This is a genomic window from Microcystis wesenbergii NRERC-220, from assembly GCF_032027425.1.
GTDB classification, from domain to species: Bacteria; Cyanobacteriota; Cyanobacteriia; order Cyanobacteriales; family Microcystaceae; genus Microcystis; species Microcystis wesenbergii_A.
This window is the reverse complement of sequence record NZ_JAVSJA010000001.1, coordinates 4624216-4676309: the sequence shown is the minus strand read 5'-3', so window position 1 is coordinate 4676309 and position 52094 is coordinate 4624216. Positions and strand designations below refer to the sequence as shown.

Annotated in this window: 50 protein-coding genes and 2 pseudogenes (1 of these 52 running past the window's edge); 25 read left to right on the top strand and 27 right to left on the bottom strand. The window is 44.7% G+C overall.

Going from position 1 to position 52094, the window contains the following annotated elements:
• Nucleotide 1 precedes the first annotated feature (1 nt).
• The 4 genes from RAM70_RS22775 to RAM70_RS22760 form a co-directional block, all read right to left on the bottom strand.
• A complete protein-coding gene (locus tag RAM70_RS22775) occupies nt 2–433 on the bottom strand; it encodes a DUF29 domain-containing protein (protein WP_312675753.1) in 432 nt (143 codons plus the stop codon).
• Between the two features lie 55 nt (nt 434–488).
• The gene (cpcE, locus tag RAM70_RS22770; protein ID WP_045360466.1) at nt 489–1301 is read right to left on the bottom strand and encodes a C-phycocyanin alpha-cysteine-84 phycocyanobilin lyase subunit CpcE; all 813 of its coding nucleotides are present in this window, start codon (nt 1299–1301) and stop codon (nt 489–491) included.
• A 143-nt stretch (nt 1302–1444) separates the two neighbouring features.
• Complete coding sequence (gene pyk / locus RAM70_RS22765) at nt 1445–3220, bottom strand: pyruvate kinase (RefSeq protein WP_045360468.1); 1776 nt, start codon at nt 3218–3220, stop codon at nt 1445–1447.
• A 157-nt stretch (nt 3221–3377) separates the two neighbouring features.
• Nucleotides 3378–5072 (bottom strand): iron uptake porin, encoded by a 1695-nt coding sequence (locus RAM70_RS22760; protein ID WP_045360470.1) that lies wholly within the window; start codon nt 5070–5072, stop codon nt 3378–3380.
• Nucleotides 5073–5724: 652 nt separating this feature from the next.
• On the opposite strand from RAM70_RS22760, the gene RAM70_RS22755 reads away from it, so the two are divergent.
• From RAM70_RS22755 to RAM70_RS22745, 3 genes are read left to right on the top strand one after another with little or no spacing between them, the layout of a single operon-like run.
• On the top strand, nt 5725–6540 hold the full coding sequence (locus tag RAM70_RS22755) for a Ycf66 family protein (protein WP_045360472.1): 816 nt from the start codon (nt 5725–5727) through the stop codon (nt 6538–6540).
• A 12-nt stretch (nt 6541–6552) separates the two neighbouring features.
• Nucleotides 6553–7089, top strand: coding sequence for a TolB family protein (locus RAM70_RS22750; protein ID WP_045360474.1), 537 nt, complete (start codon nt 6553–6555; stop codon nt 7087–7089).
• Entirely contained in the window at nt 7086–7604 is a 519-nt protein-coding gene (locus tag RAM70_RS22745) for a TolB family protein (protein WP_002731904.1), read from the top strand. Before RAM70_RS22750 ends, RAM70_RS22745 begins: the two co-directional genes overlap by 4 nt.
• 194 nt (nt 7605–7798) lie before the next feature.
• Here the strand turns inward: RAM70_RS22745 and RAM70_RS22740 are convergent, their stop codons facing one another.
• Both RAM70_RS22740 and RAM70_RS22735 read right to left on the bottom strand, forming a co-directional pair.
• Nucleotides 7799–8896, bottom strand: coding sequence for a patatin-like phospholipase family protein (locus tag RAM70_RS22740; protein ID WP_045360475.1), 1098 nt, complete (start codon nt 8894–8896; stop codon nt 7799–7801).
• 522 nt (nt 8897–9418) lie between these two features.
• Entirely contained in the window at nt 9419–10708 is a 1290-nt protein-coding gene (locus RAM70_RS22735) for a glucose-1-phosphate adenylyltransferase (protein ID WP_052277712.1), read from the bottom strand.
• Nucleotides 10709–10914: 206 nt separating this feature from the next.
• Here RAM70_RS22735 and RAM70_RS22730 point away from each other — a divergent pair, with 206 nt between their 5' ends.
• The 3 genes from RAM70_RS22730 (at nt 10915) to RAM70_RS22720 (ending at nt 14455) form a co-directional block, all read left to right on the top strand.
• Nucleotides 10915–12279 (top strand): collagen-like protein, encoded by a 1365-nt coding sequence (locus tag RAM70_RS22730; RefSeq protein ID WP_288001994.1) that lies wholly within the window; start codon nt 10915–10917, stop codon nt 12277–12279.
• Nucleotides 12280–12613: 334 nt separating this feature from the next.
• Nucleotides 12614–13609, top strand: coding sequence for a tRNA dihydrouridine(20/20a) synthase DusA (dusA, locus tag RAM70_RS22725; RefSeq protein ID WP_312675967.1), 996 nt, complete (start codon nt 12614–12616; stop codon nt 13607–13609).
• 15 nt (nt 13610–13624) lie between these two features.
• Nucleotides 13625–14455 carry a DUF362 domain-containing protein gene (locus RAM70_RS22720; RefSeq protein WP_190380540.1) on the top strand — a complete coding sequence of 277 codons (831 nt, stop codon included), beginning with the start codon at nt 13625–13627 and terminating at the stop codon, nt 14453–14455.
• A gap of 43 nt (nt 14456–14498) precedes the next feature.
• Here the strand turns inward: RAM70_RS22720 and RAM70_RS22715 are convergent, their stop codons facing one another.
• The 3 genes from RAM70_RS22715 to RAM70_RS22705 form a co-directional block, all read right to left on the bottom strand.
• A complete protein-coding gene (locus RAM70_RS22715; RefSeq protein WP_288001969.1) occupies nt 14499–15950 on the bottom strand; it encodes a sugar transferase in 1452 nt (483 codons plus the stop codon).
• A gap of 113 nt (nt 15951–16063) precedes the next feature.
• Nucleotides 16064–16414, bottom strand: a complete 351-nt coding sequence (locus RAM70_RS22710; RefSeq protein ID WP_045360481.1) for a Rieske (2Fe-2S) protein — start codon at nt 16412–16414, stop codon at nt 16064–16066.
• 8 nt (nt 16415–16422) lie between these two features.
• Nucleotides 16423–17004, bottom strand: coding sequence for a DUF1997 domain-containing protein (locus RAM70_RS22705; RefSeq protein WP_045360485.1), 582 nt, complete (start codon nt 17002–17004; stop codon nt 16423–16425).
• Nucleotides 17005–17436: 432 nt separating this feature from the next.
• Between RAM70_RS22705 and pgeF the strand changes: the two genes are divergently transcribed.
• A complete protein-coding gene (gene pgeF / locus RAM70_RS22700; RefSeq protein ID WP_312675744.1) occupies nt 17437–18231 on the top strand; it encodes a peptidoglycan editing factor PgeF in 795 nt (264 codons plus the stop codon).
• A 41-nt stretch (nt 18232–18272) separates the two neighbouring features.
• Nucleotides 18273–19250, top strand: coding sequence for a methionyl-tRNA formyltransferase (gene fmt, locus RAM70_RS22695; RefSeq protein WP_312675742.1), 978 nt, complete (start codon nt 18273–18275; stop codon nt 19248–19250).
• A 29-nt stretch (nt 19251–19279) separates the two neighbouring features.
• Here fmt and RAM70_RS22690 read toward each other — a convergent pair whose 3' ends face one another.
• From RAM70_RS22690 to RAM70_RS22680, 3 genes are all read right to left on the bottom strand, one after another.
• Nucleotides 19280–19660 (bottom strand): cyclic nucleotide-binding domain-containing protein, encoded by a 381-nt coding sequence (locus RAM70_RS22690; protein WP_045360488.1) that lies wholly within the window; start codon nt 19658–19660, stop codon nt 19280–19282.
• A 189-nt stretch (nt 19661–19849) separates the two neighbouring features.
• Nucleotides 19850–20170, bottom strand: a complete 321-nt coding sequence (locus RAM70_RS22685) for a hypothetical protein (RefSeq protein ID WP_045360491.1) — start codon at nt 20168–20170, stop codon at nt 19850–19852.
• Nucleotides 20171–20400: 230 nt separating this feature from the next.
• On the bottom strand, nt 20401–21207 hold the full coding sequence (locus RAM70_RS22680; RefSeq protein WP_312675738.1) for a TlyA family RNA methyltransferase: 807 nt from the start codon (nt 21205–21207) through the stop codon (nt 20401–20403).
• A gap of 140 nt (nt 21208–21347) precedes the next feature.
• Between RAM70_RS22680 and RAM70_RS22675 the strand changes: the two genes are divergently transcribed.
• From RAM70_RS22675 to RAM70_RS22630, 10 genes are all read left to right on the top strand, one after another.
• Nucleotides 21348–21569, top strand: coding sequence for a hypothetical protein (locus RAM70_RS22675; RefSeq protein ID WP_002736250.1), 222 nt, complete (start codon nt 21348–21350; stop codon nt 21567–21569).
• A gap of 113 nt (nt 21570–21682) precedes the next feature.
• Nucleotides 21683–22684 carry a circadian clock protein LdpA gene (ldpA, locus tag RAM70_RS22670; protein ID WP_045360496.1) on the top strand — a complete coding sequence of 334 codons (1002 nt, stop codon included), beginning with the start codon at nt 21683–21685 and terminating at the stop codon, nt 22682–22684.
• Between the two features lie 117 nt (nt 22685–22801).
• The gene (locus RAM70_RS22665; protein ID WP_409799516.1) at nt 22802–24547 is read left to right on the top strand and encodes a R3H domain-containing nucleic acid-binding protein; all 1746 of its coding nucleotides are present in this window, start codon (nt 22802–22804) and stop codon (nt 24545–24547) included.
• 11 nt (nt 24548–24558) lie between these two features.
• Entirely contained in the window at nt 24559–25986 is a 1428-nt protein-coding gene (locus RAM70_RS22660) for a hypothetical protein (RefSeq protein WP_190381117.1), read from the top strand.
• Between the two features lie 77 nt (nt 25987–26063).
• Complete coding sequence (locus tag RAM70_RS22655) at nt 26064–26879, top strand: Cof-type HAD-IIB family hydrolase (RefSeq protein ID WP_312675729.1); 816 nt, start codon at nt 26064–26066, stop codon at nt 26877–26879.
• A gap of 79 nt (nt 26880–26958) precedes the next feature.
• Nucleotides 26959–27693 carry a dienelactone hydrolase family protein gene (locus RAM70_RS22650; protein ID WP_312675728.1) on the top strand — a complete coding sequence of 245 codons (735 nt, stop codon included), beginning with the start codon at nt 26959–26961 and terminating at the stop codon, nt 27691–27693.
• A gap of 96 nt (nt 27694–27789) precedes the next feature.
• A complete protein-coding gene (locus RAM70_RS22645; RefSeq protein WP_312675966.1) occupies nt 27790–28647 on the top strand; it encodes a S1 RNA-binding domain-containing protein in 858 nt (285 codons plus the stop codon).
• A gap of 187 nt (nt 28648–28834) precedes the next feature.
• Nucleotides 28835–29692 (top strand): DUF6671 family protein, encoded by an 858-nt coding sequence (locus tag RAM70_RS22640; RefSeq protein WP_312675727.1) that lies wholly within the window; start codon nt 28835–28837, stop codon nt 29690–29692.
• A 13-nt stretch (nt 29693–29705) separates the two neighbouring features.
• A complete protein-coding gene (locus RAM70_RS22635; protein ID WP_194014561.1) occupies nt 29706–30365 on the top strand; it encodes a class I SAM-dependent methyltransferase in 660 nt (219 codons plus the stop codon).
• A 26-nt stretch (nt 30366–30391) separates the two neighbouring features.
• Complete coding sequence (locus tag RAM70_RS22630) at nt 30392–31261, top strand: NAD(P)-dependent oxidoreductase (protein WP_045360510.1); 870 nt, start codon at nt 30392–30394, stop codon at nt 31259–31261.
• 440 nt (nt 31262–31701) lie between these two features.
• On the opposite strand, the gene RAM70_RS22625 is transcribed toward RAM70_RS22630, so the two are convergent.
• Together RAM70_RS22625 and scpB are read right to left on the bottom strand one after the other, a co-directional pair.
• Nucleotides 31702–32052, bottom strand: a complete 351-nt coding sequence (locus tag RAM70_RS22625; protein ID WP_002803308.1) for a DUF760 domain-containing protein — start codon at nt 32050–32052, stop codon at nt 31702–31704.
• A gap of 136 nt (nt 32053–32188) precedes the next feature.
• Nucleotides 32189–32707: an SMC-Scp complex subunit ScpB gene (gene scpB, locus RAM70_RS22620; RefSeq protein ID WP_080754319.1), complete on the bottom strand. Its 519-nt coding sequence runs from the start codon at nt 32705–32707 to the stop codon at nt 32189–32191.
• 61 nt (nt 32708–32768) lie between these two features.
• On the opposite strand from scpB, the gene RAM70_RS22615 reads away from it, so the two are divergent.
• The 4 genes from RAM70_RS22615 (at nt 32769) to RAM70_RS22600 (ending at nt 37525) form a co-directional block, all read left to right on the top strand.
• Entirely contained in the window at nt 32769–33581 is an 813-nt protein-coding gene (locus RAM70_RS22615; protein WP_045360511.1) for an inositol monophosphatase family protein, read from the top strand.
• 256 nt (nt 33582–33837) lie between these two features.
• A complete protein-coding gene (locus RAM70_RS22610; protein ID WP_312675716.1) occupies nt 33838–34602 on the top strand; it encodes an ABC transporter ATP-binding protein in 765 nt (254 codons plus the stop codon).
• Nucleotides 34603–35899: 1297 nt separating this feature from the next.
• Nucleotides 35900–36571, top strand: coding sequence for a hypothetical protein (locus RAM70_RS22605; protein ID WP_002768564.1), 672 nt, complete (start codon nt 35900–35902; stop codon nt 36569–36571).
• Between the two features lie 447 nt (nt 36572–37018).
• The gene (locus RAM70_RS22600) at nt 37019–37525 is read left to right on the top strand and encodes a hypothetical protein (protein ID WP_002768563.1); all 507 of its coding nucleotides are present in this window, start codon (nt 37019–37021) and stop codon (nt 37523–37525) included.
• A gap of 72 nt (nt 37526–37597) precedes the next feature.
• Here RAM70_RS22600 and ndhD1 read toward each other — a convergent pair whose 3' ends face one another.
• The 5 genes and pseudogenes from ndhD1 to RAM70_RS22575 all read right to left on the bottom strand — a co-directional run bounded on the left by ndhD1 (nt 37598) and on the right by RAM70_RS22575 (nt 41184).
• Entirely contained in the window at nt 37598–39181 is a 1584-nt protein-coding gene (ndhD1, locus tag RAM70_RS22595) for a photosynthetic/respiratory NAD(P)H-quinone oxidoreductase subunit D1 (RefSeq protein WP_159294743.1), read from the bottom strand.
• A 422-nt stretch (nt 39182–39603) separates the two neighbouring features.
• Nucleotides 39604–39828 (bottom strand): annotated as a pseudogene (locus tag RAM70_RS22590) (transposase); the annotation flags it as partial.
• Nucleotides 39829–39840: 12 nt separating this feature from the next.
• Nucleotides 39841–40038, bottom strand: coding sequence for a hypothetical protein (locus RAM70_RS22585; RefSeq protein ID WP_152607022.1), 198 nt, complete (start codon nt 40036–40038; stop codon nt 39841–39843).
• Between the two features lie 255 nt (nt 40039–40293).
• Complete coding sequence (locus RAM70_RS22580; RefSeq protein ID WP_238567853.1) at nt 40294–40479, bottom strand: zinc ribbon domain-containing protein; 186 nt, start codon at nt 40477–40479, stop codon at nt 40294–40296.
• A 201-nt stretch (nt 40480–40680) separates the two neighbouring features.
• Nucleotides 40681–41184 (bottom strand): helix-turn-helix domain-containing protein, encoded by a 504-nt coding sequence (locus RAM70_RS22575; protein ID WP_045360520.1) that lies wholly within the window; start codon nt 41182–41184, stop codon nt 40681–40683.
• A gap of 119 nt (nt 41185–41303) precedes the next feature.
• Between RAM70_RS22575 and RAM70_RS22570 the strand changes: the two are divergent.
• A pseudogene (locus RAM70_RS22570) lies at nt 41304–42518 on the top strand (RNA-guided endonuclease InsQ/TnpB family protein).
• A 256-nt stretch (nt 42519–42774) separates the two neighbouring features.
• Here RAM70_RS22570 and hpsU read toward each other — a convergent pair.
• From hpsU to RAM70_RS22555, 3 genes are all read right to left on the bottom strand, one after another.
• Nucleotides 42775–43365 carry a hormogonium polysaccharide biosynthesis acetyltransferase HpsU gene (gene hpsU, locus RAM70_RS22565; protein WP_190381654.1) on the bottom strand — a complete coding sequence of 197 codons (591 nt, stop codon included), beginning with the start codon at nt 43363–43365 and terminating at the stop codon, nt 42775–42777.
• 5 nt (nt 43366–43370) lie between these two features.
• Nucleotides 43371–44321 (bottom strand): glycosyltransferase family 2 protein, encoded by a 951-nt coding sequence (locus RAM70_RS22560; protein ID WP_045360525.1) that lies wholly within the window; start codon nt 44319–44321, stop codon nt 43371–43373.
• A 208-nt stretch (nt 44322–44529) separates the two neighbouring features.
• Nucleotides 44530–45195, bottom strand: a complete 666-nt coding sequence (locus RAM70_RS22555; protein ID WP_288001883.1) for an urease accessory protein UreF — start codon at nt 45193–45195, stop codon at nt 44530–44532.
• 134 nt (nt 45196–45329) lie between these two features.
• Here RAM70_RS22555 and RAM70_RS22550 point away from each other — a divergent pair, with 134 nt between their 5' ends.
• Nucleotides 45330–45941 carry a DUF8692 domain-containing protein gene (locus RAM70_RS22550; protein ID WP_190381653.1) on the top strand — a complete coding sequence of 204 codons (612 nt, stop codon included), beginning with the start codon at nt 45330–45332 and terminating at the stop codon, nt 45939–45941.
• Nucleotide 45942: 1 nt separating this feature from the next.
• On the opposite strand, the gene RAM70_RS22545 is transcribed toward RAM70_RS22550, so the two are convergent.
• The gene (locus tag RAM70_RS22545; RefSeq protein ID WP_190381655.1) at nt 45943–46446 is read right to left on the bottom strand and encodes a MogA/MoaB family molybdenum cofactor biosynthesis protein; all 504 of its coding nucleotides are present in this window, start codon (nt 46444–46446) and stop codon (nt 45943–45945) included.
• 450 nt (nt 46447–46896) lie between these two features.
• Here RAM70_RS22545 and RAM70_RS22540 point away from each other — a divergent pair, with 450 nt between their 5' ends.
• Entirely contained in the window at nt 46897–47760 is an 864-nt protein-coding gene (locus RAM70_RS22540) for a helix-turn-helix domain-containing protein (protein WP_312675708.1), read from the top strand.
• A 54-nt stretch (nt 47761–47814) separates the two neighbouring features.
• Here RAM70_RS22540 and RAM70_RS22535 read toward each other — a convergent pair whose 3' ends face one another.
• From RAM70_RS22535 to RAM70_RS22520, 4 genes are all read right to left on the bottom strand, one after another.
• Nucleotides 47815–48327, bottom strand: coding sequence for a dihem cytochrome c family protein (locus RAM70_RS22535; RefSeq protein WP_045360536.1), 513 nt, complete (start codon nt 48325–48327; stop codon nt 47815–47817).
• Nucleotides 48328–48978: 651 nt separating this feature from the next.
• Nucleotides 48979–51351, bottom strand: coding sequence for an ELWxxDGT repeat protein (locus RAM70_RS22530; RefSeq protein ID WP_312675706.1), 2373 nt, complete (start codon nt 51349–51351; stop codon nt 48979–48981).
• Between the two features lie 131 nt (nt 51352–51482).
• Nucleotides 51483–51824, bottom strand: coding sequence for a DUF4347 domain-containing protein (locus RAM70_RS22525; RefSeq protein ID WP_312675704.1), 342 nt, complete (start codon nt 51822–51824; stop codon nt 51483–51485).
• A 129-nt stretch (nt 51825–51953) separates the two neighbouring features.
• On the bottom strand, nt 51954–52094 hold the 3' end of the coding sequence (locus tag RAM70_RS22520; RefSeq protein ID WP_312675702.1) for an RpnC/YadD family protein. 828 nt of this gene lie beyond the right edge of the window; only the last 141 of its 969 coding nucleotides appear in the window; the start codon falls outside the window, past its right edge; its stop codon occupies nt 51954–51956.

Below are 52094 nucleotides of genomic sequence, written 5' to 3'. Positions count from 1 at the left end.
TTTATCGCCAAACTTTTTTCTGTAAAATCTGACTAATTTCTTGGGGAAAAGGACAATCATCGGGAAAGTTAAAGGATTGATAATCGGGGTTATCTCGCAAGCTTTTTAAAGCCGTGGCATAGCAATCTAAAAATACTTGCTCCCAGTAGGGTTTTAAACTAGGAGAATCCCTCAAAAGTTCCTCTAGTTCCCGTTGACTGCGCCTAATAGTTTCTTGCCAACCTCGATAATCCTCAACGTAATCAGTATAGCAAAGTTTGAGGCATTGTTCTAAGATGGTGGTTAACCGGTTGCGGAGTTCACGTTTTTGACTTCTGCCCAAACTTTCTATCTCCTCGATCAAGTTTTCCCAGTCAACTTTATCAAAGTTTTTTTGTTTTAACAGAGTGATTGTCTCGTTCAGCCAGCCAGCATAATCAGTTTGAATTAGCATAAAAACCTCTGGATTGCATCGGTTTTAATTTAGATACAAAATAACCAATGATTAATTACAATAAACTATCCATTAAAGTGAGAATTTCCGAGATATTTTCGCCCCTAGAATTGTTTTTTAGATATTTTTCTAAAAGTTCCTTGAGAGCAACCAGTTTCAGACTATTTTCCGCCAAAGTATTAGCGATCGCAGGAGCAGCCGGCAGATAACCCGTAGCGCCTAAATCCATTAAAGCAGAACGACGCAGCTGTAATTCTTCCCCTTGCAAGGCATTAATCAGAATATCGCCATAGTGGGGGTTAGCCGTGAGTTGATAGAGGGCGCGGGCAGCCGCATAACGCACTTTTTCGACGAAATGCTTTAAAAACGGTTCAATGAGGGGAATCGCTTCCGTCGCTTGCAGGGTTCCCAAGGCTTCGATAATCGCTTCGTAGGGTTGGACTAAATGGGGTTTTCCCGCCACCAAAACGGCCACTTCGATGCCACCCTCTAATAGTTTCTTTAAAGGTGCGATCGCTCTTCGATCCTGAAGCATTTCCAATGCCTGGGCCGCCGATTCACGCACATAATAATCCTCGCAGTCGAGACAGGCAATTAATGCGGGAAGACAACTGAGATCATCTAATTTCCCTAAAGCACTGGCAGCATTGCGTCGCAGGGGATAACCGCCGTCGGGAGTGCGATCGCTTTCGTCCTCTAAAGCGGCAATTAACGCCGAAATCGCCTCCGGTTGACGAACACGAAATCTACCCAACCACCAAGCGGCATAATAACGCGCTCCTAGGTCTTCTCTTTGCTGGATATTAGCGATCGCTTGTTCAACAGTATAGGCCGGATTATCGACGGGAGGAGAGTAAGAATCGCTCATAGACAAGTGAAAATGGGTGTGGGGTGTGGGGTGTAGGGTGTGGGGTGTGGGGTGTGGGGTGTGGGGTGTAGGGTGTGGGGAAGTGGGGAAGTGGGGATAATAAATAAAAGCTGCCGACCGCCGACCGCCTCCTGATAACCGACTCAGTTTTTCATAGTTGCTGCGCCATTGCCAATACCAGAATAAATTAAACCCCGTTGAGCATCGAGACTAATGATCACCCCTTCGCGGATAATTTTCGTGGCATCTTTAACCCCGACAATCACAGGAATACCCAATTTTAAACCGATAGTAGCGGCGTGATTATTCATCGCAGTATCTTCGGTGATAATTCCGCCAGCTTTCCGCATCATATCCACATATTCGGCGCTGGTGGTGGGAACGACTAAAATCTCCCCATGACTAAAACTACCCACTTCCCGGGCATTATGGGCCACTCGCGCCCGGCCACTAGCCACACCCTGGCCGATCCCCGTACCCTTGCCCAAAAGGGATTTTACCACTTCCACTTTAATTAAATCCGTGGAACCGGCCACCCCTTGCAAAGTTCCCGCCGTCATCACCACTAAATCACCATCTGCGAGGAGGTTATTTTCCTGGGCAAGATTCATCGCCACTTGAAAAGTTTGGCTGGTGGAGGGTAAATCGAGTAATAACATCGGTTTTACGCCCCAAACTAGCTGTAACTGCTGTGCCACTTCCCGATGGGGAGTAACGGCTAAAATCGGGGTTTTGGGGCGAAATCTGGAGACGTTACGGGCAGTAGAGCCGGTTTTGGTCAGGGTAATAATTGCCGCTGCCCCCAATTGTTCGGCAATTTGACTGACTGCCGAGGAAATAGCGTTAGGAATCGATTGTTTATTGTTAGAGCGAGCGGCACTATTGATCTGTTCCCGTTCGATCCTTTCGGCAATGCGGGCCATGGTTGCCACCGCTTCGATGGGATAATGACCCACAGCCGTTTCATTGGAAAGCATGACCGCATCAGTGCCATCTAAAATCGCATTAGCTACGTCAGAAACCTCGGCGCGGGTGGGACGAGGATTACTGGCCATACTGTCAAGCATTTGAGTGGCGGTGATAATCGGGATGCCTAGCTGATTAGCGGTATTAATCAGGCGTTTTTGCAGGATTGGCACGTCTTCGGCTGGTAATTCTACTCCTAAATCTCCCCTAGCCACCATAACACCATCACAGAGGGATAAAATTGCCTCCATTTCCTCGATCGCTTCGTGTTTTTCAATTTTAGCGATCACGGGGATAGATTTACCCGCACTGGCGATTAATTCTTTAATTTCGAGGATATCTTGGGGATTACGCACAAAACTAAGGGCGATCCAATCCACATCCCACAGCAGTCCGAACATTAAATCTTTTTTGTCCTTATCGGTTAAAGCTTTCACCGACAGATAGACGTTGGGAAAATTCACCCCTTTATTACTGGATAAGACACCCCCAACCACCACGCGACAGGACAGGTCTCCTTTCAGGCGATCCACTGATTCCACCCGCATTTCGACTTTACCATCATCAAGCAGAATTCTCGAACCTTCTGGGACTTCTTGGGCTAGAGAGGGATAGCTAATGGAACTTATTTCCTGATTACATTCCACATCCCTAGAAGTAAGGGTAAAGGGTTCCCCCGGTTTCAGGGTAATCGACCCACAGGCAAATTTACCTAAACGAATTTTTGGCCCCTGTAGATCCTGAAGGATGCCAATCGGTTGATTGAGTTCAAAGGCTAACTGACGGATCAGGTTAATGCTGTGACGATGGTAATCGTGATCGCCATGGGAAAAGTTTAATCTAAATGTCGTCGCCCCCGCCTTGATCATCTGACGTAATGTTTCCTTATTTTGCGAGGCTGGGCCAATCGTGGCCACAATTTTAGTGCGACGGGGGAAAGACAGAGAGTGCATAGATAAGCAACTAAATAGGCGAAGTAAATATAGCGGCGTTTGGTACGCTTCGCTCATCTTCTCATAAATGGTTATACCCAGTGATAAAGTTAAAAGTAAAAAAACGGTGAGAGCTACAAATCCCACCGTTCTTATTTATCGAGTCCGTCAACCTAGCTTAGAAACGGAAAGTTGTCCGGAGAACACCAACAAAAATGGTGTCGTTATTACGGTTGTTAGCATTGAAGATCGCATAAGCACCGGGGGTAATCAGAATATTTTTGGTGACCGGGAACTTATACTGAGCTTCCACCATGTAGGAAGTGCCATCTTCCTTGTCGGAACGGGGTACTTGACCCCCTCCGAAAGAAAGGGCTGCACCTTCGGCAAAGAGATCGAGGACAGAAAGATTAAGGTTCCAAGACCAGATACCAGTGTTATTGTCTCCGATCGCATTGTTAACACCAGTGGCCGAGGCATCAGCGTAACCACCCCATGCCGCTACATTTAAGAGTCCTGGTATAACTTGGGCGCTCGCTTGAAGACCGAAACGGTTAGCTACAGTGCCGACGTTACCGAAGGGACGTTCCGTGAGAGGGCTGCTGACGTTACCGAATAACCCGGAACTCATACTAGCCGCAGTTTGATAACTGCGAACGTAAACGAAGTTAATATCGGCAAATTTAATAAAGGAGAAACCTACTTGCGCGCCAGCACTGTAGGAACCATTAAATAAACCGCTACCCTCATTAGGATTGCTGGCTCCATTAGTCCCACCCTCGGCTAGGTAGGTTCCTGTGACTTGGAAAACATCCCCGATATTAAATCTGACCGCCGCACCAACACCAGAAGGAGCACGGAAGACGATGTTATTGTAGCGTTGACCGCGAGATAAAGCACCTGTACCGCTATCGGCGAGGAAGGGGTTAGCAGTGATGAAAACATCATCAAGGTTCAGGGCGTTAGCACCAACCCAAACGGTGATGTTACCGAAGGGAGTACCGATGGGAGCGCGGTAGAACAAGTCATCTATGGTGACATCATTGTCACGACCGTCATCGTATGCTAGACGGGTCATGTTGGTTCTCGTCGGACCGTTTTGGTTGAAAGTGGTGTTAAAGTTACCTGCTTGTAAACGGGTTCTTAACATATCTTTACCGGTGAAGCTGGTTTCAAAGTTGAGTCGTACCCGGTTATTAAATACAGCTTGGGTCTCATCTTGATTGCTGCCATCAGTAACTGTACCGTTGGTATTGGTAACGGAAGCCTGACCACCCCAGCTATCGGCGATACTGAAGATGACCTCACCTCTGAGTTTGGTTGTGGTAGAAAATTGATTATTTTCCAAGAAAGCAACGCGCTGTTCCAGGTTGTCCACTCTAGCCCCTAAAGCCGCTAGTTCGGTCTCAAATTCTTGAACAAGACGTTTTAATTTATCGATATCTTCTCTGAGTACCCCAACACCATCTTGAATTAAACGTTCCATGACGTTTAAACAGGCGTTTAAACCTGCGGCAAATTCCCAACGAGTGGTGGCGCGATCACCGCGGAAGGTACGGTCGGGATAACCAACGATACAACCGTAACGTTCCACAAGACTTCTTAATGCCTCGTAGGCCCAAGCGGTGGGAGATACGTCCCGCAGTTGGTTAACGCTAGTCACCTGGGACATGGAACCCTGATAAACACCCGTATTAATCTGCTGACTATTTTGGGCGCGTTGAATGCGATCGAGTTGTTGTTGCGCAGCCGGATCAATTTTAAGTTGAGGTGTACCCGGCATAGTTTGAGCCCCTGCGCTGCCAGCAGCCGCTACGGAAGCACCTAATACTAAAGGAGTTACCTTTACTAAATTCTTGAATAGTTTTGACATGGGTCAATCCTCACACCTTATTTTATGGATTGAATGGACTATTAATACAAACAGACTATATATCTAGCCTGGATCATACTCACATTCTATGCTAATTCCCTCTTGCCTAGGTTAAGTTAATTTTATGATATGACAGAAAAATTTCTGTCTGATCTTACTTAAATAGAACTTACGCACTTTACAAATTCACCATGAGCTGCATCAATGAAAATCCCTCCTTTCAGACTTGCGGCGATTAACTCCAACGATAGCGATCGCTCAAAAGTGATCAAGAAATCACGTTAAAATGCCTGAAACCCCAATATCACACTTGGTCAATCCTGTCAATGGGTTATTTCTAAAGATTTTGTTAAGATATCAGCCGTCAGCCTTGGCTCAGTTATCAGTGATCAGATGTGAGTTGTCAGTTCACTGATTACTGTTTACTGTTCACTGATCACTGATAAAATCTCCCCACTTCCCCAACAATAGTTGTGTGAACTAGGCTCGATCGAGTAAGTTAGAATCGAGGATGATAGATATAGTGCTAGACTTCGGGGTTAGAATATAGCTCGACTCCTTGAGTTAAAAACAGCAGGATTGCTTCTGAAAGCTGACCGCTATGGATAAAGGACTCGATTCTTGAATTTAAGCACCGAGAAGGGAGATAAAGATGGTCAATTTTGGGCTGAATTCGGCCAGTATCTTAGGAATTTTTCTGGCAGTGGCCGGAGCCGGGTTATACTTCCTGCGCTCGGTGCGGCCGGAACTTTCCAGGGATCATGATATATTTTTTGCCGCCGTTGGGTTACTGTGCGGTTTAATTCTACTTTTTCAAGGGTGGCGACTGGATCCGATTTTGCAATTCGGACAATTTTTGCTCACTGGGGCAGCGGTGTTTTTTGCCTTCGAGACGGTAAAATTGCGGGGTTTAACCACGGAACAGGCCCGCCGCGGCACGTCTTTTGTGGATGAACGTCCTGTGAGTCGGGAATATCGGGCCGAATTAGAACCCCTCGACACCTACGAACCTGAGGAACGTTACGAAGATAATCCCCGTTTACGCGGTTACGATGATCCCCGCTCTTCCCGTACTTCTAGTTATCAGGACGAGGAACCCCGCAGCACCCGCACCCGTCGGCCGGCCGATCCTAGCAGTCGCAAAACCAGTAATCGTCGTCCTCGCAATAGTTCCCCCACTAGCGATCGAGATGTTTATGATCAGCGCCGTAGCGGTGATGATTGGGAAGAAACCAGTCCCCGTCCCCGTCGTCGTCCCGCTAGTGAAGAGACGAGCAGTAAACCGCCCCGCACTAGCCAAAAACGTCGTCCTCGCCCAATAATTGCGGACGATCCGCCATTTAAAGGGGAATACGTCGATTATCAACCGATCGATCCTAGGGATGCCGGCGATCGAGAAGATTGGGAGAGACCGGATAATAGTGAACGGGAGTCGAGTAATGATCATCCGACTAGGTTTGATTATTAAGGAGTAGGTCTGATGACCAAAGCTCCCTTTTTCCTGTTTATCTGCTTGTTTTTAGGGGTTATAGGCGGTTGTAATCTCAATAACCCCGGTTTATCTACAGGAACCCTCAATAGTCGCTATAATGACGAAAAACCTGCCCTGAGCGGTGATGGTCGTTGGCTTGCTTTCCTGTCTAATCGTCGCGGTAGTAATCAGATACTGCTTTATGATTTGCAGACAAAACAATACCAGACCCTAGGGGGATTATATACGGGTCAAGAAATTACCGATAGCCCTAGTTTAAGCCAAACGGGGCGTTATCTGGCTTATGTGGTGATTATTGAGGGTCGTCCCTTCATCGCTTTATATGATCGCATCACCGATCGTTCTGAGTTATTGAGTCAAAATTATCGCGGTTGGTTACGAAATCCCCGTCTTAGTCCCGATGGTCGTTATCTTGTCTTTGAGTCCGCTCGTCGGGGACAATGGGATGTGGAGGTTCTCGATCGCGGTCCGAATATCGAGTTAGATCTTCCCGATGGCAGTCCCGTTGAAAGTCCCAAACCGTGAAACGTTATTTTTTTATTAGTCTTGTTGCTGTAATTAGTTTGTTAACTGGATGTGCGGGTTATCCCAGTTTATTATCTTTTCCTTTCGATCGAGGGGGGAGAAGTTTAAATAGTGCTGCTAGTGAATTAACTCCCTATCTTGCCTCTCGCTATCTCGTTTTTGCTTCCGATCGCAATGGTTCCCAAGCTATCTATCTTTTTGATGCCATCGATCGCCGTTTACTGTCTTTACCCGGCCTCAATTCTCTCGATCAGATCGCTTCTAGTCCTTCCATTAGTGAAGATGGTCGTTATATCGTTTTTACTGCCAGTCGTCAGGGAAAAACGGCTATTTATCTGTACGATCGACAAACTCAACAGAGAAGGGAAATTGCTCCCGATCTGCTCGCGGAAGTACGCAATCCGATCATCAGTGCCGATGGTTCTAAAGTGGCTTTTGAAGCGGCAAAAAATGGGCAATGGGATATTATGATTTACGATCTATCTGGACGGGTATTAGTCAATGAAAATCAGTGATCATTAGATCTCTTGTAAAAATCAAAAATTGTTGTTAGGGTTAGGAGTCGGTCGTCAGTAGCCGGTCGTCAGTAGCCGGTCGTCAGTAGCCGGTCGTCAGGAGAATTAAGAATGAATAATAATCAACTGAATGGTCTATTTAAGGATTTTGTGCAATTTAATCCTTATTTTTGCCGTTTTTGAAACCTCAAAAACTATCTTAAACCCATAGCTTTTAGTCGATGTTCTAGAAACTGTTTTCCCTGTTTTTCCCCGTCAGCGATCAGACGCTGAATATTGGCGGGAGAGCGATCAAGTTTACTTTCATAGTTGAGACTATTGGCCAATTCCGCCGACATTTCGATCATCGGGATATGGTAATCCTGATCGGGATCTTCCGGGAAAGATTTAGGAATTTTAAATGGTTCTGTTAAGGCAATCTCCCGCAAGAATTCCTCTTTAAAGGCTCCTTTAAGAAATAATTGATTGATCAACTCAATCTGATCGAGACCTTGAAATAGGGAAACATTGCCTTCTAATTCATTGCGGCGATCAGCAATATCATCGGATTGCACGGGGATCTTATCTCTAGAGGTGGGATTAATTTTAATTACCCAAATTTCATCGGGAATATTTTCGATTCCAACAAATTCACGGCGAATTAAAGAACGGATGGGGGGATTATCAGAAAATAGTCCATCCCAGTAGGCCATAGTTTCAATGGTGACAGCAGGAAAAATGTTAGGAACACAAGCAGAAGCTAGGATATGTTCAATTTTAACTGCTTCCTGGCGCGAGTTAAATTTACTTAACTTTCCTGTCAGGATATTACAGGCCCCAATTAATAAAACTGGGGGTTCTGGTTTAGCTCCCCAAGTGGCTAATTCCGAGAAGTCAATATGCGCTCTTAGTAACTGATCAAAGTTGGTAAAGCGACTGCGTAAACCGTAGGTAGCTATAGAAAATAAGGTTTTAGTAATCGGAGAGGAAGGACTGAGATTATACTGGGGAATTAATCCTTTGCTGGCTAATTCTAGGGTTTTAATGGCTGAGTCATTAAATAGTTGTTCTTGGGGAGTTCGAGCGCTATTATCTTCCCAAAAATCAATCATTCTTTTCCAAACGATGCTATCACCTTTTTTGAGAGCATACCAGGTGAAAAAGGCACAGATAGCACCGCCAGAAGTACCACTGAGACTGACAATATCAAAGTAATCTTGCACTTTATTGTCAAATAATGCTTTTAATGCACCGGCAGTAAAAGCAGTTTGACTGCCGCCTCCCTGACAAGCGATCGCAATTTTGGCTTTCATAAATATCCTTTGAATGGCTTCTATCTAAGCCCTAGGCTTTTAATTTAAGGTTAATTGAAAACCTAGAATCGAACCCAAAAATATAGAAATTTTTCTGATTTTCAGAAGAGCTGCCCGGGATATTTTGCCATCACTTCTAGGAAAGGATAAGTAGGTAGGTATTAAAAACTTTCAGATCCCCCCGCCTATCGGCACCCCCCTTATCAAGGGGGGCAGGGGGGATCGAACCTAAAATCCATTGTTAATTTAATTATAACCAGCTACTTAGGGTTTCAAGGGAATTTTCTAGGTAATTAAGTACCTAAGCAAAATTAATTACACATATCTAACCACCTCTTGCCTCTTGCCTCTTGCCTCTTGCCTATCTTCACTAGGAAATTAATTTTGCACGACTACTTAGCTGGCGAATCGGGAAGCAATTAGCTGAAGCCATCAGTCTTCAGCTAGAACAAGGTGATAATAACTAGAAAAACTGATAACTGATAACTGATAACTGATAACTGATAACTGATAACTGATAGATTAAATCACCGTCCCGTCGGGAATAGTGGCATTTTTGAAAATAACCACGATGCCGCTGCGAACATAGAAACCTAAATCTTCGCGATTAGCTTCTTCCACACGATCTTTGTTAACAATTAAAACATTGGAACCAATGCGAGCATTTTTGTCCACAATTGCCCGACGAATAGTGGAACCGGGACCGATACCCACGGGAACTTTGGCATTTCCGATCAGACTTTCCCGTTCGGGGAAAGACTCATAAAAGTCGGCTCCCATCAGCATTGTATCCTCGATCGTGCAGTCTTTGCCGACTCGACTACGAATACCTAAAATCGAGTGATGGATGCGAGATTCTTTGAGAATACAACCTTCAGAAATCATCGATTCCGTCACCGTACAATTGAGCATTTTTGTGGGTGGCAGATAGCGAGAACGGGTATAGATGGGGGCTTTTTCGTCGTAGAAACTAAAGGCGGGATTGGGTTGTTGGGTCAGGGCGAGATTAGACTCATAAAAGGCCTCAATCGTCCCGATATCTTCCCAGTAACCCTTAAATAAATAAGCCTGAAGATTGTAGTCTTTAGCCGCCGAGGGAATAATTTCCTTGCCGAAATCGGTCTGTTCTTTATTGGCATCGAGCAGATCGATTAAAACATTCTTTTTAAAGACATAAATTCCCATGGAAGCGATGTAGGGACTTTGACGAGCTTGGTCGGGACTTAAGCCTAAAATCGTCGTATCTACCCGCATTCTTTCCAATTCTGCCCCTTTGGGTTTCTCATAAAAATCAACAATTCGCCCCGAATCATTGATTTTCATCACCCCAAAAGCGGAGGCCCGACGTTCATCGATGGGAACCACCGATAAAGTGATATCGGCGTTGGTTTCCCGATGGCGTTCGATGAACTTGCTGTAGTCCATGCGATAGAGATGATCTCCCGAGAGAATCAGATATTCATCGATATCCCAATCCTTCATCGTCCAGATATACTGTCGTACCGCGTCGGCCGTGCCTTGGAACCATTGAGGATTTTCCATGGTTTGTTGAGCGGCCAAAACTTCCACGAAACCATCACTAAAACCCGTAAAATTATAGGTACGATTGAGGTGACGATTGAGGGAAGCGGAATTAAATTGCGTCAACACATAGATTTTGTCAATCTGGGAGTTAATACAATTGCTGACGGGAATATCAATCAGGCGATATTTTCCCGCTAGGGGGACGGCAGGTTTGGCCCGCAGTTTCGTTAACGGATAAAGGCGAGTTCCAGCCCCGCCACCTAAGATAATAGCTAATACTTTTTTCACGCGCGTAACCCTCGCGATTGGCTGTTTCCTTCTCAAAGTAAGTGTAGGATGATAGCGCACCTTATTGATAGAGGGGAAACAAAAATCTAGATCTAAAAGTCATCAAGAGGGAATCGATGGGAGTCTTTGGGGATAAATTGGCTAAAATTATGAATTTCTGGGCTAAATCATTAATATTCACCTTTTTTCTCCCTTTACCGTACCTAATGCCCGCCACGGTGACGGGCGATCGCTGTTCTTGGTTAGCCCAAGGTTCCGATGTACAGACTTTCGGTAAACAAGGCCAAAGCGGAAAAGCTGGCAAGGTCGGCGGCCAAGGCAAAAATAGTGACAGTTTAACCCTTTTTCTCGATGGTTCTCCCCTAAAACTCGATATTTCAGGACAAAAAGGGGTCGATGGTGAAAATGGCAGCAATGGCAGCGATGGCAACTGTAGCGGTCAACCGGGCAACGTCACACGAAATCTCCAGGCGGCCGGTGGTGGCAACGGTGGCAATGGGGGTGATGGCGGTGATGGCGGTAATGGCGGCGCTTTAACCCTCTATGCCACTAATTTAGATTTTTTAAGACAAGTAACGGTCAATGCGGCCGGAGGCGCCGGGGGTTTTGGGGGTCAGGGAGGCCAGGGGGGCAAGGGTTGTCGCTGTTCCCAACCTTTTTGGACAATTCAAACCTGCAGCGGTAGGCCGGGTGATGCCAATTATAGCTGTACCACCAGAGAATTTAGCTGTCAGGATGGTCTCGATGGGGCGACGGGTAATAGTGGTCGTAACGGTCGCGGGGGACGTTTAGGACAGTTAACTTTAATTCAAATCGATCGCCCTTTAACTGCCGATCAACCGAGCGCAACTGTTCCCCTTTCGGAGTTAAAAGAACGGGGTTATATTCTATCTAAAAATAGTTGGGAAACTCGCACCGGGGCAATATCTTTATTTGCTCCCGGTTCCCTGATCGATGATCAATATCGGATTTTATTAGATCGATCGGAACGTTCTTTTATTTTAATTTGGAATGCGCCCCAAGAGTTTAACCGGTTTGCTAATCAACGTTTTACTTTAACCCTCGATGATCAAAAGGAAATGAGGGTAACTGTCCCCAGTGAATTGTGGATCGAGGGAACCACTCAAAAACGCAATAATGTTACGGAATTTGTCGTTTATAATGCTGTTTTTGAACGAGATGTCACCCAATTAGAAGCAAAAGGTATTACAGGAAATGGTACTGATTTAAGGCTTTTTCTCGAAGATAAAGCTTCCCAATCGAATTTAATCGGCACTAAATTTAAAGTGCGTTATCGGGTCACTCGTTGGCAAGCAGACGACCTACAAACCAGTCCCAGAACCGATTTTGTTACTCGCTACGAAGGAGATATGCCTGCTAATTTAGTCCGACAGGAGGGCAATCAATTTATTCTGGATATCGGTCAATTACCCTTACCCGTGGAATCTTTGCGATCGGGTACGGGGATAGAAATCGAGTTACTTGCCACTCGTTCTTTTGCTGGTTATTCCAAAGAACAAAAAATCGTCATCCGCGACACGATTAAAGGGGCAAATATGCCACGGAGGTAATTCAAAAAAGTCCCCTTCTCCTTTCTCCGGTGCAGTCTTAACCAGTAATTTAGATAGCCAACTTAAGTAGCTGGTTATAATTAAATTAAAAATAGATTTTAGGTTCGATCCCCCCTTAGTACTAGGGTTGATTCATAGTAGGGTTGATTCATGAATCAACCCTACCCTTAGTCCCCCCTTGATAAGGGTGGTGTCTGATAATTTTTAACGCCTACCTACTTACCAAAAAGCTTTAAAATATGTTGAGAGGAAGACCGGTTCTTCTCTGGGGAAACCCAGAGAATGTCCTGATCAGCGATCGATGGCTACCCTCAAGGAGAAAATCAAGGGAAAGATGGGCAATATTTTAAGTGTGGCGCCGATGATGGATTATACCGATCGCCATTTTCGCTATTTTTTGCGACAAATTAGCCGTCGTCCCCTTCTCTACACGGAAATGATCACGACGATGGCGATTAAACACGGCGATCGCTATAAGTTGCTGGGGTTCTCCCTAGCAGAAAAACCTCTAGCTTTGCAGTTAGGGGGTGATAATCCCTATCTTTTGGCAGAATGCGCTAAAATAGCCGAATATATGGGTTATGACGAGGTAAATCTCAATGTGGGTTGTCCTAGTTCTCGGGTAAAAGAGGGCAATTTCGGCGCTTGTTTGATGGCTAACCCGGAATTAGTCGCGAGGGGAATATCGGCAATGAATCAAGCTGTATCGATTCCCGTGACTGTAAAACAGAGAATTGGCATTGATAATCAAGATAGTTACGAAAATATGGCGAATTTTGTCCGTATTGTCGCAGATGCCGGTTGTCAACGTTTTACCATCCACGCGCGTAAAGCTTGGTTACAGGGATTAAGTCCCAAGGAAAATCGCACCGTCCCCCCCTTACGTTACGATGATGTTTATCGCCTAAAAAATCAGTTTCCCCATTTGTTTATTGAAATTAATGGCGGTATCATTAATTTAGAACAGGCTAGACAACATTTACAATTAGTAGATGCGGTCATGATCGGTCGGGCAGCCTACGATAATCCCTATTTATTTGCCACAGTCGATCGAGATTTTTATGGGGAATCGGTTACTCCTCCTACCCGGGAAGAAGTAATCAAAAAAATGCTTCCTTACATCGATGAATGGGTGAGTAAAGGTTATAAATTACACCAGATCAGCAAACATCTTTTACAGCTTTTTGCCGGTCAGCCCGGAACTAAGGCCTGGAAGCGTTATATTAGTGAAAATAGCCATTTTCCTGGGGCTGATTCTGGGGTAATCTGGCAAGCTTTACAGCAGGTAAACTCCCTAAATGATCTGGCTAATCTGTCCACTTCCCATTGATTTATTTTCCTCTCTATGATTACCCAATCCTCAATTACTGCCGGGGTAAAAAATTCAGCTATGGCGGATTTTGTTTATCAACCTCCCCCGGCAGCTATCACGGCTAAACGTATTTTAATTAAACCTAATTTAGGTTATCCTGTGCCACCACCCGTAACGGTTAGTCTGCCGGTATTAAGTCAAGTTTTGCGGGGATTGAGAGGGGTAAATACTGGGGCAGAAATTATCTTGGTAGAGGGAGTATGTTCGGCTATTTCTTTGAGAGAAATTATCGATATTTTGGGAGTAAAATCTATTCTCGATCCCGGAATAACTATTCTTGATGCTGATAGTTTACCACAGAAAGAATATCCGAATCTTTCTCCTTTTCCTGTCCGTTTTACCTCGATGTTTGCCCCTAAAATTATCGAAGAAGTGGATTGTCGGATCACGATTGGAACCTTAAAACGCACCCATTTAAAGGATAAACCCCTGATTTCTGCTTCTTTAAAAAATCTCTATGGACTCTTTCCCCGTAGTCATTATAAGGCCCGTAGTCCCAACTCGCGGGGGCAATTACATCGCCCCTCCGTACCGCTAATTTTACAGGATGTTTATTTTTGTATCGGTCATCTTTTTGATGGGGCAGTGGTGGACGCTAATCTTAAATATTTTAGTAGTAATTGGCGACCGGATCGAGGAAAATCTATTCCTCTCGGTCAGGTGTTTTGGGGTGATGATATGATTAGCGTGGATCGCAGTGCTTGTCTGTTAGGTGATGAACCGATGCCGAGTTATTTAGAGGCGATCGATTTGCTTCGTTCTCAACTTTTAAACGGAACTAAAATAGACAAACACTTGTATTAAATAAGAGCCAGCTTATTATTTCTACTGCCTTCATTTCCATTGATTAATAAGCACCCTTACCAAAAAGAACAATTCGCAGGGTTTCCACTAAGATATCTAGGTCTAAATTCAAAGACCAATTATCGATGTAATACAAATCTAAGCGGGCTGCATCGTTAAAATCATCGATATCCGAGCGCCCAGAAATCTGCCATAGTCCGGTAATTCCGGGTAAAACTTGATGACGGATATGATGCCATTGGGCGAATTTTTCCACATCCCGCAGGGGTAAAGGTCGCGGACCGACTAAACTCATTTGACCTAATAAAACATTAAATAATTGCGGCAATTCATCGAGGCTAGTTTTTCTGAGGAAATGACCACCTTTAATAATGCGCGGATCGTTTTTAATTTTAAATAAAACTCCATCCTGATTTTCGTTAGCGGACTCTAACTGCTCTTGTAGTTGATCAGCATTGACTACCATAGTGCGAAACTTCCACATAAAAAAGGGTTTTCCCTGTAAACCCACCCTCTCCTGTCGGAAAAAGACCGGTCCTGGAGAAGAAAATTTTATTAATAGAGCAATAACAATAAATACAGGTGATAGAAGAATCACACCCAAAAAAGCCCCGATAAAATCGATCATTCTTTTGATCCGATAATCCCATCCTAAAAGTAAAGAGGCCTGGACGCGCAAAGTCGGTAAACCGGCGATGATTTCCGGTTGACCGCGACGATAGAGAATTTCGCGACTGGAGGGGAGAAGACGCAGGGTAATCCTCGATCGCCGCAATTGCCAGTATAATTTTGACGCTAGGTCCGTATTGGGAATATCATCGGCCAATACTTCCACCGCCCCAGAATCGGCGATCGCTTTTAGGGTAATGGGTGAGTTAGCGTCCTTAGCCAAGGCCGCCCCAACCACGGCATAATGATAGCGTTTTTCTAAGATCGAGGCTAATTTATGAATTCTAGCGGCGGGAGCAATAATAAAAACCGCTAATTTGCTATTTTTTGGCTGTATTTGTCGGATAATTAGGGTACTGATCAGACGAAATCCGAAGACGAGAATAACACTAAAAAACCAAGCACTGAAAAAAAGCGATCGAGGTGGATCTAATTTCGGATCGTAAAAATAACCGACAACTAGAGAGCATAGGTAAACAATGCTAATTAATTGACCGGTTTTTAGATAATCTTGGCTTTTTGGAGAAGGACTATACAAGCCATTTTGTGCGAACAAAAATACTATCGCCCCAGCAAAAATCCAGAATAAACTAGGCAATCCCAACCAATTCCACCAGACTAATCCGGAAGGGATGGGGGAGAAAAATTGATTAAAATAACGAGCGCCAAACCAAGCCGCCGCTAGAGCCAAAATATCCCCCAAAATTAGCACCGATAAACCTTGCCATTGGGGGCGAGTGCGACGAAACCAGTGGATTCTCTGGGGTGAGCGAATATCGGATAGCCACTGACGGGGGAAACGGTGCATGGGAGGAGCAAGCGTCACTGAGCTTGTCGAAGTGCGGTGGCGAGGTGGCGTTTGGCATTCTCAAAGATTAACCCATTGTCGGTTAACGCAACTACTCTTTAGGTTGCCCAAAAACCTCCCTCAGTGATCAGTTATGCGTCTATCCAGATGCTGCCGTCTTCGATGCGAAGGGGATAAACGGGTAAAGCTTGGGGTTGAGAAACTGTCGCCATCGCTTTGTTAACCACAGGGGGCCAGGTAATCCAGTCTTTGACAGCACCAGTACAGAGATCAAACGAACTACGATGCCAGGGACAAACGATCGCGCCATCCTCGGTAATTTTGCCTTTCGTCATCGATAATTTGAGATGAGGACAACGGTTGCCGACGGCGTGGAATTGACCGTTATTGTTAATCAAGAGAATGGAACTCTCCCCCACTTTTACCACTTGACGGGCGCCGGGGGCAAGGGAATCTACAGATAATACTTTTGTCCAACTCATATTTTTATTTAACCAAGGGAGAGATCGAGAATGGTTTCGGGGTAATTTTGGCCAATAATGTCCTGTTTAGCCCATTGTTGGTAATCTTGCAACAATTGACTCATTAAACGCTGTTTAATCCGCAATAAAACCCCTTTTAAGAGACTATTGCCGGCGATTTCTAACAGCGGACGCGGGGTTAACCATAATGGCGGTGGCAGGGCGACTTTCACCTCAAGATTGGCTTTTCCCGCTAGATAGGTTTGATTATTTTTCTCCACAGGAGCGAGTTTGCCTTGAACATCGAGACTAAAGCGATCATTAATATAATCAATACCTTTGATCTGACAGTCTTCTGATTGCAAAAATATCGTCCCCCCAGAGGTGGCCCAGACATTGAGAATAACCGTGGGCTGAAAATAGTACATATCCAAGAAGTTGAGGGGACGCATTTTCAGGCGAAACTGGTTCTCAGACAATTGTTCTGTTAAGCTAGTCTCAACGATAGCCTGTACTAATCTTTGCGGTTGGCGCAGATAATGCTGAATCGGGATGGTTTGTTCAGCAACAACAATTTCTAGGGATTCGGCAGCGGTAAAAGTTACTTCCATAAGTTGGCTATCTTAAATTTGTCTCCCTTCTTAATTTTACTTGACAAAACTTATGCTTTTCGGCAGTCGAGATGTAGAAATTTTATCGCTAAGAGGGGACGCAAACAGGATTTTTGCCAAGGAAGTGGGGTGTGGGGTGTGGGGTGTGGGGTGTGGGGTGTGGGGTGTGGGATGAAACCCAACGCCCGCATAGTTTACGCTACCGCTAACCCATCCTACTGGACTGTTTCAGCTAAAATAGGGCAATAGATTTCGGCTTAAAGTCTTAGATTATAAAATTTATAGCATTTTTCTAACACACCAAATTAGCTGAAACAATTCACTACAAATAATTGTGCCTACCTACTTAATAATCTTCCGGTTGCCGTTTGCCAGGCTCAGAACTAGGATAGGAGGGAACGAGGTGTTAATGCAGCAAGAGAGGCTTATACTGTGACCAATGTAGCGATCGATGTCCGATTAACCAGGACTTCTCTGTGGCAATGGCAAACATGGCAAGGATTGCCCTATCTTACCTGTAATCTCCTAGAGGACTGGTCCCACGGCTTTTTTACCCGTCATTATTACCCCCAAACCCCGGAAGCTTTTACGGGTGCTTTAGGGGCAAATGTACCAGTTTATCGGGTCAAACAGGTACATGGCGATCGCTTATTAAATCCCCAAGGGATTACTAACCCGGAAATTGTCGAAGCGGATGGAATTATCACCGATGCTTCCGGTCAAGGGATTTGGGTGGCCAGTGCTGATTGTACGCCCGTACTAATAGGCGATCGCTCTACGGGTGTTGGGGTGGCGATTCATTCTGGATGGAGAGGGACAGCCAAAAGGATAGTTCCCAAAGCAGTTAAGCAGTTATTAAAATCTGGTAGTTGTTTAGATAACTTAGCGCTGGCCCTGGGGCCGGCAATTGCCGGGGAAGTGTATCAAGTAGATGGAGAAGTTGCCGCAGAAGTGGGTTTAAGTTTATTTCCCCAAGAAACCAATCCTGACCAAATTCTGGCGAATTTATTTAACCTCTCCCCCTCCCCTTTATTTGCTGACGAGAAAAAAGGAAAAGTGCGCTTAGACGTGCGACGGGTGATTTATCATCAACTACAACAGTTAGGAATTAGGGATGAACAAATTGCGATCGCTCCTTTTTGCACCTATCAACAAGAAGATCATTTTTTCTCCTATCGTCGGGAAAAAGCCAAAAAAATCCAATGGTCCGGCATAGTTAGTCGTTAATGATTACTGCACACTGATAACTGAAAAATCCCCCCTCTCCCATGCGTATTGTTTTTTTCGGAACCCCGACTTTTGCTGTTCCCACCCTAAAAAAATTATTAGCCAATCCCGATATAGAAATAATTGCCGTCGTTACCCAACCGGACAAGCGCCGGGGAAGGGGCAATCAATTAATCCCCTCACCGGTGAAACAAATAGCCATAGAACAGCAAATACCGGTTTTGCAGCCCAAAAGTGTCAAAAAAAACGCTCGAACCTTAGATTTTCTCAGACAATCGCGAGCGGACGCTTTTGTAGTCGTTGCCTACGGACAAATTCTCTCCCCAGAAATCCTAGAGATGCCGAGATTAGGCTGTATTAACGTTCATGGCTCAATTTTGCCGAAATATCGGGGAGCGGCCCCCGTGCAGTGGTGCATCGCTAGGGGAGAAAAAGAAACCGGCATTACCACCATGTTAATGGATGCGGGCATGGACACCGGACCGATGTTACTGAAAGCCTACACCCCGATCGCTCTTTTTGACAATGCCGAACAGGTGGGAGCAACCCTAGGACAAATGGGGGCGGATTTGCTCCTAGAAACCCTCTCTAAGCTCGATCGAGCAGAAATTACCCCAATTCCTCAAAATAACGACGATGCCACCTATGCCCCTTTAATTCAAAAATCTGACTATCTAATCCACTGGCAAGATTCGGGCCGGAGAATTCATGATCGAGTCCGGGGTTTTTATCCTCATGCGCTGACCACTTTCCGGGGACAACCCCTAAAAGTGATGGCCACTATTCCCCTAGAGGATCCTGGTCAACTTCCTCCAGAATTACAGACAAAAGACCTTTCTCATCTAAGCGGAGAAGTGGGATCGATCGTGGCTCTCTGGAAAAATTTCGGGCCGGTAGTGCAGACGGGAGAGGGTTTATTATTATTAAAAGAAGTGCAATTATCGGGAAAATCACCGCGTTCTGGTGGGGATTTGGTCAATGGTTCCCGTTTAACTATCGGTGAGATTTTCGGTCAATAGTTTTCGGGGTATGGCTTTCCTTTGCTCCTCTATGCTTCACCGGTGAAGATTTTTTTCAACTTGCGAAAGCGATCGGAATAACTTCTTAACACTTCGATCGCAAACATGGGGGTTTCCTGCACGGCAAATAAAAACTGCGGTTGATTGAGATAGGCTAATTTACAATCAGTTTTGGCAATAGCTGTGGATTCTCGCAGTTTATCGCCATGCAGGAGCGCTCCTGCTCCGAATACATCCCCTTTTTGTAGAGTTTCTATCAATTGCCCCTTGACATACATCTCCACCTCTCCCCTAAGAATACCGTACATCAACTCGCCCTCCGTGCCATCTACAAAAATAACTTCACCAGCTTGAAAAGTGCGATCGGGATGATTTTCGAGAATTTTAATCGTTTCTACGGGACTTAACATGATTTAACAATAATTTTTCGGGTTATCTCTCCCATTTTCCGATATATTGAACTCCCCGATCATCGTTTTTGTATGTAAGAATACTTGAAACTTCTCTACCTGACAAAGATTCGGTTTGACTCTCAGAAATGCTTTGTTTAATCCTTGTCGGGGAGAGAAAATTTCCGTCTTCATACCTTTATCCTCTTCCTACCCAACCCGATTTTTCAGTCTATTTTTTTCTCTCTTATCTTCTCTCGAAAACCCTATATATATGGGCGCACGGGTTCCCATTATACATAAAGTATAAAGCAAGTCTCGCCATTTGTCAAGGGTTTTGAGAAAAAAAATCGGGCCGATTTTATAATCACCGTAACAACAATTCCTATCGTAGGGATAATTCCGTAGGGATAATTCCGTAGGGATAATTCCGTAGGGATAATTCCGTAGGGATAATTCCGTAGGGATGATTCCGTAGGGATAATTCCGTAGGGATGATTCCGTAGGGATAATATCGTAGGGATAATTCATGAATTATCCCTACGATATTATGTGAAAATTTCCGTCTTCATACCTTTATCCTCTTCCTACCCAACCCGATTTTTCAGTCTATTTTTTTCTCTCTTATCTTCGCTGAAAAACCATATATATATGGGCGCACGGATTCCCATTATACATAAAGTATAAAGCAAGTCTCGCCATTTGTCAAGGGTTTTCTGAAAATCTCCCCCTCTCCCCACTTCCTTGAGAAAATACCGGGGTTAAAACTGTTCGATCGCTGCTTGGGTGATTTCTGCGATCGCTGCTAAACTGGGACTAACTTGGCCGGTATCGGTGGACAACCAGAGAAGATACTCGACGTTACCCGCAGGTCCGGTAATGGGAGACCAAGTTAAACCCCGATAGAACCATCCTAAGACTGCGGCGGCCTGTAAAACCTGAAAAATTGCCACTGCTTGGTCTTGGTAGTCGCGAACTACCCCTTTTTTGCCGACTTTTTCCCGTCCCACCTCAAATTGGGGTTTGACCAATAAAATCGCCTCTCGCGGTGGATTTAATAGCGTCCACAGGGTCGGTAAAACTTTGGTCAGAGAAATAAAAGACAGATCCATGACCGCTAAATCGGCGGGTTTTTCTGGTCCGTATAACTTTTCCGGGGTTAAATAGCGAAAATTAGTTCTTTCTAGTAAAATAACCCGTTCATGCTGCCGTAAACTCCACGCTACTTGTCCATAACCCACATCAACCCCATAAACCCGTTTTGCCCCTTTTTGCAAGAGACAATCGGTAAATCCCCCCGTGGAAATGCCTCCATCTAAACAAATGCGATCGCAGACATCAATGGCAAATAATTCTAAGGCCTTGGCTAATTTTTCGCCCCCCCTTGACAAATAGGGCAGTTTCTGCTTAACCTCGATCGCCGCTTCTGGATCGATTTCTGTGGCCGGTTTATCGATGATTTGATGATTGACTTTCACTTCTCCAGCGCGAATTAATCGCTGTGCCTGTTGACGGGAATCACAGAGATTTTTGGCTACTAATAATAAATCTAATCTTTGTTTCGGCAAGGAAGGCCTCCCAATAATCAGCGCCTAATTCTAAAAAATACCTTATTTTTCCGCCAGCAATCCCAGAAAGAAGATTATAAGTAGGGAGAGGGGGTAAGCGAAACCCATCAGCTAAATTTTCGCTGCCATCCCGATATTTTATGGATAAAGATACTCGATTCGCCATTTTAGTCATTGGCATCCCCTTTCTAGGACTAGCTTACTGTGGCTTGATTTTTGCCGTGATGATTTATTGGGTCTGGGCCCGGGAACATCCCGTAACCATGGCCACTTTTTTTGTCCTTGCTCCTTCTTTGATTTCTGGCTCTATTTGGCTGTTAGCTTCCTATAAAGCCCGTCAAAAGCAGCGTTTGGGTTTATAGTTCAATGTAGAGGCCGATGGCATTCGTCCAAAAAGAATCAATAATCAGTCTTTAGTCAGAATCAGAGCAGCACAGGGCTGACATTTAGGGGCTGGGCGCGATAGGATGAAAAAGTGCTAGATAAAAACTCCCCTCCCTTACAGTCCTTAGTTGCGGGTCACTGGTTCAAGCTCATCTGTGGAGCTAGTTACCAGGATTTGCCCACGATTCGCAACCTCGCATTGACCTATACTATCGCCGGGGCCGATTGTATTGATGTGGCCGCCGACCGAGCCGTGATCCTTGCGGCCAAAGAAGGCATCGAAACCGCCGCCAAAATCGCCGGACTCGCTCCCAATCGACGACCTTGGTTGATGGTCAGTCTCAATGACGGGGAAGATCCCCACTTTCGGAAAGCTGTCTTTAACCCGCAACTCTGTCCGGTCGATTGTCCCCGTCCCTGCGAAAAAATCTGTCCCGCTTATGCTATTGATGGGGGGGGAGTGATTGAACAGCGCTGTTATGGTTGCGGTCGCTGCTTACCCGTTTGTCCCCCGCAAATAATTGAGACAAAATCCCGTGTCTGTCAACCCGCAGAAATTATCCCCTTAATTATCGAAATGGGAGTCGATGCGATCGAAATTCATACCCAAGTCGGTCACGGAGAGGAATTTGCTCGACTCTGGCAAGCGATCGCACCTCTAACTAAAAACTTAAAAATCTTGGCTATAAGTTGCCAAGATCATGAATATATCATTGATTACCTCCACTATCTGCGAGAAACTATTTCACCCCTAAGCTGTCCTCTGATTTGGCAGACTGACGGCCGACCGATGAGCGGCGATATCGGCAAAGGAACCACCCACCCGGCCATTAATATGGCCAAAAAAGTCCTTTCCAGCAATCTAGCCGGATTTGTGCAGTTAGCCGGGGGAACCAATGACCATACCGTGACCAAATTACAGCAACTGGGACTGAGAAAAAAAATCGCTGGTATTGCATCTGGAAGTTACGCCCGTTCATTGATTTTGCCAATTTTAGAGCATTTAGACCAGCTTAACCTTGAAAATGACCCCCAAGCCTACCAAGAAGCCCTTAAAGCCGCTTCTATGGGGGTTGCTCAATTAAAAGCCTAGCCTTGGTCAAAAAACTATAATATTTTTTTAATTGACAACTAACCCATAAATGTGTTAGACCCCAAGAAAATCTTGGAAATAAAAACGGCCAATTATCGCCAAAACCCTTTACTATTAATGCCAGAAACCCTACCCTCCTCTCGGATGCCAGTGACCGACGATTTAAACAAACTCTTGGCAATTCTACCCGCTCGGATTCGCGGCAAGATCGAGGAACACCCGCGGCAGCATCAACTGATCGAAGTAGTTATGGATTTGGGACGCATACCAGAAGCGCGTTTTCCCGATGGGGCGATCGATCTGGGGGACGAACCGATCTCAAAAGAAGAAATCCAGTATTCGATCGCCAGGGTGGGCAGTTTTAGCGGCGATAATCGCGCTGGGATTGAACGCACCCTGCACCGCATCAGTGCCATTCGCAATCGAGACGGCGAAATTATCGGTTTAACCTGTCGTATCGGTCGGGCCGTTTTCGGTACGATCACCCTAATTAACGACCTAGTGGAAACGGGTAAATCCCTACTGCTGCTCGGTCGTCCGGGGGTGGGGAAAACCACCGCTCTCCGGGAAATAGCCCGAGTTTTAGCCGACGATCTCAATAAACGGGTAGTGATTATCGACACCTCCAACGAAATCGCGGGGGATGGAGATATTCCCCATCCGGCTATCGGTCGCGCTCGTCGGATGCAGGTGGCCCGTCCGGAATTGCAGCATCAAGTCATGATCGAAGCGGTGGAAAACCATATGCCGGAGGTGATCGTGATTGATGAGATCGGTACGGAATTAGAAGCTCTGGCCGCTCGCACGATCGCCGAACGCGGGGTGCAGTTAGTGGGAACCGCCCACGGCAATCAACTGGAAAATTTAATTAAAAACCCGACTTTATCGGATTTAGTCGGGGGAATTCAGGCAGTAACTCTCGGGGACGAAGAAGCGCGCCGCCGGGGTTCTCAGAAGACCGTTTTAGAACGGAAAGCACCGCCCACCTTTGACATTGCCATCGAAATGTTGGAACGTCAGCGCTGGGTCATCCACGAGGACGTATCTACTACTATCGACCAACTGCTGCGGGGACGGGAAGCAATTGCCCAAATCCGTTGGGTGGACGAGGAGGGAAAAGTACAGGTCGCTCAGGAAGAACCAAAACCGGAAAACCTCACCCCTTTGCGCGGCAATTATCTGCCAGAAATGGATAAACCCAAGGGATGGCGGGCCGATGGCCGGATGACTCCCGTGGCCCGTTTCCCTGCGGGCCCTCTCAACCGGGAAAACGATTTTGATCGCCTCCTCGAACAATCCTGGCTGCAGGAAGAACCGGAAACGGAAAAAGTCCGCGTTCCCGGTCCCAATGGCGAAGATTGGCCGGTTTATGTCTATCCCTACGGAGTCAGTCGCGCCCCGATCGAACAGGTAGTACAGGCCCTAGATTTGCCGATCGTTTTGACCAAAGATTTACAGGGGGCCGATGCGGTGCTGGCCCTGCGTTCCCACGTTAAAAATCAGTCAAAATTGCGGCAAATTGCCAAAGTAAGACAAATCCCTATACACGGCATCAAATCCAATACCCTGCCCCAAATTTCTCGGGGTTTAAAGCGGATTTTGGGCATTGATGACCCGATGAATCAGGAGGGTGCCGACCTGCGTTTATTTGCCCGCAGCGGTAGTGATGACGAGATCGAAGCTTTGGAGGAGGCCCGGTTAGCGGTGGAACAAATCGTTATTCCTACCGGCCAACCGGTGGAGTTACTGCCGCGATCGGCGAAAGTGCGGAAAATGCAACACGAATTAGTGGAACATTACCGTCTCCAATCCGATAGCTTCGGAGAGGAACCGAATCGCCGTATTCGCATCTATCCAGCTTAGGAGTCAGGAATTTGCAGCGACGCACTCTCATCATTCTAGGTACGGGGGCGGCGATCGGTGCGGCGGCCGTCCGGATTATCCATCGTCCCGAATCGGCGGCGGAATTGCGCGCCAAAATGCCCCTAGCTGAAAGAATTAAGCTCTGTCTCGATCTGGCTAAGATGAAACTAGCCACTACGATCGATTATCTCGATCGTTATGCCCGTCGGAGAATTCTCTATCCCTATCTTACCCATCCAGAGCCATCGGGTTTTAACTTCTTCAATTGGCTACGGAGGGGGAATAGTCCCACCCCCGGCACTTGGAAGTTAGAAAAGGCCAATTTTTGGGCAGCTGGAGCTTTTGCTGCTTTGTTATGGAAAATGGCTGACTTGGAATCAAACCATATTGATGCGGGATTTTGGGCGGCTGCGGCGAAAAAATGGAGCGATCCCTTAAAAGAAGCGAGTTTGAAGAACAAAGACATCGCTCTCAATAACGTACTGGTGTTTGCTCCTTGGTTTCAGTCAGGACAGGGGCAGGAAAAACAGACAGCTTTAGATATCACTTTACAGGGAGCCAGACAACTAGCGCAACCTTTTCAGGATGGTAAAGGGAGTTATCACACCGATATCGGTACTTTTGGCTGGTTACGCAAGGCCGATCGCACCGATCAGCAAGAACATTGGCACGTTTTTATGGATCATACGGTCAATATAGAACAGCTGCTCTGGCCAAGTCTCCACAATCCTGACCCCAAGGAAGCAAAAGATTGGCAAGAAAAGGCCCTTTCCCACATCCGCACCATTAGCCGCACTTTTGGGGCTAACCGTCGCCCGGGTAAAACGGGAACTTGGCAAAGAGGGTATTTTGATCAAAATGTCAACTCTCCCACCTATACAAATTTCTTATTTAATGAAGGAAAACAGGGCTGGCGCGATGATAGCACTTGGTCCCGGGGTCAAGCTTGGTTTATTTATGCTGCCACGACGGCCTATATTTACACTGGCGATCCGGAAATGTTAACCATTGCCAAGGATGCCATTAATTATTATCTGGAAAATTTGCCTGATCGCTGGCCCGGTGGACAAAGACGCGCCGGAGATTTTATCCCCCCCTGGGACTTTGATTATGCCTTGCAAAAAAATGCCGCTACGGAAAAGGATTCTTCGGCAGCTGCGATCGCAGTAGCGGGTATGATTCGCTTATTAAAAGCTTTGCCCAGCAGTGATCCTAGTTATGGAACCTATCGAGAGGCGATCGATAATATTCTCTTGAATCTGACTTCTTTTGAGTATTTTCCCGACGCAACCGCCCCAGAGATGAGTCTATTGCGCCATGGCTGTTATCATCATCCCGCAGCGATTCGACCCAGCCAAATCTATGATACGGGTTTAATTTGGGGAGACTTCTTTTTTATCAATGCTTTGGCTGAATACCAAGATTTACCCAATACTTAACAGACCACTTAATTCTTGCTCTTTTTGATGGGGGAAGTGGCAAACTGTTAACTGTTACCGTTGAATGGGAAAAGACTGTGGATATTCGCTTAATCGTTGTCGATGTGGATGGAACGATCGCCGGTGATAACAATCAGGTTAATCCGGCTGTGGTGCAAGCTGTCTCGGCCGTCCAAAAAAAGGGAATTCCCGTCGCTATTGGCACTGGCAGGATGTACCGTTCGGCTTTACGCTTTCATCAACGCCTTAAATCGAGTTTACCTTTAATTGCTTACAATGGCGCTTGGATTCAAGACCCTGTTTCCCAAGTTCACCATCGACATACTCCCATTTCCCCCGACTTAGCACTCGATCTTTTAGATTATCTCGAACAACCCCAATGGAAGGAGAAAATCTCCCTTAATTTTTATATGGACGATGTGCTTTATGTGCGGCAATTAAACGCGGAAACGGAATTCTATCGGCAGCGATCGGGTATTATTGCCGAAGCAGTGGGAGATTTACGCAAAGTTGCCCACAAAACCACTAAAATTCTCGCCATGGGGGAAGATAAGCAATTTATCGCCGAGATTTGGCAGCATTTACAGCAACGCTATCAAAATCAAGATTTATACTTTACCCAATCGAGTCCGACTTTTTTTGAAGTTACCCACGTTGAGGCTACCAAGGGAAGCGCCACCCAATTTTTGGCCGAAGATATCCTAGGATTACAACCGCAAAACGTCATGGCGATCGGTGATAATTTTAATGATGTTTCTATGCTCACCTACGCGGGTGTCGGTGTCGCCATGGGTAATGCTCCCCAAGCTGTTAAGGATCAAGCTGATTGGGTTGCCCCCAGTGTAGACTTAAATGGGGTGGCCGCGGCCTTGGCAAAGTTTGTTTTAATTTGATTTAGGAGTCGGTCGTCGGGAAAATTTTGACTTTTTACTTTAAAACCAAAAAACCAATCCGCTTTTCATCGAGAAAATTATGACTATTAATACGCAAACTGTTACGATTCCTAACAAAGATATTGACATAGATGCCTATTTAGCCATTCCCGATCGAGTGGGAATTTATCCAGCAATTATCGTGATTCAGGAAATATTTGGCGTAAACGACCATATTCGCGATGTCACGCGCAGAATCGCCCAAGAAGGCTATATAGCGATCGCTCCTGCCATTTATCAGCGATTCGCTCCGGGTTTTGAAACGGGGTACAGTATGGCAGATATCGAAATCGGTCGTCAGTACAAAGAACAAACCAAAGCAGCCGAATTAATCAGCGATATCCAAGCCACCATCGATTATCTTTATAGTTTGCCACAGGTGCAAAAAACCGGTGTCGGCACGATCGGTTTTTGTTTTGGTGGTCATGTGGTTTATCTTGTCTCCACTCTAGAGGATATCAAAGTTACTGCCTCTTTTTACGGTGCGGGAATCACCACGGGAACCCCAGGCGGTGGCCAAGCGACAGTGAAGGTGACTCCCCAAATCAAGGGGACAATCTACGCATTTTTCGGGATGTTAGATACCAGTATTCCTCAAAAGCAAGTGGATGAGATAGAAAACGCATTAACCCGTTATCAGATTCCTCATCGAGTTTTCCGCTATGAAAACGCCGACCATGGCTTTTTCTGCGACCAAAGAGCTAGTTATAATGCTAAGGCGGCCAAATCTGCCTGGAATCATGTGCTAGAGTTATTTAGCCTTCTTAAATCTTAATGGTCTGACTCCTTAAGCTTCAGCTTACACTGGAAGCAGTTCGAAATCACATTTGTAACCATTCTATTTATCATGACACCGAACCCAGCTTTTTCCATGGACGATTTTGCCAAAGCTCTTGATCAATACGATTATCAATTTGAAAAAGGGCAGATCGTGCGCGGGAGAGTCGATCAACACACCTCCGATGGAGCATACATCGATATTGGCGGCAAATCCTCCGCTTTTATTTCTTTAAGGGAAATTTCCCTGGAAAATGTTACTTCCATTACCGAAGCTTTACCCATAGGTGCAGAATTCGATTTTCTGATTACCCGTGGACAGGATGCAGAAGGACAAGTAACCCTGTCTCTGCGGCAATTATTACTGCAAAAAGCTTGGGAAAATGTCAGGGAAATCTCTGAAAGTGGCAAGTCGGTGCAGCTGCGCGTCACGGGGGTGAATAAGGGGGGAGTGACGGGGGAGGTGGAAGGATTAAAAGGATTTATCCCTCGCTCCCATTTAATCGAAAAAAATGATTTAGATTCCCTGATCGGACAACTTTTAACCGCAACTTTTATTCAAATCGACCAAGAAAATAATAAATTAGTTTTATCTCAACGAGAAATTGCTCGCGCTAACGCTATCAGTCAATTAGCTGTGGGTAAATTATTAAGTGGCACCGTGGTTAAATTACAACCCTACGGTGTTTTTGTCGATTGCGGTGGAGTGACGGGATTACTCCATGCTAAACAGGTGACGGGAGCCTCTTTTAATTCTCCCATGACTTTCTTTAAAGTTGGTCAAGCAATTCAAGTGGTAGTCGCGGAAATTGACGAATATAAAAATCGCATTTCCCTATCCACAAAAATCCTCGAAGCGCACCCCGGCGAAATTCTCGAAAACTTTGCAGAAGTCATGGAAACAGCAGCAGAAAGATTACAACAAGCTCAGGGAAAAACCCCAGAAACTTAGTGTAGGGTGGGTTAGGCGACAATAACTTAGATATTTTACCACCTATTTAGTATTCGCCGTAACCCACCATCAGTTATCAGTTATCAGTTATCAGTTATCAGATGTGAGTTTTAAGTGGACAGTCTTAAGTAGGAAATTGCCGTTTTCTTTTCGCTGATTGCTGTTTTTTACTTTTTCCTTGATCAAGATGTTTCAAGAAAAGATGTTTCAAGATCGGATAGCAATTTTAGGGACTATGCACGGAAAAGAGCGGGTGATTGCACCGATTTTAGCGCAAGAAATAGGCCTTAAGGTGATTGTACCCGATAATTTTGATACCGATCGCTTTGGCACTTTTACCCGGGATATTAAGCGCATCGGGACACAAATTGAAACCGCTCGCAGCAAGGCACAAGAAGCGATCGATCTGTCGGGATACGATATTGGAATTGCTAGTGAGGGTAGTTTTTATTCCCATCCCAACTTGCCGCTAGTTTCCTGTAATCGTGAATTGATTTTATTGCTCGATCGAGTCCATAATCTAGAAATAATTGGTCAAGCAATAGTCACGGAAACTAATCACGCTCACCAAACTGTCACTAATCTAGCAGCTGCTTTAGAATTTGCCGAAAAAATCGGGTTTCCTAGTCATGGTTTAGTGGTGATGTTTGATAAAAATTCTCTCGACTCTGAGCATATTTTTAAGGGAATTACTGACCAGAAAAATTTAGTTAAAATTGTTGAAGATATTCTTGACAAAAACGGCAAAGTACACCTAGAAACCGATATGCGCGCTATGCACAATCCCACGCGGATGAAAGCAATTGTTGCCGCGACAGCAAATCTTGTTCAAAAACTTAATCAATTATGTCCTAATTGTGGTTGTCCGGGGTTTGATATTATCGAAAGAAAAGCGGGTTTACCCTGTGGTTTATGTCACTTTCCCACCTCTTTAATTAAACTGGAACTATACGGTTGTCAAAGGTGTGATTATCGAGAGGAAAAACTCTTTCCCAACGGTCAAAAAACTGCCGATCCAATGTATTGTGAATATTGTAATCCTTAAAGATAGCTTTTCTATGGAAAGAATTTTAGAACCAGAAGTAATGGATGATCGGGAAGAAGCGATCGAATATGATGCCATGGACTTCACCGAAGTTAATACTAATTTCGCTAAAGAAGCTGTACAATTGGCCGGTATTAATGCTAGGGTATTAGATGTGGGAACCGGTACTGCACGCATTCCGATTATGATCAGTCAACTACGTCCCCAATGGCAAATTATCGCTATTGATCTGGCCGATTCTATGTTAGAAATTGGTCAAAAAAATATCCTTAATGCTAACTGTCAAGAAAAGATCAAATTGGAAAAAGTTGATGGAAAAACCCTTCCCTACCAATCCGAGCAATTTGATTTAGTTATTTCTAATAGTTTAATCCACCATCTCGAAAATCCTCTGCCTTTTTTACGCGAAATTAAGCGAGTTTTAAAACCGAATGGGGGCATTTTTTTAAGAGATTTATTCCGTCCTGATTCCGAGGAAATAATCCAGGGGATGGTGAGGGAAATCGATCCTAATTTTTCTCCCCGACAAGCGCAACTATTTCAAGACTCGCTGCGAGCGGCTTTTACCCTAGCAGAAATTGCCGATTTAATCCAGCAGTCGGGATTAAAAAATATTAAAATTTATCAGTCTTCTAATCGTCATTGGACAGCCATAAAAACAAGTAAAAACTAATCACTAAATCAGGAAAAAAGCGAGTTATGAAAGTTGGATTTTTGGGAACAGGATTAATGGGAACGCCGATGGTAGAAAGATTATTAAATCAGAAAATTCCTGTTATTGCCTATAATCGCACCTTAGAAAAATTAGCACCTTTACAGCAGTTGGGAGCCAAAACAGTTAGCTCTCCTGAGCAAGTCATTCAAGAGGCAGATTGTCTGATTTTAATGTTAACTAATGCCGCCGCTATCCAAGAGGTTTTAGGATTAAATTCCGAGCAATCCAACTTCAATAATCGTACTATTATTCAGATGGGAACCATTGCCCCTTCTGAAAGTAAACAACTGCGAGATCAAATTGTGGCTAAAGGGGGAGAATATCTAGAAGCACCCGTGTTAGGAAGTATTCCCGAAGCTAAAAATGGGACTCTCTTAGTTATGGTGGGAGCAACGGAGAAACAGTTCCATCAATGGTCAAATTTATTAGCAAATTTTGGACAAGAACCGATGTTAATCGGGGAAGTGGGAACCGCTGCGGCGTTAAAATTAGCTTTAAATCAATTAATTGCCGCTCTAACCAGTGCTTTTGCTTTGAGTTTAGCTTTTTTATCCCAGCAAGGAGTAGATATAGAAAAGTTCATGACTATCCTGCGTCAAAGTGCCTTATATGCGCCTACTTTTGACAAAAAATTAACTAGAATGTTAGAAGAAAATTATGCTAACCCTAATTTTCCCACTAAACATTTACTGAAAGATGTTAATCTCTTTTTAGAGGAATCGGAGAAGTTAGATTTAACCACTTTTCCCCTAACAGGAGTACAGCGCCTTCTTGAAAAAGCTTTAGAAATGGGATTCGCAGAGGACGATTATTCAGCTTTATATGAGGCACTGAAAAAAGAATTAAGTAGGTAGGCGTTAAAAATTATCAGACACCCCCCTTATCAAGGGTAGGGTTGATTCATGAATCAACCCTACCTTATCAAGGGGGGATCAAGGGGGGATTAAAGGCAAAATCCATTTTTAATTTAATTATAACCAGCTACTTATAAACCGCTTACCCACATCAAAAAGACTCTTGGTTTGTCTAGTCGGACAACTGATAGAAGAAAAACCGATAAAAGGCTTTAAATTTTCCTTAAGCTTTGTTGAGGTGGCCAAAAGAGGGGGTTAGAGTGGGAAGTGATGGAATTTTGGGCATATTCTCCTATGACGCTGACTGAATTTGGATTATTAGCGGGTTTACTTGTCCCCGGTATCCTGCTCTCGATTTTGGTGATGGTGAGTTTTGCCAAAGGGGGCTAAAAACCGATAGAGACACCGATGAAAGTGTCTCTATCTTTTTGGGGTGAAGATTAATCTATTTTTGGTTTTTTGCCCAATTTAATTGATTCTGTAGCTAACAAAATTGATTCTAAATGATGGCGCTTCTCCACTTGACCGAGGAAATAACCTGTCATCATCGCTGAAGCGAGAAGATTAGCCAAATTCTCGCGGTCGGTGGTAATTTGTACCGCAAAATCCTCTGAGGGCAACATTCCCACCAATCCCTTGACGTTTTGCGAGATAATATCTTTAATTTCGCTACTGACCGATTGGGCTATTCTCTCAAGGGTTTCAGGATGCTGCTGCTGGAGATACTGCATCAGACAGTTATCGTTTTGTTCTTCGGTTTCCCAGGGAAAAAAATCAGGATTAAAAGTCATCAGAACTCCCACGCTGTAGTGGTTATTGGCTCTAGGTTAACAAATCGCTCTTCTTGATTGCCTGAAGTCCCCCCTATCTTCTTCAAGTTTAGCTCAGTGATCAGAAACATTCACCCCTAATATACCCTCTCTCTCCTTATTCCTGATCGGTAGCTTCCAGAATACCCTGTTCCCTAAGATTGTCAACCTCGAAATATTGATGAAATTTATCGGTTACTTCTAACCAGTAGGATCTACCTTCGTTTTGCTTGCGTTTTCTCACAAATCCTCGTTCTACCAAGTCCTGAACCTGTTGATAGGCCGTACTGCCCCGTAAATTAATTAAATCCGCTTGCAAAATCGGTCCTTTGAGCGCAATCGCTGCTAAAGTGCGGAGGGTTCCTGTGCCTAATTCGGCCGGGATCAGGTCTTCGATCAAATTCTGATAAGCTGACCGCAATTGTAAACTATAACCGAGGGGGGTTTCCACCACTTCCAAGGCACTATCCCGGTGAGCATAATCGGACATTAACTCGATCATGGCATCTTCCACCGTCAAGCGATCGCTGTTGGTTAATCTCACCATCTCGGTTAAGGGGACAGGCTGCCCTTTTAGGTAAAGTATTGCTTCTAGACGGGTAGCTAGTCTGATCTCCTGGTGGGCTTCCGCTCTCAATCTCGACTACCTAAGTTTAGACAATGATTTAATATTCTACTAGAAGACGAACGAGAAAATTATGGAAACTTTTTGGAGTCAGGTTTTAGACTTTTGTTATCAGGCTACTGGCCAGGTGGGCGATCGCCTACTAGCTGATTTTGGCAAATTACAGGCCACCAATAAAGCAGACGGGACTTTAGTGACGGCTGCCGACCGTTGGTCCGATGGCGAATTGCGATCGCTACTTGCCCGCACTTTCCAGGATCATGGAGTCTTAACCGAGGAAACTACCCATATTTTCCCGGATCAAGAATGGTGTTGGGTCGTGGATCCGATCGACGGCACGACTAATTTTACTCGCGGTCTTCCCATCTGGGGCATTTCCCTGGGACTTCTCTACCGGGGGACTCCCGTGTTCGGATTTGTTTATCTGCCCTGCCTGAAACAGTCCTATTATGGTTATTGGTACGGTGAGACGGGTTTAACCGGTCCGCTAGGGGCCTACTGCAACGGTCAACCGATTCACACCAGCGACGATTTTCCCAGCAAAAATCATCTGTTTAATCTCTGCGCTCGTAGTACAGATCTATTAAAAAAACCCTTTCCCTGCAAAGTGCGGATGATAGGAGTAGCTAGTTATAATCTGCTTTTGGTTGCCGATGGCACGGTTTTGGGAGGAGTGGAAGCAACCCCGAAAGTCTGGGATATTGCTGCGGTTTGGGCAATTCTACAGGCCGCGGACGGAGTATTTATCTCTTTAGGAGAAAAGATTTTTCCCTTGCGGGTAGGGGAAAATTATCGTGATCGATCCTATCCCTGTTTAGCCGTGGCTCGATCGAATTTAGCACCGGTTTTCTTGCCTTTAGTCGGTTTTCTCAAGGATGTTGCTTGAATGGAGAATTGCTCAGGTTAGAATAGCTGCATTTATTGGTTTTATCTTTATTTAGGGCTGGCTGAATAAATCTAAAAACCTTGTTGGATAATATCTTTAAGCTTGTTTGAAATCAAAAACTGCCAGCCCTTGGAGTGATCAGGGGGGAAATTTAGGCACTTTTTGCCTGAAAATTAGGTAATTGACCCCCTGAAAATCGGTAAAACCCTACACCCCACACCCTACACCCCACACCCTGCCCCCACGAATTTATTTCATGAGTTTTGATACTTCCTCTCTCAGCCAACGCAACGATAAAGCCGAAGTCTATCAGCCAGTAATTATTCGCCTCGAAAATGTATCTAAAATCTATGGCAGTGGCGAAACCATGGTTAAAGCCCTTAATAACATCAATTTAAGCCTCAAAAAAGGGGAATATTGCGCTATTATGGGGGCATCGGGTTCGGGAAAATCCACAGCCATGAATATTATCGGCTGTCTTGATCGTCCCACCTCGGGGTCTTATTATCTAGAAAATCTGGACGTTTCCACGCTGCCGGATGGGGATTTAGCTCAGATTCGCAATCGTAAAATCGGCTTTGTTTTCCAGCAATTCCATCTTTTACCCCAGATGAGTGCGCTAGAAAATGTCATGTTACCGATGATTTATGGTGGGGTTTCTCCCCAAGAAAGAAAGGAAAGAGCGATCGCTGCTTTAACGAAGGTAAAATTAGATAATCGACTGCACAATAAACCCAATCAATTATCGGGGGGACAACAGCAGCGCGTCGCTATTGCTAGGGCAATTGTCAATCAACCCATATTATTACTTGCCGATGAACCGACGGGGGCGCTGGACTCGAAAACTACCCAAGAGGTGATGGCTATTTTCTCGGAATTGAATAACAGTGGCATTACTATCGTGATGGTAACTCACGAGGCCGATGTGGCGCGTCACTCTCAGCGCATTATTTGGTTTAAGGATGGTGAAGTGGTTTATCCTAATCTCGCACCGACGGATTTACACGAGGTGATTGGGTAGGGTGGGGATTTTTCAGTTATTAGTGAAAAGAAAACGACAACTTCCTATATAACTGATTCAAAGCTGATGGCTTACTGCTATAGGTTTGAAACTATTTAACTAGGACTTGCTGAATAATGGTAAAACCCTTTGAAAATAAGGCTTTTGACCTGTTAAAATCTGATGTTAGCCTGCATTATTCATGAAGACTTTGGAAAATCCTCGAAAGCCTTGGCAAGAAGTTCATCTAGCGATCTGGCTGAAAAACAGTCTGTTTTTTGAGATGTCCTCACAATCAGGTTTTTGCCAGTTGGTGAATAATGCAGGTTAGTGCAAGAAAATAGGATTGGGACATTCAAAAACCTTGCATTATTCTTCTCGTAGTACATAAACTGGTACAAAAAAAGAGGGCAACAAAGCCTGAAACGACCGACTCCTGACTCCTGACTCCTGACTCCTGACTCCTAACCCCACCAACAAACTTTTTCAGCAAACCCTAACTATTGTTACCTCAGTTTTTGTTTAAGTCTCAATAGTCGCTATTTGAGCAAGGATTACGCAATTAAAAATAGCTGACTTCGTTGTTCAGTTCGCCAAGATTATTGCTGGACTTCCCCCATACAGAAATACTAAAAAATTAACAAAACCCTTACCGCAGGTCGCTTCTCAGAAAAAATTGAAAAGAGGCTACTGGGTACATTTTTCGCTTGAAAATGGCTGTACCGTTGACTGTATCTGGAGTAGAGCGATTCCGTAGAGTTGGCTGTATAGTGATCGCTAACCTGATTTTAACAGATAGTGTCATTAATCTCTAGAGTAAGGGATTCGCTCTGTAGCCATGTTTTTGCTGGTTTTCTGCCCCGAAACAAGCTATAATGGTCGAAAGGTCAAATTTGAAAAATTTTGCCTCAAACCCTATCTGCGTAAGGACTTCAGGATTTTGTGTCCAGTAGTCCATTAGTATTATATTGCTTTAACTCAGGCTCTGTAAGACTTTTAGCCATAGCTAGTATGTTTATACGGGGGAAGTTCAGTTATTGATGCTCGCTACAGTTAAGAATTAAGAAGTAATCGGGTTATGGCAAATCATTGGAGCGGACAAATATGATATTTTAGATTTAAGTTGAGAGTGGCGATTGCCTCTTGATTAAGTCGTTAGGTCGCTTTAACTCTTAGTAGTGATAATGTCCGTCAAGTTATTTTTTAGTGTGATCGATACTGATTGATTCATTAGGAGGTTTAGCTTGTCGAATGCTATCTCGTTCCGTTGATTTGGGAAGACTCAAGTTATAGGGATATCTGCTTCGGAGGTTGAATTATGCCAGGGATGCGAAGGGCGGATCGCCGAGATTCTAATAGTGATAATGAGCGCAACAATCCTCGCTCTCGGCAGCCAGAGCCACCCTCTTATCATGAACTGAAACAGCAGCGAGATAATGCTAGAGGTGATAAGTTTTTGTTGCAGCAGGAAAAAGCTCAATTGCAGCAACAGCTTCAGACTTCACAGCTTGCAGTTGATGAATGGGAGCAGCGTGCAACGCAGAATAATCAACTCTATCTTAGTGAGCAGCAAAGATATCAGCAAACTCTTTGTCTTTATAACGAAGAGAAGGCAAAAACTGTTGAATTAATAGCCAAATATCAAGAAGCAGATGCCCGGCGGACGCAATATCTGACTCTGTATAATGAAGCCCAAGAGCTGCTTAAACGAGAAAGACGCTCAAAGGCTGGCATCAAGGGTTGGGAAACTCGCCGTAAAATTGAAAATGAGCGTCTAAAGCAGGAAATTGCTGAAATGGTTGTTCTACTGCGTGAATCGTTGGCAAGCAAGGATGAGGCGGTGAATAACCTTTATGCTTTAGCAGAGCGTATGGATAGGATTCAACAATTAGTTGATTCGGTAGAAGTGGAATCTACTGGTAATCCAGTTGGTTTGCTGCAAAAGCTCAAACGCATTTGGCTTGCCATTAAAGATATCCTTTCTGAATAACTGGACTTCCCCCATACATAAATACTAAAAAATTAACAAAACCCTTACCGCATGGAGGTTCTAAGAAAAAATTGAAAAGAGACTACTGGGTACATTTTTCGCTTGAAAATGGCTGTACCGTTGACTGTATCTGGAGTAGAGCGATTCCGTAGAGTTGGCTGTATAGTGATCGCTAACCTGATTTTAACAGATAGTGTCATTAATCTCTAGAGTAAGGGATTCGCTCTGTAGCCATGTTTTTGCTGATTTTCTGCCCCGAAACAAGCTATAATGGTCTAAAGGTCAAATTTGAAAATTTTTGCCTCAAACCCTATCGGCGTAAGAACTTCAGGATTTTGTGTCCAGTAGTTCATTGGTATTGTATTGCTTGAACTCAGGCTCTGTAAGACTTTTAGCCATAGCTAGTATGTTTATACGGGGGAAGTCCAGGAATAAAGGAGATTTTTCATGAGTCAAGAGTTAACACCTGCTCTAGAGCCAAAGCGTAAAGGCACATTGGGGGAACAAGTTCGTAAAATTGCCGATCAGCTTCAACAAGATACTGAATTGCAGATTAAAGCGACCTCTCGTATACTAGGAGCCGCCGCTCAGATTAGTGAAAATCACGATCAACTTATTCGTGAGGTTGTTGATATGGTTGAGGAAGATCTAGACAACCAAGCTTGCGTTTATCAGACAATCAACTTCACTGTTGATACTCTTAAGCAGCAGTTTAGAACGCTAAATGAAGCTAAGTATTATTTTGGATTAAAAGCTAATAGTTGGGCAGCTCTTGCTAATAAACTCAACAATCTATCTACTCAAGACTCGATGCCTATTGATTATGACAAGAATTCAATATCAAAACGCTTTGATGTGATTGAAGGTGAGATCAGAGCTATGCGTTCCGAAATAAGTCAGATATTGTTTCTGTTAAAGCTACTTATTCCTGATAAGTCCTCTCTTGATCAATAATGTGGTGGGTTACGGCGAATTTTTAATTATTGGTTAACTGCTTAACTTGTCGTCGCCTAACCCACCCTACATTTAAATTTCGGGTGCTTTTAGGGAATAAAGGGAGAAACTGGGGGTTTTTGCCTTTGCCTGTTGCACTAAACTGGGGACAGAATTACGCGCTAGGGCGGTTAATTTATTGGTAGTAGCATCGTAAATCGTCGTAGCCACTTTGGGATAGAGTCCAATGCCGATAATTGGCACTAATAGAGAAGCGATGATAAAGACTTCCCGGGGTTCCGCATCGACGAGGGCATGGTGTTCTTCTAATTCCTTATTTTCCGGCCCATAGAGAATTTCTCGCAACATGGACAAGAGATAAATCGGGGTGAGAATGACACCGATAGCCGCTAAAAAGACGATGATGACGCGGAAAGTGGGACTATAGGCATCACTGGTGGCAAAACCGATAAATACCATTAATTCCGCCACAAAACCGCTCATCCCGGGCAAAGCGAGGGAAGCAAGGGAACAGGTGGTCCACATAGCAAAAACTTTCTTCATTTTCTTGCCGACACCGCCCATCTCGTCTAACATCAGGGTATGGGTGCGATCGTAGGTACAACCGACCATAAAGAATAAACTCGCCCCAATCAGTCCGTGGGAAATCATCTGTAACATCGCCCCGCTTGTACCAATATCGGTAAAGGAAGCCATACCAATCAGGACAAATCCCATGTGAGAGATGGAAGAATAGGCAATTTTGCGCTTAAGATTGCGTTGGGCAAAGGAGGTTAAGGCGGCGTAGATAATATTAACTACCCCTAAAATCACCAAAACGGGGGCGAAAACGGCGTGAGCATCGGGTAACATCCCCATATTCATCCTTAAGAGCGCATAACCACCCATTTTCAGCAAAATTCCCGCTAGTAACATGTGGGCAGGGGCAGTGGCTTCGCCGTGGGCATCCGGTAGCCAAGTATGGAGGGGGAAGATGGGCAGTTTTACCCCGTAGGCAATCAGGAAACCAGCGTAGAGGAATAATTGCAGTTTCAGGGGAAAATCCTTGCCAGCAATAGTCACCATGTCAAAGGAGACGGTATCGCCATAAAAAGCCATCGTCAGCGCCGCTACAAGGATAAAGAGAGAGCCTCCGGCGGTGTAAAGGATAAATTTGGTGGCTGCGTAGAGACGACGTTTACCGCCCCAAATAGAGAGGATTAGATAGACGGGGACTAATTCTAATTCCCAGACGAGGAAGAACAGTAACAGATCCTGTACGGCAAACACCGCAATCTGTCCCCCGTACATCAACAGCATCAGGAAGTAGAATAGTTTCGGTTTAAAAGTCACCGGCCAAGCCGCTAAGATAGCCAGAGTGGTGATAAATCCCGTTAAGATAATCAGAGGCATGGAGAGGCCATCGGCTCCTAAGGACCATCTTAGGTCAATTTCGGGCAACCATTGATAACTTTCCACTAATTGCAGATTGGGATTAGCGAAATCGTAACTGGTATAGAAAGCGTAGATAATTAGGGCAAAGTCGATTAATCCCACCGTCAGAGCAAACCATCTCACGGTTTTACCGTCTTTATCGGGAATTATGGGAACTAATAAAGCGGCGACGATGGGAAAAAGGATGATGGCAGTTAACCAAGGAAAGTTCGTTAGATTCATCGGCTGTTTTAATATTTATTTAATCGTCAGAATCGAGAAATTAAGCTAGGGCTTTTTGGCGGTTTTACCGGGGAAAACCGCTTTTTTTCTCTTGTTCTCGCGGTTACAGTTAACTGTACCTAAATCAATCTAGCAATTATTTTCCTGTCCTTGTCTATTAATATTGTTAAGTTTCAGGAGACTTCTGCCCTAATTAATTTTTGAGAGTTCAAAAATGGGAAAAATAGCGATGAGGTTGCAGAAAATCTCTAAATAAGTGGGTAGGTGTTAAAAATTGTCGGCTCCCCCCTTATTAAGGGGGGATTAAGGGGGGTAGGCAGGGTGGTTTCATAAAAGTAAAGCAAAAATTGTGTCAACTTGGTTAGCCCATAAACGCCGAGCTTGGGGAACCGTCCGAAACCCGCCACGGCGAACCAAGGTAATCAACCAACTAAATAAAATCGCCCAGTTAACGGGAGAATGACCGCCCGCCGAGACGGATTATCCTCCTTCAAGGCGACATCTTTCACCCAGTGAAACTGATTTTCAATACTCCAATGCCCCTGAATTGCCTTCAAAAAGGCTTCCACTGACAACCGTTCACTACTGATGAAATAAGCCTTCTCCTCAAAATTCTTTCCCTCCCGTTTGCCTTGACGTTCCACTACGACAAAGCTTTGTCAACCTCTCCATTTCTGCTGGAGACCTGCCGATGCTTCATATACCCTCACTTTTCTGCTTACTTGTCTGCCGTGGCTATTATCTTGAACTGTGATTTCTGAGCAAGCTGGCTCTGACAACGCTCTTTTTTCTATGGCCTTGTATAGGCTCGGCTGATTTTCTTTGACCGCCATCAGGTAATCGTGATTGGCTTCCATGATGGCGGCTGCTGTCTCCCTTTGATTGTGTAGAGCATCTACTGTGAAACACTGGCGTACTGGTAACTCCCCTAATGCCTCTATCAGTTCTGATACATTTATGCGGTACAACACGGTATATCACTGTATTGTGCCACAATAGCATTAAGCTGCCCGCGCATTTAAATTGCTTGTTGAGACGAGGCAAGAGGCAAGAGGCAAGAGGCAACAGTAAAGGGATTGGGGGAGATTCGGCTAATCTTAAGAATAAGCGCTTTAAATGCGTCTTAGCTTACCATTTTTGACAACGGTAAAGGTCTTATCCGACAAAGCTTTGAGCATAATCCCCAAAGCACCATTAAAGTCACGATTTAAAGTATGTCCACATTCAGGGCATTTAAAAACTTTTGAGCCACCTAGTTTGGCTCTCCTAGACTGATTATTAACCCCGTGTGCAACTATATTTTCAGTCTTGATTTACAAGGTTTTCATAAATCAGCAGAGATAAAGTATCCTCTGGAACCCTGATTCTGTGGTTTTTAGTTGCACATCGCGTAAATCTTCCTATTATTGTATTGATTCCAAAGCGACTTTCATCTTGTGCGAAGTATCGGATTTTCCTAGTTTCGTTTTTTTCTTCTTTCAGGTAATTACTCAAGAACTCTAGGTTTTCTTTGAGGGTTCCTTTAAATTCCTCCCTTTTTTTTTATCCTGTTTATTATGCTCCGGTCTTGCTACTTTCAATTTGGCCTTGAGACGATAACGCGTCATTTGATACACTGTGTGATACTCCGCTTCTACTCCCAGTTTTTCGGCTAACCATTCCTGCACTTCCCCATAGCTCTTAAATCCATTTTCTTCTTCTTTTAAGTGCTTTTCTAAGGCCTTTTCCGCCCATTCTGGGAGCCCTCGCACTCTACCCTTTGATTTTTTCCTTTCTAACATTCCCTCCAAGCCTTGCTCACGATATTTACACAACCAGCTTGGCACTGTGTTTCTATGATGCCCTAAACTTTCAGCTATCCCCTTGAGGGCGGGAGCTTTTTCTTGTTTTAGCCAATACAGCACTTGCAGTTTGTCTTTTTCCCTGGCGGTGGTTGCTTCTTTGAGCCGTTGAGTTAATTCCTCTGCACTTTCTTTGACTACTGTTGAAGTTACTCCTGCCATGATTTTTGAATAATCTACCACCTCTTCATCGAAAATTTGGGTCTGAAACCCCGTCGTTCTACGACGGCTTTACTGTTAAATATTAGAACATTTACGAAATATATGCTAGAATGTGAGACATGGAAAAAGCCTACTCGTTCCGATTTTACCCCACACCCGAACAAGAGTCGCTATTGCGGCGCACTTTGGGCTGTGTAAGATTAGTTTACAACAAAGCTCTCCACGAACGAACACAAGCTTGGTACGAAAAGCAAGAAAGAGTAGGCTACGCTCAAACTTCTTCAATGCTAACCGATTGGAAAAAGCAAGAAGAATTAAACTTTCTCAATGAAGTAAGCTGTGTACCTTTACAACAAGGGTTAAGACATTTACAAACAGCTTTCACTAATTTCTTTGCTGGTCGTACTAAGTATCCCAACTTTCAGAAAAAACATCAGGGAGGAAGTGCCGAATTTACCAAATCAGCCTTTAAATTTAAAGACAAACAAATCTATTTAGCTAAATGCACAGAACCTTTACCTATTCGATGGTCAAGACAAATCCCAGAAAGCTGTGAACCAAGCACAGTAACAGTCAGATTACATCCTTCTGGACGTTGGCATATTTCAATTAGATTTGATGACCCAACAATTAAGCCATTACCAGTAACAGATAAAGCCATCGGAATTGACTTAGGAATTAGTAGCCTTGTGATTACCAGCGATGGTGACAAAGTATCTAATCCTAAGCATTTTAAAAAGCATTATCGGAGACTGCGAAGAGCATCGAAAAATCTTTCTAGAAAACAGAAAGGGTCAAAAAATCGGGAAAAAGCAAGAATCAAAGTAGCCAAGATTTACGCTCAAATCACCGATAGCAGAAAAGACCATTTACATAAGCTAACCACTCAATTAGTTCGTGAAAACCAAACGATTGTGGTTGAGAATTTAGCCGTCAAGAATATGGTCAAAAACCCGAAATTATCTCAGGCAATATCTGATGTAAGCTGGGGAGAAATCACCCGACAATTAGCCTATAAATGCCGTTGGTATGGAAGAAACTACATCGAAATAGATAGATGGTTTCCTAGCTCTAAAAGGTGTAGTAATTGTGGGTATATTGCTGAAAAAATGCCGTTAAATGTTCGAGAATGGGATTGTCCAGACTGTGGGACTCACCATGACCGAGATATTAACGCAAGTAAAAATATTTTGGCCGCAGGGCTTGCGGTGTCAGTCTGTAGAGCGACCTGATGACCAGAACAGAGTAAATCTGTTAAGGCAGGTGCGAAAAATCCTTCGGGAAAGAAGCAGAAACCGTTCGGCGGTTCGGCTGAGCTCACCGTCGAAGCCTGAGCTCACGGCCGAAGCCTAAATCGTGAGGTTTGGGAATCACCGTCCGTTTACGGCGGTGAGGATGTCAATCTACATCATTTGCCTTTTTCTCTATTTAATTTGGTATAACATCGGATTTTAACAGGTCAAAAGCCTTATTTTAAAAGGGTTTTACCATTATTCAGCCAGCCCTACTTAAATTACGAACAGCTTAATATGTCCCGTGGCAAACAGTGGGGCAAAAGCGATCGGAAGACCGCAAAAAATGCCTCTTAGCTTAACTACTATAAGAATTCATCTTTCTATCGTATTGAGGACGACAGGGACTGCCCCAAGCGACCTTTTGAGCAGGAATATCGGCAAATACGCTACTTCTTGCCCCAATAACAACATTAGAGCCAATTTTTACCCCCGGAGCCAAGAAACAATCGGCCGCGATCCAAGTACCATTACCGATGAGGATGGGAGTCGTTTTTAAGCTGAAAGAGCGATCGCTGGGATCGTGACTGCCAGTGCAAAGATAGCATTTTTGAGAAATCACACAATGACTGCCGATGGTAACGTTATCTAAACTATAAATCACCACATCATCGCCGATCCAAGTATAATCTCCGATCGCCACTTTCCAAGGATAAGTAACCCTTACCGTCGGGCGAATTTTCACCCCAAGGCCGATTTTAGCCCCGAATAGCCGCAAAACAGCGCAGCGAAAGCTATCCATCTGGTGCAAACTGAGGGGGAAAAGAATCCCCTGTACTAACCACCAAAGCAGGATAATTGGATTAGAACGACCGCGATCAAACCAAGATTGATCGTAGGTACGCAGATCTAGCCACGCTTCCTCATCGGTGCGGATTTCTGGGGACATAGTACTTATTTAATCATTTCTACCGGTTGAGGTTCCGAGGGTTTAATCGGGGGATTAGCCTGGGCATTAACGTTTAATTTACCGCCAAATTGCCGTAATTCGTACAATTTAACCCCTATTTGGTATTCGTACTGACTCAAAAGACGACCGTAGATATAACCAGCTTTGCCATCCAAGAAACCGAGACGGATAAAATAAAAGAGAATAAAGCGCAGCAGCGGTTTAAAGGGCAGTTTTACCCAAATTTTCTTTAAAAAACGTTTTCTCTGCACCGCATCACCGAACAGGTTCGCTCCGATCGTGCCGCTTTCGTCATTACCCGTGAGAATATTGTAATAAACCCGCGCTTCCCAGTTGGAATAACGATTATGTCTTTCTAACCAATGATAGATATCGCGGAAATCGATGTGCAGCATATCATTTTTCAGATATCCCACCTTGCCATCGAGGATAACGTGTTCGTGAACTTCGTTATCTCCCGTGTTGGGGATATCTTCCGTGTTTAAATTCTCGTATCTGCCCGACTTATGTTTCAATAAGCGCAGATTCCAGTCGGGATACTTGCCACCATAACGAATCCATTGTCCGAGGAAGAAGACGCGACGATTGAGATAATAACCGTTATAGTTGGGATCTTGGATCACGGTGGCGATTTCGTCCCATAGTTCGGGGGTGATTCTCTCATCACAATCGACGATTAATACCCATTCATTGCGAAAAGGCAGATTATCGAGGGACCAGTTTTTCTTTTTCGGCCAACGACCATTAAAATAGAATTGGACTACATTAGCCCCATAGTTTGTAGATATTTCGATCGAGCGATCGCTACTTTGGGAATCGACGACAAACACTTCATCAGCCCTAGCAACACTCTCTAAACAGGCGGGAAGGTTAGATTCCTCGTTTTTGGCGGGAATCAACACCGAAACGGGAATTTTTTCTGATTGACTAAACATTGGTACACTGTGGCTAGGTAGAGTGTTCGCATCTTTCCTTAAAACCCTTAGTCACTCTGAAAGCGAGAACTAGGACCTAAGATTTTTCTTGATCTTACTATACCTTATTTGGTTTTTTACCTAAAAATGTCGGCTTGAACCTAAGAGAGAGACTCCTAGAGACTTGCATATTCTCCCAGAAAATAGTGAAAAATTTGATCGCTAATTTCTAACTGCGAAATAGACGACTATACTGGGTTTCGTGGTTCATACTGGCAAAACTTAGCCCCCAACTCCAACTGCTCAGGTTTTCATCGGCTAAACTGATAATATCTGCTGTTGCTGTTAATAAACTGGGCTGTAAACCGATCAGAAGGGATTGTCCTAGGGTTTGCCCTAGGGGAATTAAACGCAATCCTGCATTGATTAAATTACTTGCCCAACTGTGTAAATAGCCTAAAACCGCTAATTCTTCGCCAATTTGCCAATGACTTGCCCCGATCGCAAAAGCGGTGGCATAATTAGCCTGTTCTGGTAGATTATCTCTGGCCGGTGCTAACTCCCGCAATAGGTTTAACAGCGATCGCCCCATTTGCCAGCTTTGTTGTCTTAATTCGGCCGTTTCCCGCGTTGCCGATAACCAATTATCCCAATAATTAAGTTTTGTAAAATCCTCTTGACAAAAACAACGATATACCCTTACCAAAACAGCCGTTTCTAAGCGAATCGAGCCTTGACAAAGCGATCGCTCTAACCAATCATTCAAGGTGGCACTATTGAAGATAATCCCCTTTTCGACGAGGGTTTCTAGCCCTTCGGAATAACTATAGGCCCCCACGGGTAAAATCGGACTAGCCAATTGTAATAAACACAAAAGTTCTTTTTGATCGAGCATAGAAAACCGAGAAAATTGTCCTTAACACAATTAGGGAAATGCTTGGCGCTTCGGTATGTAGATCGAGCCAGTAGAAAGCGGCACTCTGTGAATTATACCGTGGTTAATAGCCACAATTATAAACTACTATACTTATGTCCTCACGAGAACAGCATTTTCTGAAAATAAATCTTGTCGTTCTCCTCTTGATTTTAGCTTTGATTGCTGGGGTTGATCGGGCAAAATTAAACTCTAGTCTTTTATTTTATCCTCCCGCTACTCCCCCAACTCCGATCGCTGGTTTATTAACCCATTCTTTTCAATTGCTTTGTTGTTTACCCCCGATTGTTTGCCTTTTTAGTTATGCTTTATTGTCCCGCAAGGCAAGTTTCAATAATTCTCGCCATTTTTTCCTTGTTTCTGGCATAATAACGGGACTTTTTGCCATCAATGAAATCTTCAGAATTCATATCATTCTCCTCTATTTTAATATTCCCAAATTCTTGACTATCTCTGTTTACGGCCTGGCAATTCTGATTTATGGTTTAGCATTTTGGCGGCGAATAAGACAAACTTCTTACCAAATTTTAATCATCGCTTTAGCACTTTTAACTTTGGCGATCGCTGTCGATCTTCTCCAGATTAACAATCGAGGTTTTGCTAGTCTAAGTGAAGGAATTCCTAAACTGTTAAGCGCAGTGAATCTAGCTGGCTATTTTTGGGATGTATGTTTTCAAGAAATTTCCGCCCAGATCAAATCAAAATAAATTATCCATTTAGCTGTTTAACCAGATGTGATATTTCGGGAAGAATCAGTTTTTCTAGGGCTAATTTAACGGCATTAGTGGAACCAGGTAGAGAAAAGACTAATAAGTTTTGATAAACCCCAGCTATTGCTCTCGATGCCATGGCACGGGAGCCAATTTCCTGATAGCTGAGATAACGAAATAATTCGCCAAAACCGGGCAAAGTGATCCTTAATAAAGGTACTAAAGCATCGTATGTGGTGTCTCTGGGAGCAATACCTGTACCCCCATTGAAAATTAAGACTTTTATCTGATTTTGATTGCTAATCTCTGGTAAGATTGCTTGAATTTGTAAGGGTTGATCGGGGATAATTAAGTATAGGCCGATATCATGACCAGATCGAGTTAGTAACTCTTGAATTATCTGGCCACTCCTATCCGTCTCTGGGGTACGAGTATCGCTCACCGTGACTACGGCACAGGTAAGGTGAAGGAGGGTGGTGTCGGGATGGGGAATAAAGGTCATAATTAGGGTTTGCGGCAAAAAGTTTTTCCTGGGGACAGGGTGTGGGGTGTGGGGTGTGGGGTGTGGGGTGTGGGGTGTGGGGTTTTACCGATTTTGAGGTAGTCAATTACCTAATTTTCAGGGAAAAAGTGCCTGAATTTTACCCCCGATCACTCCAATGGTCAGCACTTTTTGAGGGAAAAAAAGTCTAAAAGCTTTATCCAACAAGGTTTTTAGATTTATTCAGCCAACCCTAATTAGCGATCAGCTGAGAGTTCGAGAAAAACAAGCATTGAGAACAAATATATGTACTAACTGGCTAGTGCAGTTCCCCTAGTATAAAAAACTTAACTTTTGCAAGTATTGCCGATTTTTACCGGTTTTTGGAACCTTTTCGCCGGTAATGATGACAAGGTAAACAGATTATCCCAAAATAACAAAATCGAGATTATCATCTAATTGGTATAGATTATGACTGGAATTATGAGTCAACTCAGTCCCCTACAAGCCGAACAAATCAAGGAAATCGGGACTTATTTACGTCAAAAACGAGAAGAAAGCGGCCTGAGCATAGACGATATCGCCGCCCTGACGATGATTAGAGTACCAATGCTAGAAGCGTTGGAAACGGGGAATTGGCAGAAATTACCAGAATTAATTTATGTCAAGGGATTTATCAAACGCTACGGTGATGCTCTAAAAATTGATGGTAAAGCTTTAGCCGATCGCTTGTCTCCTAGTGCGGAACAATTAGCTCAAGAGGTAACTATCCCGAAAACACTGCCCACAAAAGTTACCCCTCTCCCCAAGGCTGAACCCGCTGCCCCAAAAGTGGAACCGGTGAAACCAGAAAAACCAGCCCTGGAAACTAGCCCCCAACCGGCTAAATCAACCTTTTTCGGGATGTATCTCTGGCTAGGCTTGCTGGCGGGCATATTTTGCGGTATTGGCTATCTTTTCCTCCGTCCCCCTCTCTCTAACCCCCCTGCCGTTACTCCCTCTCCTTCCCCTATAGTTTCCCCCGCGCCGGTAGTCCCTCCCGCACTGGTAGCCTCTCCTTCCCCTCCTCCTCAGCCAAAAGTTCCCCTCTCAGCCCAGGTAACTATTGAACAGGCCGCTTGGGTAAGGGTAATTGCCGATGGCAAAAAAGTCCATGAAGGCAATCTCCAACCCGGGACTAAACAAACTTGGACAGCCCAAAAGAGTTTAAATATTCGATCGGGCAATGCTGGAGGTGTTAAAATCTCTCTTAACGAAAAACCTGCCCAATTAATGGGTAAAGCTGGTCAAATCGGCGAAATCACCCTAACTGCACCTCCTCTCAGTGATCAGTAAACAGTAATCAGTAATCAGTGAACTAAAAACTCACATCTGAAAACTGATAACTGATCAGGCTGCATCATCCCAGATGGGGGTAAGGGTTTGATAATCGTAGCGGGAAGCGTTGGGATGACAGGTGACACAGGTGGTATGACCCATAGGAGTGGGTAAATTGACCCTAGGATGCAAAACCTTTACATAGGTGGACTGTTCAATTAAGAGGGGAACGAAAGTAGTCTGGGTAAGAGGGCGGGAAGAATAACTGAGATAATCCCAGATAAGACGCTGAGTAATGCCAACAATTGGTTTTAAACGGATACCATAGTGAGAATTAGGGTTTTCTAGGATTTTTTTCCAAGTTTGACTGGGTAGGATGCTGGGAGGAATGGCAATATGGCAAGTGGCACAATTTTCTAGATAGGTTTGCTGTCCAATTTGATAACGATTCAGCACTGTATCCGAGGAGGGAGATTGCGCGATCGCTGGTTCTTTAAGTAGCGAAGCCAGTAGAATACCCCCTAGAATACTGAGGAGAAAGAGGATAAGAAAAAAAATCGATTTCACTTGACCGCTGGAAGGCATGACTGGGATGACGGGTAATTGAACACAATTTTGACACTCTCGCCATCACAATGCCAAGCTGTGTGATGGGAGATTCTTGCTTCACAGAAACCTGCTTTTTGAGACGAATCCCAACGAGTCTTACAGTCTCTCCACAAGCTTAAACTCCTGACTGCCCATCAGTATTTGGGAGCTTCTGGTTTATGTGTGGAAACGAGGTCTATACTGATATTTTCTAGTTTCTTCCTCGGCTCGACTGAGCGTTCGACTGATCTCACGCCGAAGGCATCGCCGAACGTCAAAATAGCCCTAAAAGTCTTGCTTGATAGGTATTTCACGGTTTCATAAGCAAAAATTAAGTAGGTAGGCGTTAAAAATTATCAGATGCCCCCTTATCAAGGGGGGACTAAGGGGGGATCAGAGGCAAAATCCATTTTTAATTTAATTATATAGCGTTTCCTAAGCTAGTGAGGTACACTTGTTTTTCTTCCCTTTTGCCTTTTGCCTCTTGCCTTTTGCCTAAAACCCATAACTTTTGTACCTCAGCAGACTGAAAAACGCTATAACCAGCTACTTATAACACAAAGTCGAGAAGAGCCTCTTAACTTTTTTTGTATCAAAATTACTTGAACGGGAGCATTAAAAGGGGAGAATTAATCCCCCCCCATTAATTTAGACAAAGAAACTATTGACCGCAATAGTGCCGAGCGCCGGTAAAGTACCCGTTAACCCAGTCAGATTAATCACCAAATCATTAGCACTTTGGAAACCCGCCGTACCGTCGTTGATAATCAGGTAAGTAGAAGAACTATTGTCCCGCACTAAAACAGCACTGTTAATTCCGAGAGCTTGATTTCCGGCTGTTGCCCCATTAGCATCGGTAAAGACGTTAGTAACAATGGTGTTAATATTGGTCGTGGTGCTATCTGTTGCCCGGGTAAAAGCGACCGGGGCATTAATGGCCGCACCAGCTTGACTAAGCAGGTCAATTTTATCAGTACCAATGGCAAAATCCGTAACTCGGTCTAGGGCTGTCGAGGTGGACTGACTAAATTGGAAGATGAAGATGTCTGTCCCCACCCCACCGGTTAAAGTATCGATTCCAGCAGCACCATTGAGGCTATTATTGCCACTATTCCCTGTAATCTGGTTATTTAAGCCATTACCCGTGCCATTAAAATTACCAGTACCAGTGAGAAGGAGATTTTCCACGTTGTCAGGAAGGGTATAGGAAATGGAAGCTTGCACGGTATCGGTTCCCTGGTTGAGAGCTTCAATGACCAAATCCCCGGCATCATTTACCGTATAAGTATCGTTACCATCTAATCCAGTCAGGGCATCTGCTCCAGAGGTTCCCGCAAGGGTGTCCGGACCAGAAGTACCGATAAAGTCATCATTATTGATGGTTCCCGTAGCAGTAGCGGTGGTAATGGTAGCACCGTTGGTGGGATTGGAGAGGGTGACGGTAAAGTTTTCGTTCGGTTCTACCGTTGTATCCCCCTGAACGTTAACAGTAATTACTTTTGAGGTTTGCCCCGTCGTAAAACTCTCGGTTCCTGACGGTAAGATTCCCCCAACAAAATCAGTGGCATTGGCAGGATTGCTGCCGCTGCCGGTAACTGCCCAGTTGACGTTATTGGTTCCCGTGGTATTAACCGAACGAGTGACGGTGAAAGTGAAAGCTTTACTGCCTCTATTCCCTTCGGTTTGATTGGCATTGGTGGCGGCAATGGCGAGGGTGGGGGTACTCACGGCCCACAATTCCCGACCGTTCACGCCGTCATCGGCAGTGAAGTACAGGGTGCTGCCCACTACCTTTAGATTGCCGGGGATGGAGTCTTTGGAACCGGGGCGGATGTCGGACACCAGAACCGTACCGGCCGCCGTGCCGTCGCTCTTCCACAATTCATTACCGTTAACCCCGTCATCGGCAGCGAAAAAGAGGGTATTGCCCATCACCGTTAGATTGCTGGGGTTGGACGTAGAGGAACCGGGGTTGATATCCTTATCCTTGACCAGAACCGTACCGGCGGCCGTGCCGTCGCTCTTCCACAATTCATTACCGTTAACCCCGTCATCGGCAGCGAAAAAGAGGGTATTGCCCATCACCGTTAGATTGCGGGGGTAGGAGCCAGAGGAACCGGGGTTGATATCCTTGACCAGAACCGTACCGGCGGCCGTGCCGTCGCTCTTCCACAATTCATTACCGTTAACCCCGTCATCGGCAGTGAAAAAGAGGGTGTTGCCCATCACCGTTAGATTGCGGGGGTAGGAGCCAGAGGAACCGGGGTTGATATCCTTGACCAGAACCGTACCGGCCGCCGTGCCGTCGCTTTTCCATAATTCAAGACCGTTCACGCCGTCATTGGCAGCGAAGAACAGGGTGTTGCCCACTGCCGTCAGATAGCGGAGGTAGGACCAAGAGGAACCGGGGCGGATATCTTTGACCAGAACCGTACCGGCGGCCGTGCCGTCGCTTTTCCACAATTCAAAGCCGTTCACGCCGTCATAGGCATTGAAGAACAGGGTGTTGCCCACTACCGTCAGAGATTGGGGGGGGGGGGTAGGAGCGGAACCGGGGTTGATATCCTTGACCAGAACCGTACCAGCTGCCGTGCCGTCGCTCTTCCATAATTCATTACCGTTAACCCCGTCATTGGCAGTGAAAAAGAGGGTATTGCCCACTGCGGTCAGACTGCTGGGGGAGGGACCAGATAAACCGGGAAAAATATCTTTGACCAGAACCGTACCAGCCGCCGTGCCGTCGCTCTTCCATAATTCATTACCGTTCACGCCGTCACTGGCAGTGAAGAACAGGGTACTGCCCACTGCCGTTAAATTGCGGGGGGAAGACCAAGAGAAACCGGGGGCGATATCTTTGACCAGAACCGTACCGGCGGCCGTGCCGTCGCTTTTCCACAATTCAAAGCCGTTCACGCCGTCAAAGGCTTGGAAGTACAGGGTATTGCCCAGCGCCGTCAGATATTTGGGGTAGGAGTTAAAGGCACCGGGGTTGATATCTTTAACTAAAAAAGGAATTGACATGACTGACTTTTTCCTGAATAAAGGGTGAAAATTAAACAATTAAGTGGTGGTGCAAAATAAATTTCCTGGTGAAGAAAGGCACTCATGCAAGGGGGGGGGTTAGATTTGTGTCATTAATTTTGCTTAGGTACTTAAGCCGGCAAAGAAGGGTATATCTGGCTGAAAAACCCCAGATGTCTGCAACTCCGACAAATCTGAGGTTTCAACAGTGGTAAAAAAGCGGATATTTGTTCGATTCCGTCTTGATTGGCAGAGAGAATAACCGTGGCGACTTCTGGAATTACCCCAGCTTGGAGACTTTGATAATCGCTAACACCAGCATCGAGGAAAACTACAGTATTTAATTCGGGTGCGGTTAAACCCTGATTTCTCGCACTATTCACCTGATTAACTTGACTCAAGCCATCAGATTGAGCAAAATTGAAGAAAACATCGTCAACAGCAGGAAGGCTCGGCAACAGGGTAGAAGTCATGACACTGACCGCAAAAGATTAATGCGACTATTTTGTGCAAACAATCGCCAATTTTTCAAGGGGGATATAACAAAAATTTACAGAAAACGGGTTTCTTAAAGGAACCCGTTTTCTAGATATTGGATAAGATTATTGGATTTTTGCCAAAGACTGCCTAAATTCTGCGAGAGAATTAGCGGTAGCTGCTAATTTTAGTAGCTCTTCTAAGATAGTAGGGTTAGTCATTTTGCCGATTATCTCTTCAATTTCTGAAGAAATCTGTCCAAACCG

Excerpts from the sequence above, each read along its gene's own strand:
- RAM70_RS22730 (WP_288001994.1), top strand. The coding sequence starts at position 10,915 with ATGCCCGCCACGGTGACGGGCGATCGCTGTTCTTGGTTAGCCCAAGGT.
- cpcE (WP_045360466.1), bottom strand. The coding sequence starts at position 1,301 with ATGAGCGATTCTTACTCTCCTCCCGTCGATAATCCGGCCTATACTGTT.
- RAM70_RS22605 (WP_002768564.1), top strand. The coding sequence starts at position 35,900 with ATGCCAGGGATGCGAAGGGCGGATCGCCGAGATTCTAATAGTGATAAT.
- RAM70_RS22560 (WP_045360525.1), bottom strand. The coding sequence starts at position 44,321 with ATGTTTAGTCAATCAGAAAAAATTCCCGTTTCGGTGTTGATTCCCGCC.
- RAM70_RS22755 (WP_045360472.1), top strand. The coding sequence starts at position 5,725 with ATGGTCAATTTTGGGCTGAATTCGGCCAGTATCTTAGGAATTTTTCTG.
- RAM70_RS22550 (WP_190381653.1), top strand. The coding sequence starts at position 45,330 with ATGTCCTCACGAGAACAGCATTTTCTGAAAATAAATCTTGTCGTTCTC.
- RAM70_RS22600 (WP_002768563.1), top strand. The coding sequence starts at position 37,019 with ATGAGTCAAGAGTTAACACCTGCTCTAGAGCCAAAGCGTAAAGGCACA.
- RAM70_RS22760 (WP_045360470.1), bottom strand. The coding sequence starts at position 5,072 with ATGTCAAAACTATTCAAGAATTTAGTAAAGGTAACTCCTTTAGTATTA.
- RAM70_RS22710 (WP_045360481.1), bottom strand. The coding sequence starts at position 16,414 with ATGAGTTGGACAAAAGTATTATCTGTAGATTCCCTTGCCCCCGGCGCC.
- RAM70_RS22720 (WP_190380540.1), top strand. The coding sequence starts at position 13,625 with ATGATTACCCAATCCTCAATTACTGCCGGGGTAAAAAATTCAGCTATG.
- RAM70_RS22615 (WP_045360511.1), top strand. The coding sequence starts at position 32,769 with ATGGAAACTTTTTGGAGTCAGGTTTTAGACTTTTGTTATCAGGCTACT.
- RAM70_RS22525 (WP_312675704.1), bottom strand. The coding sequence starts at position 51,824 with ATGACTTCTACCCTGTTGCCGAGCCTTCCTGCTGTTGACGATGTTTTC.
- pyk (WP_045360468.1), bottom strand. The coding sequence starts at position 3,220 with ATGCACTCTCTGTCTTTCCCCCGTCGCACTAAAATTGTGGCCACGATT.
- RAM70_RS22645 (WP_312675966.1), top strand. The coding sequence starts at position 27,790 with ATGGACGATTTTGCCAAAGCTCTTGATCAATACGATTATCAATTTGAA.
- RAM70_RS22585 (WP_152607022.1), bottom strand. The coding sequence starts at position 40,038 with ATGGAAGCCAATCACGATTACCTGATGGCGGTCAAAGAAAATCAGCCG.
- dusA (WP_312675967.1), top strand. The coding sequence starts at position 12,614 with ATGGGCAATATTTTAAGTGTGGCGCCGATGATGGATTATACCGATCGC.
- RAM70_RS22610 (WP_312675716.1), top strand. The coding sequence starts at position 33,838 with ATGAGTTTTGATACTTCCTCTCTCAGCCAACGCAACGATAAAGCCGAA.
- RAM70_RS22775 (WP_312675753.1), bottom strand. The coding sequence starts at position 433 with ATGCTAATTCAAACTGATTATGCTGGCTGGCTGAACGAGACAATCACT.
- RAM70_RS22635 (WP_194014561.1), top strand. The coding sequence starts at position 29,706 with ATGGAAAGAATTTTAGAACCAGAAGTAATGGATGATCGGGAAGAAGCG.
- RAM70_RS22625 (WP_002803308.1), bottom strand. The coding sequence starts at position 32,052 with ATGACTTTTAATCCTGATTTTTTTCCCTGGGAAACCGAAGAACAAAAC.
- RAM70_RS22675 (WP_002736250.1), top strand. The coding sequence starts at position 21,348 with ATGGATAAAGATACTCGATTCGCCATTTTAGTCATTGGCATCCCCTTT.
- RAM70_RS22640 (WP_312675727.1), top strand. The coding sequence starts at position 28,835 with ATGTTTCAAGAAAAGATGTTTCAAGATCGGATAGCAATTTTAGGGACT.
- RAM70_RS22555 (WP_288001883.1), bottom strand. The coding sequence starts at position 45,195 with ATGCTCGATCAAAAAGAACTTTTGTGTTTATTACAATTGGCTAGTCCG.
- RAM70_RS22685 (WP_045360491.1), bottom strand. The coding sequence starts at position 20,170 with ATGAATTATCCCTACGATATTATCCCTACGGAATCATCCCTACGGAAT.
- hpsU (WP_190381654.1), bottom strand. The coding sequence starts at position 43,365 with ATGTCCCCAGAAATCCGCACCGATGAGGAAGCGTGGCTAGATCTGCGT.
- RAM70_RS22575 (WP_045360520.1), bottom strand. The coding sequence starts at position 41,184 with ATGGCAGGAGTAACTTCAACAGTAGTCAAAGAAAGTGCAGAGGAATTA.
- RAM70_RS22665 (WP_409799516.1), top strand. The coding sequence starts at position 22,802 with ATGCCAGAAACCCTACCCTCCTCTCGGATGCCAGTGACCGACGATTTA.
- RAM70_RS22705 (WP_045360485.1), bottom strand. The coding sequence starts at position 17,004 with ATGGAAGTAACTTTTACCGCTGCCGAATCCCTAGAAATTGTTGTTGCT.
- RAM70_RS22690 (WP_045360488.1), bottom strand. The coding sequence starts at position 19,660 with ATGTTAAGTCCCGTAGAAACGATTAAAATTCTCGAAAATCATCCCGAT.
- RAM70_RS22530 (WP_312675706.1), bottom strand. The coding sequence starts at position 51,351 with ATGTCAATTCCTTTTTTAGTTAAAGATATCAACCCCGGTGCCTTTAAC.
- fmt (WP_312675742.1), top strand. The coding sequence starts at position 18,273 with ATGCGTATTGTTTTTTTCGGAACCCCGACTTTTGCTGTTCCCACCCTA.
- RAM70_RS22740 (WP_045360475.1), bottom strand. The coding sequence starts at position 8,896 with ATGAAAGCCAAAATTGCGATCGCTTGTCAGGGAGGCGGCAGTCAAACT.
- ndhD1 (WP_159294743.1), bottom strand. The coding sequence starts at position 39,181 with ATGAATCTAACGAACTTTCCTTGGTTAACTGCCATCATCCTTTTTCCC.
- RAM70_RS22630 (WP_045360510.1), top strand. The coding sequence starts at position 30,392 with ATGAAAGTTGGATTTTTGGGAACAGGATTAATGGGAACGCCGATGGTA.
- RAM70_RS22750 (WP_045360474.1), top strand. The coding sequence starts at position 6,553 with ATGACCAAAGCTCCCTTTTTCCTGTTTATCTGCTTGTTTTTAGGGGTT.
- RAM70_RS22545 (WP_190381655.1), bottom strand. The coding sequence starts at position 46,446 with ATGACCTTTATTCCCCATCCCGACACCACCCTCCTTCACCTTACCTGT.
- RAM70_RS22650 (WP_312675728.1), top strand. The coding sequence starts at position 26,959 with ATGACTATTAATACGCAAACTGTTACGATTCCTAACAAAGATATTGAC.
- RAM70_RS22540 (WP_312675708.1), top strand. The coding sequence starts at position 46,897 with ATGACTGGAATTATGAGTCAACTCAGTCCCCTACAAGCCGAACAAATC.
- RAM70_RS22535 (WP_045360536.1), bottom strand. The coding sequence starts at position 48,327 with ATGCCTTCCAGCGGTCAAGTGAAATCGATTTTTTTTCTTATCCTCTTT.